Raw genomic sequence first — 57,671 nt, forward strand, 5'->3', positions numbered from 1 at the left:
GCGCTGGACTAAACAAAGGCCCCCTTTTAGGGGGGCTCACACAAAGCCACCTTCTTTAGAAGGTGGTAATTTACTTTCCAGCTTAACCTTAATTTTTCTTCTCAATAAAACGGCTAATAGCAATAAAAATGAGACGTTGAAATAAAGTGTCGGTTTCTATCTCGCCATAAAATCTCTTTTATCCTTATTCGCTTATTTAAATGAGCCGTTATACCCAAGTGGCTTCGCTGAAACAAATATATCGATGTCACTTAGTTATAATAAATTAGACAGGACACAACATGGATACAGGAAAGATTAATATGCTTCTCTCTGAGCTAGGAGAAGTGCTGAACCTTGAGCGCGTGACAGCGTATGACGATCAAATGTGGTCACTGCATTTTGCTGAAAACAACAGTGTCGATGTTCTGCTCGTAGAGGAAAAAGGCGAGTTATTGATTTCCAAAAACCTGCTTATAGAACAAGATGATATTACGCTAGATAAACTTCAAGTTTTACTTGAATACAACTTTTTGTATCGAGAAACAGGTGGTGTGCAGTTTTGTGTGAATCCAACACGCAAAGACGTTGTTCTTCAAGTTGCTATCGCGGCTGGAAGTGAACTCACCAACATTGCTAACTTAATCATTCAGTTGAGTGAATTAGTTGATACTTGGGTACAGTTATTTCAAAACAACACGGTTGTAGATTTTAGCCAAACAGACGTACACGCATTTATTCAAGTTTAAGGCATCACACATGGTCAATATTAATACATCGCACATGCACTCGTTGAGTCAGTTAACGTCACATTTGGCGACACAAAATCAAGCTGACGACAAAGAGGTTCGAGCACACAACGGCAAAGATATTTTTGTTAAAGAGGGCGCACCAAAAAATAAAAGTATCAGCGCGCGTATTAGCCACCAGAATAAAGCGAAAGATATTGTAGTGAACCTGCTTACTAAGCAGGGTATTCCTAAAGATGTTGCGAAGCTCATGCTGAAAAATGTGTTGAATGGTGAAAACAAGTTAACGCTTGGGAGCCTGAAAAATCTTGAGAGATTGTCGTCTGGCCCTAGCTCAAATTGGCCCACTGCACAAACGGCAGCCTCTTCTTCCAAAACCAATAAAGCCTCATCGAGTGTCGCGCTTATCAACGGACATAGAGCCAACCTTCAAAAGCTTGGTGATTTTGCCTGTACGGACTTAAATACGTTCGGTGTTAAGGGGTCACAGTTTTATGAAACAAAAGGAAAGCCACGACTAAAAGAGCTTCACGCGGATCAAGCGCGAATCATGCAAGATCACAGAGCGACGATGTCCGCAAACGGAGTTCAAGCTGCAGCACAAAGAGGAACCGCACCGCAATTAAGCACTCTACAGAACATTGCTAAGGCAGTACAAACCGCGAAAGCCGGCTGCTGTACTACATTTGCCTTTGCTGCCGCCGCTGAGATGATTCAAGGCATGTCAGGAACACCTGAAAGTGAACCCAAAGTAGAAGTGGTTGCGTTTAAAAAGGGTCATTCAGGTACACACCTTTATGTACTGGTTGGTCGACAAGAGGGGAGCGACATAAAAGATCCATCAACGTGGAGTAAGGATGTGAAAATTGTTGACCCGTGGGCGACATCTGCATTCGGTGCACCAATGTTTGGAGATGCACAACGACCACCTGTTTCGAATATGTTCCCGCCAACAGAAGTCATTTTTGATAGCCATAAACTGGGTTAGTCACTCTGCAAAAGAAGTGAGCAAATACACCATGCTAAGCATCTAACCTTTATTGAAAGAGCAGCCCTGAGCTGCTCTTTTTTATTACTCTGGAAACTCGTTTTTAGAGCGAGATTTCTGCGGAAAACCTCACAATGCAGGCGAAAAAGTGACAAAAATAAAGCCATTACCGACATCGTTCAATCTGCAATCGTTGTTCAATAGAGTTATTGAAACAAAAGGAAAAAGTTATGAACACGATTCAACAACTGCTCTTGGAGTTTTGCCAACTCAATGAGTTGCCCGAACTGAATTTTGAAGAAAATGAACGTTGTCAGCTACTGGTCGATGATCGCTACATGTTGTATTTCATCGCGACAGATACGGATGACTTGATGTTGTCTGTAACGTTCGGAGGGTTAGAAAAATCCGGTGAACAACGACTAAAAGGTTTAGAGCTTCTTGCTCATGCTAACTATCAAGGAATTGGTAGTGGCAGCCTCGCACTTGCTTTAGCTCCAAATGGTCGCCAGCTTGTCTTAGCAGGACGTAAACCCGTTGAGCATCTAAATACGACGAACCTTACCGCTTGGTTTCACGAAGTTATTGAACAGGCCGAGCTGTGGCAAGCGCGTTTCGCAATGTTGGATCAAGCGATTCCAACCACCTCTAATCATGAACAAGCTCATGTTCAATCACTTCGTGTGTAGGAGAGAAAAATGGTTAATACAACACAAAAAATCAGCCAAAGCCCAGTACCTGATCTAGAACAGTTTCGTGCAGTTGCTGCGCAAAAAGATGACCGAGTGATCAGCAAAAGAGGTGAAGTAAAAGAGCCTTCCACATTCCACAAAGGTCACAAGTTTGCTTCTATTCACGAAGGCGTATTGAGAAGCAAATACACTAAGTTTTTCCAAGAAAACATCAAAACTCACCTTGATTTAAAACAAGCGCTACTTAAGCAAGAAAAACCTGAGGTTGCGCTGTTGGCTTACTCCCTAGTGAGTCCTTCAGGCTATCGCGGTGAGCCACTTACTGAGCGTAAAATCTTAGAAGTTGTCAGCCTATTGGATGAAATAAAAGTGAGCAGCGATACGTACCAGCAGCTTAAAAATACGTTTGATGCGATCAGCAAAGATCCGCGTATGCAGGTGAGTTTAGAAGCCCAGTATCCAGGAAAAATGGATGGCTTCGCTGCTGAACTGTTACAGATGGGCAAAGAAAAGCTAAAAGGTTCTGGTGTGAACGCCGTTATTAACTTGGCATTACCTGGCGTTGGCTTATTGATTTCTACAGGTCGAGAGTTGCACAAAGCGGCCGTAAATGGTGATGCTGAGGCTTACCATCATCAGTTAGAACAAATTTCACAGCTGCCAGGGCGAGATCAACGTCTTTCTATGCCGATGCAGCAAACCTTGGCTCAAGGTCATGCGATACTGTCGGCTGAAGGTGGCATTGGAGCTACGTTAGGTATGGCGACGGGGAGCCTGGGCACGTTCGGTGTTAGCTCTGTAGCAACGGTGGGCGTCACACCGATAGCAAAAGAGGCAATCGGTTCTGCGGCAACGACTGCTATCATGAGCGGCGGTGGTTTTGTGGCGAACCAAGCTGGGGCATACGGGTTAAATACGGAAGTAAAAGAGCAACTTATGCAAGGTGAAATGTCTGGTGTTTTACCTAGACTTGAAGTTTCCAATGCAAAAGGAGACTTTACCTTCAGTATGCAAGATCCGGCTTCTGTCCGCGCATTAATGGCGTACCTTGGTCCTAAGGAGAATACTGCAATGACTTCTCCTCAAGCGCCTAAAGAGGCACAAGAGATGGAAGCCGCGCGATTAACACTGAAAAAGATGTTGGGTTCAGAGCCAAGTGAGCACTTGGTTCCTGACGTAGACTCTATCTTGAAGCTAAGCCCAGAGGATGCACCAAGTAAAACCGAGTCTATTGCTAACGGGGCGTTTAAAAAACTGTTAGGAGAAGATTGGGATTGGCTCATGCCAGCTGTTCGAGCGATTGATAAAGGGGAAGCAAGTAAAATAAACGAAAAGCTCACCTACAAGCTCCCCCTAGATGCAGCAAACGGACGAGTTTATCTTGATAAATGCCCAAACCTGAGTGACGTCCAGTTAGATGCGCTAGAAAAATTAGGCTCACCAAGTCAATTGCGATTGATGTACTTAGCAGAAGGCTGGGTGTAATTTCAAATGGTAAAGTAGGGAGTAGGTGCTGCTCCTTACTTTATCTACCGTCAGCGTTCCTTTTTGGGGCTGGCTAATATCGGTTGAATTTAACTTTTCGACTGAAGAAACAAACACACAAGTGTCAACGTTATACCAACCCAACCAATGAAAGAAATTTCTTCCCCAACAATCGCAACTGCTAGTGCTGCTGCGATAACAGGTTCAAATAGCGTGAGTATGCTAGCTCCACTGGCTGTAACAAATCGTAACCCAAACCCAAAAGCGACGTAACCTAACCCCATTGGAATCAAGGCCATGTAGAGCATGACCGTCGTATTAGTTGACGATGCAAATAGATTATCACCCGTGATGAAAAGTGTTGGTAGAAACAAAACTCCACCAATACCAAAAACACTTCCCATGGCCGTTTGCGATTCAATGCCGTGGTCAATCATAGCCTTTACTCCCCATGAGTAAATGGCGTACGTCAAACCTGCCAATAGGCCAAGTAATACACCCCAATGCTTCATATCATGATCAAATAAGCTATTTGCGGATGACTCAGAAGCCAGCAACAAGGTAATGCCAATGACCCCGATTGCGAAACTCATCATCCAGCGCTTGGTTATGGTCTGATTTCGGCTAAAGAGACACTCTAACAAAGCAGAAAAGAAAGGTGCAGTGGAGATAGAAATAACCGTACCAATAGCCACACCGGCGAATCGCATTGATGAATAAAAAGCCAGTGGGTAGGTGGCTAAGGCGATAATACTAACCAGTAACGTTTTCTTCTTATGTACGACTTTTCGAAAATCTCTCTTCAGTGACTTCGCAGATAGACATGCTTGCATAAACCCACCAATACCCATAGAAAATGCGCCAATGGCGAGAGCACTGACATCCGGTGCCAAGCTGGCAGCGGTGCCCGTCGTTCCCCACAGGGTTGAAGCAAAAAGTATGGATAAAGTTCCTAATTGATAGTCGGTGAAATGTTTTTTTAACACTGTAATTTCTACCTAGTGAATGGCTGTTTTAGGGTAGAAAGAATAAAAGAAAGCGATAGAGATTTTTGTGCTGAAAAGACGGAATACTTGTTCCAGAGGACTATTTTAGTGGCTACCGGGAAAACTCTCTAGGAGACATGCCAAAATGCATTGAAAACCGTCGACTAAACGCGGAAAGGTCACTATAGCCAACTCGTTCAGCTATCAACTGGACTGGAAGGTCTGTATGAGTCAGTAGTGCTTTGGCTTTTTCCATACGTTGTAGTGTAATGTACTTATGGACGCTCATTTTTAGCTGCTCTTTAAAAAGCTTTTTAAACTGCGTCGGACTCAAGCAAGCGGCATTCGCTAATGAGGCAATGGTGAGTGGCTGATCAAGCTGCTCGGCGATCACAACCTGTACATCTCGAATACGCGAATCCACGGAGCGAGACCGCTTTTGCTGCTCCAGCAACAGATAGAAGGTTGCAACCATTGAGTTTTCAATTTCATCATTAACCTGATACTCAAGTTGCTTTTCGACAAACTGGATAAAGCTCAGTAGAGGCGGGCTAATCGAAAACACAGCCACACTACTATCCATCAAATGAGTGGGCAAAGTGGTCATATCCGCAACAATAAAGCGTGATGACTCTTCGGCATTAAAACCGTGAGCACAACTTTTGGGGATGACTATGCAGTCGCCAACCGCCACCTTTCCGACATAACTATCCATATCAATCTGTATGTTGCCCTGGAGAGGAAGCACCAGTTGATGATAATCACTATGAGTATGTCGGCTCATACGTTTCGTGTAGGAGCGAATGCTTAAGCTAGATTTCATAAAAACAACATACAGTTAAAGGATACCGCATTATAGCGTTGAAAGTATCGAGGTTGAAAGCTGGGCAGTTGTAAGCCCAGATCTTGAATGGGATGTGGTTTGTTAGTCCGCCTCGGACTCTAACGAAGCCAACCAACGAAGCACTTCCGCAGTTGCCTCAATAAGATCGCTTGGGATGTACTGGTCGACGTTACCGTCGGCGTATAGTGCACGAGCAAGAGGGACTTTTTGCATCACAGGCACGCCTTCCTCTTTAGCGATTGCGACCATACGTTTGGCTACCGCATCGGTTTCCATCAAAGTGATGACGGGCAGGGGCGTTTCGCCTTTCTTGTAATAAAGGCCAACCGCGATATGTGTTGGGTTTGTAACTAATACATTAGAACGTTTAACGTTTTCGCGTTGATTGGAGGCTTGTAGCTCTTGGTGCAACTGACGACGTTTGCTTTTTATTTCTGGACTGCCTTCCATCTCTTTGTATTCGCGTTTCACTTCGTCCTTGCTCATTTTGAGCTTTTTCGTGTGATCAAATTTCTGGTACGCAAAATCTGCGGCAGCGATGACGATGAAGCCTACCGAAGAGATAATCATTAATTGTTTAATCATGACGCCAGTAATGGTCGGGACACATTCTAGCCCACAAGTTGGAATTTGCATTAAAGCGTTGATGTTACCGCGTAATGTCACCCAGATAATGCAGGAAAGAAGAGAGACTTTAAGGATCGACTTGATAAACTCAATCACACTCTTAAGGGAAAAAATGCGTTTGGCCCCTTCGACGGGATTGATCTTTTTGATGTCGGGTTTAACGGATTCACCACTAAATAGGAATCCGAACTGCCCCATATTGGAAAAGATGGCGACGAGTGCAGCAACCAGAATAATCGGAGCGAGTAGATAGGCAATTTCTTTTGCGATGGCGATAGCGACATCGACTAGCGCATCTTGGAAACCCTGATAAGCAAGCTTACTTGGTAGGAGAATAAGCGCTGAGATGTGCGACATGTAATAATCGGCGAACGCAAACAGTACAATTATGAGCGCCAAAATTAATGCAGACGATACGATTTCTTGGCTTTTGGCAACCTGACCTTTCTGTCGAGCATCGCGTAACTTTTTTGCGGTGGGTTGCTCTGTTTTTTCTGCACTCATAAAGAATCCTAAGCGTTATTGCCAAATGGTATTGAGTTGTTCTGCGAATCGGGTAATGCCGTAAAACTGTACTTCAAAGTGATCCATCATTATTCCGAGATACACGATCAGTAAAACACTCGCGATGGCACTTTTTATTGGCATGGCAAGGAAAAAAACATTCAATTGCGGTGCAAAACGACTGATAAGCGCCAGACCAAACTCAGCAAGAAACATTGCCAACACTAGTGGAGCGGACATCAACACACCAAGCCACATAAGCTGTTCAAATTGCGCGTAGAAGAAACTCACCCATGCGTCGTTAACGGTTGGGAAAAAGTCCACGATCGGCCAAGATGTATAGCTTTTGAATAACGCATAGATAAAAGTGACAAAGCCCCCGCCAGAGAAGAACAGGGTAATCAACGTTTGGGTCAGTAATACCGCTGTTGGTGTGGATTGTGAGCCTAGCGTTGGGTTAAACATACTTGCCATGGCAGCCCCACGTTGGTTGTCGACCAGAAAACCGGCCGCTTCTATCGCCCAAAAGGGGATAGCAGCAACAAACCCTATCAATAGCCCAATTAATACCTCCTTACCCAAAATCATTATCAGCCAAATGCCGTCGGTTTCTGCGGGCAAGCTTTGCTGATTAATCATCGGAAATATAAACAGTGCGAGTGAGCAAAGCACACCATTTCTCACCATGGTGCCGCCTAACATTTGCTTGCTCAAAATAGGCAAAAAGATGAAGCATGCCATTAACCTAGGTAACGTCAGGCTGTACAAAAATAAAGCCTGGTGTAAGTCGTGATAACTCATCGTATTTGAGGAATTTTATCCATAGCAAGCGAGGCGAAGGCGTGAAGCTCTGCCCCTAGCCATTGCGTTGTGACGAACAGCGTAATAATGACCGCGATAAGCTTGACCACAAAGCCTAACGTTTGTTCTTGGACCTGAGTTAACGCCTGAATAAGCGACACCAATGTACCAACCAATGCTGCGACTAAAATCGGCGGTAATGACAAGTACAACACTAGGGTTAATGCTTGAGTCGTGAAATGAATGATTTCAGCAGAATGCATACTTTCTCCGTGATTAACCGTAACTCAACACTAAGCCGTGGGTGAGCTTTGTCCAGCCGTCAAGCAAGACAAAAAGCAACAATTTGAAGGGGAGGGAAATCGTCATTGGCGATACCATCATCATCCCCATCGCGAGTAGGATATTCGACACAATTAGGTCAATAGCGATGAACGGTAAGTACAACAGAAAGCCAATTTCAAAAGCGCGAGTAAGCTCGCTGACGGTAAATGCGGGCAGTAAGAGCAATAAGCTGTCCGACTCTAAACGGTCTACGTACTTCTGCGGCCACAATGTGCGTGCAGCATCAGTGAAGAATATGGCTTCGGTTTCCCGAATATGCTTTTTCAAAAATTCTCGATAAGGCTGTAAACCGCTTTCAATGAGGCCTTCTACACTTGCAGAATCTTCAAGGGAGATATCATGCTGCTTTACGTAGTCGTAGGTTTCAAACCCGACGGGAGCCATGATGAAAATTGACAGAATGATAGCCAATCCGTAAAGCGCCATATTCGGCGGAATTTGCTGTACACCGAGAGCGTTACGCAGCAGTGAGAATACAACGGCGAGTTTCACAAACGACGTCGCCATCATAGCGATAAATGGGATCAGTGCCAGCAGTGCTAAGCTGACAATGAGATTGAGCTCGTCGGGTAACTGGATCATGCTGGCTCCTGCGTGCCACCGAACAGCTCCAGTACGCGCACACCTAAATGTTCGTTAACATTAACCAGTTCACACTCACCAATGATTTTGCCGTTGGCACGCAATGTTACCGGCTTAGATACAGGCTGGTTTAGCTCGAATACGTACCCTGGCTGAAGCTGGTTAAGCTGCTCTAGCGTGATGGTTTGATGGCCGATATCAAACGTGAGTTCCACAGGCAGTTGCTGGTGGTCGGTTAACATTTCTGAAGTGTTTACGTCATTCATATTGGTTTCTTTTTCAATAATGTGAAGAGTTTGGTCATCTAGCTGGCAGCGCCAGAGATTCTGGTTAGATACTTGAAAAATGGCTTGTTGCTTGGCGATGTAACCATCGTCAAAAAAGATGACATCTCCCAGCTCGAGCGAATTAAATTCGCTTAACGTCAAATGGGTCCTTCCAAGACTTAACCACACAGGTAAAGCGAGGTGTCGAGCTTGTAGAGCAGCGCTGTTTGGTAGCGCATCCAACAACACGTCTGATCCTTCGCTAACCCACAAACAAAGAGAGCCGTTAGGCTTATTGAGGGTTAACATTAAAGTATGCTCTTGGGCCTGGCTCGCCTCTAACGGCTGTAGTTGACTAAGAATGGGTAACTGACCAAATAGCGCTTTGATTGCCTCACTATGCGGTTCTATCTGTGAGCTCAAAAGTGCTAACTGGAGGGAGTTAGGCAGGGACTCAAACGCAGTAGCATTTAAGGTCGATTTCAGCCAATGTTGGAGCTGCGCACGAGAAAAGTCTACTTGTAGGGTTTGCCCTCCAATCAACGTGGTTAAACGGAACCCTTCAAATGAAGAGATTTGAGCAACAGTAATCGATATGCTCTGACCATCAGTCCCTTGGAAGTGGCACTGTTTTGCACAAAGTTGATTGCTGAGCGCGATACTTTCTGCATCCACTTTGGGGATTATTAACGGCGTCATAGGTCATTCTCCGCTTGCCATTCTTCATACACGCTGCGTTGTTGGCGTGAGTGTTGTTGTTCATGTTGTTGTTGTTCGAGCTGTTGAGTTTGTTCGCTGATCGCTAAGCGAAGTGGCTGCTCACCGCCGAATCGGTTTAGCCGTTCAGCAAGATCTTGTCTAGCTTGCTGGCTAATAATGGAAAGGGCATGCTCTTGTCGAATCGTCACGCTATACCCTTGAGCGTCCAACTTGATGTGGATTTCACCACCTTTTAATTGCCCTTCACTTAGAAACAGCCGAACCTCTTTGTTGTCCGATGCGGTTGGCAGAGCAACATAGATTTTGTCCACCAACTGCTGGAGTAATTGGTTTACGTCTCGCGTTGGGCTTGGTTGAGCCTGCGAAGCAACACTTTTTAGGATGACATCGCCTTGTGTTACCGCACTTGCAAAGGGCTGAGAAGGCACTTTTTCTTCATCCGTTTTAACGGCGAATAGTGCGCTTTTCGTCTCGATTTTTTCAAGAGGCTTGGTTTCAGGCAGGCCATCAGTTTGGTCTGATCGTTTGCCTGTATTCTGTAGCGGCGGAGTTGCACGCTTATTGTGCGTTTTTTCAGTTTGCTTTTTCGTTAGGCCAACAATGTTAATCCCATCTTGAGCGAGCTCTGTCGCTGTCGCACTTTGGGGGAGCAAGCCAGATTCAAGCGTAGAGAGACAATCCGGTGAGATACGTTTATCCATCGGCGTCGGTTTGTCATCTTTCAAATGAGCTTGAAAGTGAGGATCAACAAGCTCGGTAGAAGGGGAGCTTAGAACTGTGTCGCCATCGCTTTTTCCGTCATTTTTAAGCAGTTTATTGTTTTCGCTAATTATTTCTTCGCTATTTGCTGCGTCGTCTTGCGATTTCTCTACGTCTCTCTTAGTGACGACGTCACTTTGACCGTTTAAGGTGGAGATGTTTTTGTCAGCGTTGGCTTCTTGGTTCGATAGGTTATGTTTCTTATCTAGACCTTGAGATGTCTTATGCCTTAGCGGTATGTCTTTTTCGCCAGTATGATTTTTTTGGGGATTCCCAACGATAGACTCCTTTCCCTTGCTAGGCTTCTTCGTCATTGCATGCTCGAATTGTGATTGAAGCTCGGCCTCCTTCTCGAGAGGCGCTTGTTCTGGCGTTGATTTGTGCAGCGTATTCGATGCTTCAGTTGTTGGGGTAATGCGCATAGTGAACCTTTAGATAATGTCGACAGTGCGAAACTCTTCCTGTTCGAGTTCTTCTTGGTATTGCCTTTCTCGCGATTTTTCCGCGACTTCTTGTTGCTGCAACTGAACGAATTTTTCTTTGGTTTTATGGGCTTGTCGCGCCTCTTTTTGCTTTTCTTTAAGTGCCGAGCGTTCGATTTCAAGCGCTTTTTTTGACTCGGCCACACGTTGTTTAAGTTCGGCTTCTCTCTCTCTTAACAACGCGATTTCTTGTCTTAATGTTTCCAGCTCTTTAAGAACGAGCGTTTGTTGTTTTGCTTTAGCAAAACGTCGCTCTTCTTCTTCCTGGCGCCAAACGTGATAGTCCGCGACAGAACGTTCGGCCTTTTGAACCTGTGCTGCGGCGTTTGACACTCGGTATTCTTGACGCTTGACGGCTTTATCCGCACGGTCAGCGCGAATTTTTTTGATTTCTAATAAGCGTTCTATCATTGTTTCGCCATCCCTTTAAGTTGAGCGATAGCGCCATCAAGATCGCTTAGTTCATGAGTGCCTTGGCGTAAAAAGGCGCGTATATCATCACTTTGTGCAATGGCCATATCCGCTCGGCTATCTGCGCCATGTTGGTATTCGCCAATTTTGATTAGCAGTTCAACTTCTTCATACTTAGCTAACATTTCGCGAATATGAGCAGCAGACGCCTGATGATCGGATTCAACGATTTGATTCATCACTCGGCTTGCTGAGCGAAGTACATCAATGGCGGGATAATGGTTCATTGCCGCAAGTTTGCGCGAGAGAATGATGTGCCCGTCTAAAATTGAGCGAGTTTCATCCGCGACAGGCTCCGTCATGTCGTCACCTTCCACCAACACGGTGTACAGTGCCGTAATTGATCCTTTGTCTGATTGTCCAGCTCGTTCCATCAGCTTTGGCAAAGCGGCAAAAACAGAAGGCGGATAGCCACGTCGTGTTGGTGGCTCGCCTGCGGCTAGTCCAATCTCCCTCTGTGCGCGGGCGAAACGCGTTACAGAATCCATCAGCAGTAGCACGCGTTTACCTTGGTCACGAAAATATTCTGCGATAGAAGTGGCAACAAAGGCGGCTTTGGCGCGCTCCATTGCTGGGCGATCAGAGGTAGCGACCACTAAAACCGATTTGGCCATTCCTTCTTCGCCTAGGTCATGCTCAATAAACTCGCGCACTTCGCGTCCACGTTCACCAATCAAAGCGAGAACGGTCACGTCAACTTCTGCGGAGCGAATCAGTTTTGCCAGTAGGGTACTTTTACCCCCGCCAGCCGCTGCAAAAATACCCATGCGCTGACCTTCACCACAGGTCAGTAGCCCATCAATGGATCGAACGCCAAGAGAGATTGGCTTTTCAATCAGTTTACGTTGCATTGGTGGTGGTGCATCGCGATAAACAGGATACCAAGCGCTTGGTTCTTGACTTTGCGTACCATCGAAAGGACGTCCAAGCCCGTCAAGCGTTGTACCTAACAGGTGGTCGCCAACACCCACTTCGTGCATTTTACCCATTGGGCTTACTTCTGTATTTGAGGAAATCCCAAACATATTTCCTAACGGAGTGAGCAAAGCGTGATGCTGCTGGAAGCCAACCACTTCCGCTAACAAAGACAGAGTTTGATCGGGATTACGCAACTCACACAGTTCACCTACACGAACGCCAGGGACGACAGCTTTGATAATGGTGCCGGTGACTTGCGTAACGCGCCCGCGAATTTGGATCAAACGCGTGTGTTTAATCGCAGATTGTTGGATATCAGTGATGTATGAGAAATCGTTCAAGGTAAAAATATGCGCAATGATTGATGCTGAGAGAATAGAAAGTATAAGAATCAATTTATAGTGAATATCAGTCGGGAGTTTTTAGAAAACTGAAAGCGCACTAAAAAAACACGTCTGATTTTGACAGCTTCAACAAAGCGCACTTCCTATAATTCGCCTGTATTGTGCGGAAGGAGTGCAAGTGAATGAGTATTATCAACAATCATATCGCAACAAATCCAAAGTTTGATGCGTCTATCCAAAACGGGTTGGAATCGTCTCGCCCCGACGTTTCACAAAAAGGCAATTATCGCGGTGAAACCGTCCGTGTTCACAATGCCACACAATCACTTTTTGATGCGATGGAAGAACTCACTTCACTCGGTTCCGAAAAAGCAGAGAAAGATCTGACCAAGCGCAAAGTGAAAGACAGTGGTGTTCGAGTTAATAAAGCACATGAACTCGTTTCGGACTATTTAAGAAAAGTCCCTGATCTTGAAAAGAATCAAAAGATCAAAGATTTGGCTACAAAAATGGCGGGAGGAAATATCTCGACCATCGCGCAATTACAAGCCTACTTGAATGGGTTTTCCGAGGAGAAAAGCCATCAATACCTCGCGCTAAAAGCCGTTAAAAAGTTTTTGAGTGCGAGTCCAGAAAGTAAACACCTACTAGCACTGATTGACCAAGCACTTCTAAGAATCGAGCAAAACCCAGATACATGGTCTCAAATCGATACGGAAATCCGCGTCTCAAATTTTGCTGATGAATACAGCCAAGAGCAAGAGTTTAGCTCTTTGCATCAGCTGCGCGGCTTCTACCGCGATACCGTTCATAGTTATCAAGGGCTCGGCGCGGCTTATCAAGATGTAGTGGCGCGCTTTGGTGAGCAGGAGGTATCGACCGCTGTTGACTTTATGCTGCAAGGCATGAGTGCAGACCTTAGTGTTCAAGGTAGCAGTATCGATTCGGTTAAGTTGCAGTGGTTGATGTCCGATATGCAAAAACTCAAAACTCTAAATACGTTGCAAGATCGTGTGAGTCAGCTGTTCCAAATGTTTAAACCGGACAGGACGAATTATGGCTTATCAAGTTTCTAATTTGATGGCTGATGTGATTGCGTTGGTAGAGCAGCGATGGGTAAGCAGTGATGAGATATGGAAAGTCGCCAACGCAATGGAATTGACGGCGGTAGAACAAAAAATCGATTTTTTTCGAGAGTTCCATAAGTTAGTTCGCGCAATCCCAATTGACGTATTCGCCGATGAAGAACAACGACAGAATTTAATCCAAGCGGTACAAAAGGCGCTAGACGAAGCCATTGATATAGAAGAAGAGGAAGCGTGGGAAGATGAGTTGGATTGATGCATCCGTCGATGAATTTTGCCGAGGAATGGGGCTCGATGCCGTCGATTTCTCATCAGCTGGACGGGTGCAGCTGGATTTTGAGCAAAGTGGTACGCTGCATATTGAGCGACAGGGTGAGCAGTTATTCTTGATGTTGTCTCGAGCGTTATCTTGGCATCAAACCAGTGACATTATTCAAAGTGCACTGTGTTTGTGTCATGCCGATCAAGGCTGGCCTTTCGAAATTAAAACCGGCTTGTTAGATGAGCAAACTCTGGTTTTTTCAGCAAGGCTAAAAGGAGAGGAAGTAACACTTCCGACCTTAGAGCAAGCGTTTACGCTTTTGGCTCGTCTGCATAACGATGTGGCAGGCTCATGACTCGAGTAAGCACTTTAAACGTAGGCATAGAAGCCTTCACGCATGTTACTCATAGTGAGGTTAAGGCCGATTTCCCTGAACGGTTTCAATTACTTCCGGATGGACAGGCGGTCGCTACGCATTTAGAGAAGCTCTATGACCTCAGGCCTTCAGACCAATACCTAATCGCGTTAACCAAGCCAAAATTGTTGCACTCAGAATTGTTGCGTCCAGAAAAGTACCGCCAACAGTTCGATGAAACGTTAGCTCAGCTGCAAGTTCTTGCACATGACTCAGGCTCCGTTTCTTTTATCAAAGCATCCGAAACGCTACAAAGTACACAACTTGATCAGCGTTACCTCACTATGGCGCTCAATCTCCTTATTCAGGTCTAACCAACATGTTGAGATCCAAAGACATTGAACTCTTACTTGTTCACGCTGCGCTACAAGTTCAATACCAAAAGCCAGAGCATGCCATTTCTATTCTCGATGCGGTTCTAGAAATAGAACCGCAGCACAAAGAGGCGATGCAAACACTTGCTGTGGCATGTTTACAAAGTGGTCGATATACCCGGGCGATTGAGGTGTGCGAGCACTTATTAAAATCCGACCTTCATCCTGACTCGGCAGGACTCTGGTTTTGTTTAAGCCAAGCGCGTTGGAAACAAAATGACGTCGATGGGGCACGCCAAGCGCACCGACGCTATCTGCAATCTTTAAATAGTGAATCACATGAATAAGTTGATCGATATTCTAAACAAAGTAGGGCAACGCAAAGACATCATGCTTGCGGTGATGTTACTCGCGATCGTCTTTATGATGATATTGCCACTTCCTACCGCACTGGTGGATGTGCTGATTGGCACCAACATGAGCATTGCGGTGGTGCTGCTTATGTTAGCGATTTACATCACCACGCCACTTGAGTTCTCTGCATTTCCTGCGGTGCTATTGATCACGACATTGTTTCGTCTGTCTTTGTCTATCACGACAACCCGCTTGATCTTGCTACAAGGCGATGCTGGTCAAATCGTTTATACATTCGGTAACTTCGTTGTGGGCGGTAACTTAGTGGTCGGTATTGTTGTGTTCCTGATCATTACCATTGTTCAGTTTATGGTGATCACCAAAGGCTCAGAAAGGGTAGCAGAAGTTAGTGCGCGCTTCTCACTCGATGCGATGCCTGGTAAGCAGATGAGTATTGACGGTGACATGCGTGCCGGAGTAATTGACGTACACGAAGCTAGGCACCGACGATCACTGATTGAAAAAGAAAGCCAAATGTATGGCTCGATGGATGGCGCGATGAAGTTCGTTAAAGGCGACTCCATTGCGGGTCTGGTCATCATTGTGGTCAACATCTTAGGTGGCGTCACGATCGGGGTAACGCAAAAAGGCATGAGTGCTTCTGAAGCACTTGAATTGTTTGCGATTTTGACCGTTGGCGATGGTTTGGTATCGCAGATCCCGGCACTCTTTATCGCGATTACCGCCGGTATTATCGTGACGCGTGTTTCTCATGAAGATTCTTCTGATCTTGGGTCGGACATTGGTGGGCAGGTCATTGCTCAGCCACGTGCGCTTCTTATTGGTGGTGTGCTTTTGGTGCTGTTCGCACTCATCCCTGGGTTTCCAAAAATCACTTTTCTGGTCTTGGCCGCCGTGGTTGGTGGTGGTGGTTTCTTCCTTTTCTATCAACAGAAAAAACAAGCTGAATCAGATAGCACCGACTTATCAAGCTTTGTTTCGCAAGGGGCCGGTTCGCCAGCAGCGAAGCCAAACAAACCCACTCCATCTAGAAACAGTAAAGGCAAATTAGGTGAGCAAGAAGAGTTTGCCATGACGGTCCCACTCTTGATCGATCTTGACGCGAGCCTTCAGGAAAGCTTGGAAGCGGTCGCATTAAATGAAGAGCTAGCAAGGGTTAGACGCGCACTATATCTCGACCTAGGCGTGCCTTTCCCAGGCATCCACCTGCGCTTTAACGAGGGGATGCAAAATGGCGAGTACTTAATTCAGTTACAAGAAGTCCCGGTTGCACGAGGACGAATTGTTAAAGATCAACTCTTGGTGACAGAAGGGAATGAACAGATCGATTTATTAGGCGTGCCTTATGAGCAAGATGAAGATTTTCTACCCGGTATTTCTAGCATTTGGGTGGCACAGAGTTATGAGCAAAAACTCGTAGCCAGTCATGTCGGTTTTCTCACACCCGACAGGATTTTAACGTACCACTTGTCTCATGTTCTTAAGGAGTACGCACAAGACTTTATTGGTATTCAGGAGACGCGTTATCTGTTGGAGCAGATGGAAGGCAGTTATTCGGAGCTAGTCAAAGAGGCCCAGCGTATTGTTCCGTTGCAAAAAATGACGGAAATCTTGCAACGCTTGGTTTCTGAAGACATTTCTATCCGAAACCTTCGCGTGATCTTGGAAGCGATGGTTGAGTGGGGCCAAAAAGAGAAAGATGTTGTACAGCTGACGGAGTACATTCGTTCCAGCTTAAAACGTTACATTTGCTACAAATACGCGAGCGGACAAAACATGTTGCCCGCTTACTTATTGGATCAAAATCTCGAAGACACAATACGCAGCGGTATTCGTCAAACCTCAGCAGGGAGTTACTTGGCGTTAGATCCGTCAGTAACGCAACAATTTGTCAGTGATGTGAAACAGACCATTGGTGACTTAAGCCGCATGCCGAATAAACCTGTGCTAGTTGTGTCTATGGATGTACGCCGATATGTGCGAAAGCTTATTGAATCGGAATACTACGATCTGCCCGTTTTGTCATTTCAAGAACTAACCCAGCAAATCAATATTCAGCCACTTGGAAGGGTGGGGATGTAATGAAAACAAAACTAATACTCTCGCTGGCGCAAGCGGGGATCGAAGTGACGCCATACTTTTGGCAACAAAGTGAAATTCAACTTGGTTATCGAATTGAAGTTGAGGGCTTAGAGCTCGTTTTTCGGGTGGAGGACGGTGAAATCATCATCGTTCTTCTGAAACGCATTCGTCCAAAATTGGGGTTGAGTAACCCCTTTGCCGGCTTATTTCTCTTGGCTGAACATGCCATTCAACTTTATCCCTCCGATTGGGTCATTCGCGGCAACGTCGATGTGTTACGTGGTAGCAACATGAGCAGCCAGCGATTGGCACAGTTCTATCTAAAAGCATGCGGTGCAAGCCATGATGAGCTAGAAGACTGGTACTGTTTACGCCTAGCAGATTATAGACCTTTGAAAAAGTTGAAAAAGTAAAAACTCACGACTGTTACTGACAGCACCGATGAGATGACCCGCTTTAAGATAGGAATCAAGATGAAGCAACCGTTTACCGATGCGATTGAGAACGCTGAGCTTGCCATTAGAAAAGCTGAAGACAGAACCGATATTTTTAACGAGCTATTGGAAGGCTTAGGTGTTGGTCCTGTTGCGGGGGATGTTTTACTTGGCGGCATAAAAGCGCCAGTAGATACCATGAAACGTGCAGAGCAAGAGCTAATAGACGAAGTCCAGCGCCGCCGGCAGCAACAAACTCAGCTACAAGGTACGTCAGGTAAACGCAGAAAGCGTCCCACAGTGATGCGCGGCATGATGATTTAGAGGTTTGGAAATGACGAATATGAAAACGACTGGCTCTACGACAGGAGCAACAGACACAGCTGCGAGTAGTGCACCATTACCCACTTTCCAACAAAACTTGATAGAGGCATTTACCCCTGTACTGGGTGAAGCAGAGACTCAGCAACTTGCCTCGATAATCTCTTCATTGCCAACTATCTCGGGACAAACGGAATCACAAAGCATCGCGCTTTATGTTGATACGCTTGAAAACCTAAAAGCGAAAAATAACGCGTTTGCTGGTATATCATTGACCGACACCGCATCTGTTTGGATAAAGTCGCTACAAAGTGCTAACTCAGATGGCGAATTAACCGCAGCCGAGTTTAATGCTCAAACAAACCAAACGCTATCAAATCAGTTTCAGGCTTGGTTTAGTAAGCTACTGACGGAAAACGTAGATAGCTCGTTATCTACTGAGTTTGTTAGTCAATTTAATCTGGGCACCCAGAGTAACCAAGCGGAGCAGATCGCCAACCTCTCCGAGACAGAACTGGCTAATGCCACCAAAGAAATTTCTCTTTTTGTTGCAGAGCTTGCTAATCAAATGGGCTCCCGTGAAGTGAGAGATGCTTCTATTTCTTTTCTTCGCAATGCCTTTAGTAGCTTAGGTTCCGTTAATCTCGCGCAACTGAAGAGCTCGGACTTTCTGTTGACTAAAGAGAGTTTCGCCCTTCAAGTCTCAGCTCAATTAAAAAGTAGTTTTCAAGGCATTGGTATTACTTTAAGCACCGATGACGCAAGTGCGCTAGCTAGCAGAATTACCTGGACTCCTGGTATTTCTAAACAGCAGCTTAAAGAAGCGTTAGATGAAATGGCCGCTCAAGTGAAAGGCCAATATAGCGCAGCTTATGGTGAGGCGAGTGGAACGAACAATCTAAAAGCAACACTTAATACTGTCATTGGTGGAACTGAGCCTTTGACCCTTTCTAGTCTGTTCGCCAACTTCGCGGTGAGTTTAACAAATATAGAAATCGATGACTTTTACCAGGACAGCGCGATAGCCGATGTCCAAAAGACACAAATAACGGCAGCTCAAGTTAATTTGATCAAAGAAAACACCGAACGAGATATCCGATTACAGTTTGAAAAAATAGTAAAAGGTGAATCTACCGGGGCTTCATTTACTGAGCGATACGAGGCATTGCGCAAAAACTTAGGGGCATTGAAAGAGCGTCTACTCAATATCACCGATAAAGAGAAAGCGGATCGCGAGGTGAGAGCAGAGCACTCTCTAACGGCTCGTGATTTGTTGGCCGTTGTTGAGTCCAGCATTGGAGACCGTTTTGATGAGCAAGTGCTGCTTGCACTAAATGAGCGTCGTGTTAACCGTTTAGAGAAACGTAATGACCAGAAAGAGGCATTAGAGGATCTCACAATACAGCTTAAAGTTTTTGGTGTTGTGCAATCAAAAATTCACTCTACGCAAAGTGTTGATGGGGTTTATAAACCGGGATATCCAGAAAGTAACTTCAAAGCGAGTGACTTTAACTACAGCAATCAAACGGATTTTGAAGCTTCACCTGAGTACAAGTATTTGACGGATAATAAGATAACAAACCATCGAGACTTCCTTCAAACACAAGGTATTACTATCGGTGATGGTGCTTCGTACCAAGACGAAGAGAAGTCGAAAAAGCTGTCTAATTTTTCTAGTTCTGTCAGTGCTAAATCCAAGTTGCTTAACGATGAAGTGCAAATCAAAACCACTGAGCTGAACGACACCAGTTCTCAATACAACTCGACCGTTGAAGCGATGAACAAGTTTGTTCAGAAGTACCACAGTATTTTACAAGAAATCCTACGAGCCATTTAAGGATAACCAACCATGACTAAAACAAACGCGACCGATCCATCTCAAATGCAAGCAGAAGAACTGCTGTCTTTTTTGGAAGAGGGAGGCACGCTAAAAATGTTGCACGATGTGTCTCAGGACACCATCGAACACATTTATGCCGTAGGTTACAACTTTTTCCAATCGGGAAAGATTGAGCAAGCAGCGAAAGTATTTCAATTACTCAGCATGCTTGATCATTATCAGGCGCGATTTTTCATTGGCCTTGGCGCGGCTCGTCAGGAGTTGGGTGAGTATCTGCAGGCAATAGACGCCTACAGCTACGCAGCGCTAGTGGACGTAAATGATCCACGCCCACCTTTTCACTCTGCTGAATGTCACCTTAAACTGGAACAACTGACAGAAGCAGAGAGTGGGTTTTACAGCGCGAAGGAGATGTCTGCCGGAAAATCACAATATGCAGATTTGCATGAGCGTGCAGGCATCATGTTAGAAGCGGTGAGAAATAAAAAGGAGTAATTAGACTATGAGTTCTATTGCACTTGACCGCATCCAGACACAGGTTTATAGCCCTGAATCTGGCCAAGCCACGTTAGATAACGTGCAGAAAACGGCGTCTACAGCGACGCCTTCTGTGACGGTAGAAAACGTGAAGAGTAAAGATGCAGATGTACTGAACACCGGAAAAGTAAAAGTTCAGTTAGATGCACCTAACGCAGCTGTTAGTGACAAAGTGAATGATTTGACGCTAAAAGCCATGGCACAGCTGCAAAAGATCGTCGATACCATTGCAAAATCTCTCCATGCAGTTGCAGACCAAACAGGTTCGATTGCCGTCAAAATCATCGCAGGATCTGCTGATGATTTTGAAGTAGAGCTTGCTGCTATCACGGATAAACTGAAAAGTGCTCAAAACGAGCTGAAAATTCAGGAAGTGAAGGTCGCAAAAGCTAAGCACGAAAAAGAGATGGTGGAAAACCAAGACAAAATCAAAGAATCGGAAGCCGCTGCAAAAGAAGCCCAAAAATCAGGCTTAGCAGCGAAGATCTTTGGTTGGATCAGTGCGGTGGTTTCTATTGTTGTTGGTGCCGTAATGGTGGCAACGGGTGTTGGTGCAGCAGCCGGTGCACTTATGATCGCTGGTGGCGTCATGGGAGCAGTGAGCATGGCGTTGCAAGAGCCAGCCGTTCAAGATGCGCTAAAAGAAGCGGGCGTAAATGTCGATGTGCTAAACAAAGTCGTAATGGCATTAGAAATCGCCGTCGCGGTTATCGGAGCTGTTGTGACGTTTGGTGGTGCAGCTGCTGGCGGTATCGCGAAACTTGCAGCAAAAGGTGCTGGTAAGGTAGCTCAAAAGGTCACGGAAATCGCTACGAAAGCCGCTGCAAACATGGCGAAAGTGGCGGATATGGGCACAAAAGCTGCGACAACAACAGCGAAAGCGATTCGTTATGGCGCAGAAACCGTCGATCTTGCCGTCAACGTGGGTAAAGGCGCAACGGACAGTGTCCACGCTGCTAACAATGCTCACGTGACAGAGATTCAGGCTGATATCACAGACCTTCGAGCCAAAATGACGTTAAGCCAGGCTGTCATTGATAAGCTCAAAGAAGAGATTGGTAAGTTGATGGAAGACTTCCAAGAGCTGATGAGTCTCATCATGCAAATGATTCAAGCGAAAAGTGAAACTATGCAAACGGTGTTAAGCCGTCCTGCAACGGTATAAGGAGTTTATTATGCTAGATAAAGTAGGCGGAACGGGTCGTGGTGAACTATACGGTTTAGGCGACACCATTAAAACCAACAAAGCAGAAAAAGCGCCGGAAACAAAGCTTGAAGCGGGCGCCGTTAAAAGCCAAAGTGAGTCAGGTGTTTCTGGTGCAGCACGCTACCAGTTAGAGACACCTAAAGCTCCTACAGTGAGTAACCAAGCTCAAGTTGTTGCAAACCTAATGAGCGCTCTTGCACCGACGGTGAGCTCATTAATGAGCACAACGATGAAAGCGCTTAACGGTGAGGAGGTGATCAAGTCACCATCAGATGCGGTATCACAATCGTTGACGCTATTAACATTGTTGTATCAAGTATCAAAGCTGAGCCGTGAGCAGCAAGTGCTACAACGTGAAATTGCTGTTGAAGCAAACGTCGCGAGTTTAGAAAGCCAAGCGGCAGAACTCAACAACTCGGCAAGCGCGATGATCGCGATGGCAGTCGTTTCGGGTGTACTAGCGGGTGCTACCGCAATTATTGGTGCCCTTGGTTCTTTCAAAGCAGGGAAAGAAATCAAGAATGAAATGGCGAGCAATAATGTACTTAAAACGCAAAAAGCTGGCTTCGATCAAGCAGAAGAGTTATTAAATAACAATAGCTTGTCTAAAACGCAGCAAGATCAGGTTAAGCGTGCGCACTCACTAGCGAAAGACAATATCGCAGACACGACAGCGCAGCTGACAAGTGGTGGCCGTAAGTTCGATAAGTTGATGAGCTCAAACCAAGCGAAGAACGCGATTCTTCAAGCTTTGGGCCAGATGGCAAACTCAGCATCGAATGTAGAGCAAACCAAAGCGCAAGCGCGCAGCAAAGATGATGAAGTACAAGCGACTCGCGCACAAGCAGCCAAACAGAAAGCCGATGAAAACATTGGTTTCCAAGAAGGCTTATTGAAAGAGCTACGTGACTTGTTCCGATCTATCTCAGATAGCCAGAACCAAGCGTGGCGAGCGTCAGTCCCAACGGTGTAACCATCCGTTTCACTAACTACAAAGCGTTGTTTATACAACGCTTTTTTTATGGGATAAAAGTATAAACGCTATTTATCAGCAGGTTAAGTTGATAAAAAAGTATATATCTATAAATCAACCTCCAAGGATGAGAACTCAAACGTTATCAAATTGTTAACGGTTGCTATACTTAAACGGTCATCAACACAGGTAAAAGGGATGTTCAATGTTTAAGTTTAAGCAAATCGCACTTGCGGCTTCTTTGGCTGCACTCACAACAGGCTTTTCTGCGTCTGCGGAGGAAACGTTTGTCACGATTGGTACCGGTGGCGTAACAGGGGTTTATTATCCGACTGGTGGCGCTATTTGTCGCTTGGTTAACAAATCGCGAGAAGAGCACGGTATCCGTTGTTCGGTAGAAAGTACTGGGGGATCGATTTATAACATCAACACTATTCGTGCTGGTGAATTGGACCTCGGTATCGCGCAATCAGACTGGCAGTATCATGCTTACAAAGGAACCAGTAAGTTTGAAGAAAGCGGGCCTTTTAAAGAGCTGCGCGCCGTATTCTCCGTTCATCCAGAACCGTTTACTGTCGTTGCACGTAAAGACGCGAACATCAAAACTTTTGATGACTTGAAAGGTAAGCGCGTCAACATTGGTAATCCTGGTTCTGGTCAGCGAGGTACTATGGAAGTGCTAATGAACCAGTATGGTTGGAGTAACGACGACTTTAAGCTTGTCTCTGAGTTAAAAGCAGCAGAGCAATCAAAAGCACTTTGTGATAACAAAATTGATGCGATGATTTATACCGTTGGTCACCCAAGTGGAGCGATTAAAGAAGCCACTACGTCGTGTGATAGTAATATCGTAACGGTAGCTGGACCTAATGTAGAAAAACTGGTTGCAGACAACAGCTTCTATCGTGTCGCAAATGTCCCAGGTGGTATGTATCGTGGCACAGATAGTGATGTTCAAACCTTTGGTGTGGGCGCGACGTTTGTTTCTTCTACTGCGGTACCAGAAGATGTGGTTTATAACGTGGTTAAAGCGGTATTTGAAAACTTCGATGATTTCCGCCGTCTCCACCCAGCGTTTGCAAACTTGAAGAAAGAGGAAATGGTAAAAGACGGTTTATCTGCGCCTCTTCACCCAGGTGCGCTCAAATACTACAAAGAAGTAGGGCTGATTAAGTAAGCGTTACTTTCTCTTATTATTGATGTAAAACGCCATCTTTCTCGATCAATGCCACTCGTTTAACCGCGAGTGGCATATTTCTATTTCTCGTCATCCTGTACAGCGACGAAGGAGCGTGATACAGGATCTTCTATCCGAGCACTTTGTGATCAAAATGGTTTCATTAGCCGCTCAGTGTAGTGCTATTAGATTCCTAACCTCGCTGGAGTGACACAAAAAATCGTTAAGCCATCTGCATTAATCTTTCGCGCTGGCGTTTTTGTAGGAGTGTTATCCACTTGTACAAGTTTTGCTTAAACATAAACATCAATGAAAAAGTAGATAGTGATGAGAATAGAAGAAAGAGCAACAAACCCTTTAACATGATTAGGATTCAGTTGACGAGAGACACGAGCTGCAAGATACCCACCTACCAACGTACCGACCAAAACAACACTACCTGTGTGCCAGTCAATGGAGCCATTGGCAACAAAAATCACGATAGCAATGAGTGAAACACACGTAGATACGAGCAATTTCAAACCGTTCATTAAATTAATGTCTTGGTGGCCAGCTACTACCAGATAGCTCAGAACAATAACCCCTAAACCTGCGTTGAAAAAACCACCGTAAGCAGAGACACCAACAAGTAGTAAACCCAACGCGATTGCTCCGAGTATGCCAGCATGTTTGTGCTCTTTCGCGACAGTTTTGATTAGCATTGTTAAACGAGAACCGGTGAGAAAAAGCACGGTGGCAAATAAGAGTAACCAAGGGATAGCTTCCATAAATAGCGATTCTGGCGTGTTGAGCAACAGATATGCTCCGACAGCGCCGCCGACTAAACTGAATGAGACTGTGAACAGCAGTTCATGCTTGTTCTTCATGATCTCTTCTCTGAACCCGACGGCTCCGCTAATGTAACCCGCACATGAAGCATACGTGTTTGTTGCGTTAGCCATAATAGGAGGAACACCAACTGCCAATAGAGCCGGAAAAGTAATAAAGCTTCCGCCTCCCGCTATGGAGTTAATGATCCCACCAATTACGCCAGCAACGAATAAAAGTGCTAGTTCTAAAAGCATAAACAATCCTTGTTATGTTCTTTTTCATTGTTAGAGCTTCAGATGCTCTAACCCACATGCTCTAATGTTCTGATATGAGGTTTACTTTACCCGCTCTAAAACAAAATTGTTCAGTTCTGTAACGTTTTTGATGACATGAACGGTTTTACTTTGAGAGTACCCTTCGAGGCGAGACATAAAGTCATCATTCCAGAATGCAGGGCATTGCTGAAGAACTTTGTAGCTTTGTAACGTTCCTTTCAGTACCGAACTACCATCAGGCCAACCTTCAGGTTTTATGAATAGTCCTTTAAGGAGACGTTTCGTCACAAACCAATAGCTTACGGAGTATGGTAGATCAATATAAATGAGAGTATCGGCTGCATCTAAACGAGCGTTGAAAGAGCTGATCGGTCCAAGGCCATCTATAATCCAACGATCTGAGCTTAGTATATTGCTATGGGCTTCATCAAAAACGTTACGCTCAACGGGATCACCGTTTGGTTTATAGACTATTGAATCTAATTGATGAAGAGGAAGACCGGTAGCAGACGCGATTGCTTTACTTACCGTCGATTTTCCACTGCCGGGTTTACCAAAAACTGCTATTTTTTGCATTGTGACCGCCTCCAAGAGAGCTTTTCCCATACGGTAGAGACAGAAAACCCACCGCTATGGGTGGGTTCGATAAATACTGAGCGCATCAAAAAATCCCACCATTCCTATGGAATGATGATAATTCGTTGGTTAAGTTGCGCTAAGTGTGTGTTCATACAATCACCTTCATATAACGACAGTGATTTGTCAATACCATCTGCACAATAAGCGAACGATTTGGAGGGCGGAAGATAAAGCCATCACGATGGATGGCTTTATCTAGGTTGAAAGAGACAGCGATTACTGCTCAACGGTGACTGGCTGTGCTTTAAACTTTTGAATCAGCTTTACGATTAGTGGACTTGCCAACACCAATACAGCTAAAACAGTAAAGGTAAGGGTAATAGGACGCTCCCATAGGAAACTCAGTTCTCCATCTGAAATCATTAATGCGCGGCGTAAGTTCTCTTCCATTAATCCTCCAAGGATGAAGCCCAGCAATAAAGGTGCGAGCGGGAAGTTAGCGAGCCGAAGTGCAATGGCAGCCATAGCCACAATCAGCATCACGAACACATCCATAGTGTTAAAAGAGACCAAATAAACCCCGGTGATTGAGAAGAATAAAATCATCGGTAGAAGCACCGTTCTTGGAACCGCCAAAAGCTTTGAAATGTACGGAATCAATGGTAAGTTCAGGATCACAAGTACGATGTTGCCGAAGTACATGGAAATGATCACTGACCAGAACACATCTGGGTGTTCAACAAATAGGCGAGGGCCAGGTTGAATACCATAAGCGATCAGCGCACCGAGCATTATTGCTGTTGTACCAGAGCCCGGAATACCAAGCGTTAATAGCGGTACAAATGAACCACTAGATGCTGCATTGTTCGCAGACTCTGGCGCAACCAAACCACGGATACTGCCTTTACCGAACTCATCCTTTTTCTCTTTAGGTGCGAGGTTGCGCTCCATACCGTAGCTTAAAAAAGCAGCAATGGTTGCCCCTGCGCCAGGAAGAACGCCAGTGAAGAAACCTAATATTGAAGAGCGAATTGAAACAGGCGCAACATCTTTGATTTCTTCCTTGGTCACTTTCATTGAGCCAATGTTGCTCAGCTTTTCTTGTTCTTCATCGCTGGTGTCTTTTGATGGTTTAAGGATGCCCATCAGTGTCTCACCCAGTGCGAATGTCGCCATTGCAAGCAACAAGAAGCTAAAGCCATCCATTAAATCCGTTAAACCGAAGGTAAAGCGTTCAACGCCTACGCCTTTATCGATTCCAACTGTAGATAGCATCAAACCAAGAATGGTCATCATCCACGCTTTGATTACCTGACCTTTCCCCGCAAAAGCCGCGACTGCTGATAACCCAAGTAGCATCAACGCAAAATAGTCCGACGATTGGAAGCTAAGGGAGACGCTAGCCAATGCTGGTGCGGCAACAAGCAACATAATGGCAGATAGCGTACCGCCAGTGAAAGACGAATAAGCTGCCAAAGCTAATGCTTTACCTGCCTGGCCTTTTTGAGCCATTGGGTAGCCGTCGAATGCTGTGACCACGGTTGAAGAACAACCCGGCGCGTTAATTAAAATCGACGATGTAGAGCCACCAAATACCGCACCGTAATAAACACCCGCCATTAAAATAAGGCCAGAGGAGGGCTCTAGGCCATAAGTAATTGGGATCATCAAAGCAATGGCTGAGATCGGCCCAAGTCCAGGTAACATGCCGATAAATGTACCGACGAAGCAACCAACGATCACCATCATAATGTTCATTGGCATTACTGCGGTGGATAAACCTTGTAGAATTCCATCTAACATAATTCAGTCCTTTCTTTGACTACCAGATGGTGAAAATCAAACCCGGTTCGAGATAGATGTCCAAACCTTGAGTGAGTAATAAGTAGAACGCGATCACGAATGGAAACGACGCGCCAAACAGAACGGGTTTACGTCTTTCCCCGAGCAGATAAAAGCCAGCCAATAAAAAGAAGCCAGTAGCTATCACAAAACCTAGATAAGTCAGGCCCACGCCGTAGAGCGCCATTAAAATTAAAAAGGCAATCAGTAACTTCCAATTGAAGGTCAGCACTGCGCCACTTTGTTTATCTGGTTGTCCTGTCACCAGCAATAGCAAAGAAAGGCCGACACCAACGTAAGTCAGGATGGTTGGCAGAGTACGTGCGGTGAATGGTTCATACTCATCACCTGGAAATAATGGAATCTGCGAGGTTTGATAACCGTAGCAAAGACAGAAGAGTAGAAAGATCATTGCGCCGACGCGGTCACGACAGAGCAAATACTCTTTGGTGAAAAAGTTGGTTGAACGAGGCATATTCAACTCCTAACAAAAGTAAAAAAGACCGCATATGGACGTCAATGAATAAACTAAACCATTAACAATTAAGCATTTCGCTGCTAGTCGAGCCGCTTTGGGTATATAAACAAAGGAGTGTGCATGCCGATTGTCGACAATGTCCATATGCGGTGAAACTTAGAGTGCAAATACAATGGGGAAATACCAACTTACGTTATTCATTGAGGTTGGTATCTGAGGGACCCCAATTCGATTGTTACTTCAGGAAGCCTAACTCGCGCATTAAGTCACCCATCTGTTGCTCTTGATCTTCAAGAAACGCGAAGAATGCTTTATCCGCTTTATAGTTGTCGATCCAACCATTGCGGTCTCGAACGACTTGCCATTCGTCGGTGTTATACATTTTAGTAAATGCGGCATTCCATTCATCTAGCTTTTCTTGGCTTGTGCCTGGTGCTGCAAAGAATCCACGCCAGTTAGCAAAGACAGTTTCATTACCATATTCGGTGAGAGTTGGAATATTAGGCGCAGCTTCTAAACGTTTTGGTGCTGTAATCGCTAACACTTTCACTTGCCCAGACTTAGACATTTCGAGTACTTCACCTAGCCCTGTAGAGAGCAGTTGTGTTTCGCCTGAAAGTAGGGCTGCCATGGCTTTTCCACCTGCATCATAGGCAATGTAACGAACTTTACGCGCATCAAAACCTTCACCTTTGAAAGCTGCTGCTATAACCAAATGATCCATAGAACCACGAGCAGAGCCACCAGCAACCTTCACCTTACGTGGGTTTTCTTTAAAAGCTTTAACGACATCTTCCCAAGAGCTATAAGGAGAATCGGCTGATGTAACAATGGCGCCATAATCGGCAACCGTTGCGGCAACAGGAGTCAAGTCGCGGAAAGATTGTGGGAAGATCCCACTGAGCGAGCGAACGACGATCGGTGTTGAGTTCACCATGAGTGTATCTTCTTGACGATCAGCCGTTTCAATCAAATGTGCGATTGCTTTGCCACCGCCACCACCAGATAGGTTTTGAAATGATACGGTTTCGACGATGTCTGATTTTATTAATACATCACCAGTACCTCGGGCGGTCATGTCCCAACCGCCACCGGCACCTCCAGGGATAAGAAAGTGCATTTTTTCAATATCTGCAGCAAGAGCGTTGAATGAAAATGAAGCTGCGATGATTGAAGCGGCGAGCGTTGGTTTGAGTACCTTTAACATGTTCACGTTCCTTATGTTAGCGACTCTATTTAGTTGAGCCTTATTGTTTTTGCTCAGTTGTCATGCCTTGTAAGCGTTAAAGCTGAACTTGGTGTAAAGGTTAATTAAGTGTTAAATATCTGTCTGTAAAAGAGATATAAAGAGAATATTGAGCATTTCGGTTATTTTGTTCATAAAGTTCACGGCGAGAAGTTGGTGTTAGGTCACGCGGCTTTACGCTTTGGTAGGCCATAATTAAATGACGGAAAATGAACGAGGAAAAGAGAATGAAAGGGACGTGTTTGTGCGGCGCAATTGAAGTCATCGCTGAGGTTAAAAATGAGGTTAGCCTGTGCCATTGCTCTATGTGTCGAAAATGGTCGAGTGGCGCACTTCATGCGGTGCATTGTGGGCCTAACGTGACGTTTAAAGGTGGCGAACCTAAACGTTATCAGTCGTCAGACTGGGGAGTGAGGGGGTTTTGCGGTGAGTGTGGCACAAACCTTTTCTACCATTTGTTGCCGACAGGTGAGTACATTCTTTCCGCTGGTTTGTTCGATAACCCAGATTTCAAACTCACTTTAGAGATTTTTACCGATGAAAAGCCAGCTTATTATGACCTCAATTCCGCTTCACAAAAGATGACTTCGCAACAAGTCTTTGATCAATTTGTACCTAAAGAATAGTTTTTTATCCGATTATTGTTCGACAGCTGAGCTTTTAGTTTTTAGATCATAAGCTTAAAGGTTTATAAGTTGTCGACAATGTGAACTCACCATTCTTTATTTCTGCTAAAAAAGGCACTTAACGGGCATTTTAGGCCCATTTAAATTACGACCTTAGTCTAAATTGTCGACAATTTACTTGATTGTCGACACTTTGATCGACTACTTTATATTCAGGTTAAGAAATTGTAGACATTTCGATGTCGGTAACAAGAGTATCTGAATATGAACTCTGAGTTGAAAGCTCGTTATAAAGTGCTGGGTTCTGAGAAAGAACACACCAAATCCGAAACGCTGACCGAAACACTGATTGAAGTCATTGTTAATGGCGATGTGAAGCCTGGCCATAAGATATCAGAGCCTGAGCTAGCAAAGAAATATCAAGTCAGTCGTGGGCCTTTGCGTGAAGCATTGATGCGCTTAGAGGGGCTAGGGCTCATCGAGCGAATTCCTCATGTTGGGGCTAGAGTGACCACTTTTTCTCCGGAAAAGCTGATAGAACTTTATGCCGTTCGAGAAGCATTGGAAGGCATGGCGGCAAGGTTAGCTGCGCGACACATTACGCAAGAAGAGCTCTTAAGCTTGGAAATGCTATTGTCGACACATTCCAAGCATATAGACCAAATGGAAGGCGCGTCTTACTTCCATCAACATGGTGACTTTGATTTTCACTATCGCATCATCCAAGCGAGCAGAAACAGTAAGTTAATATCTCTGCTGTGTGATGAACTCTATCACTTATTACGGATGTATCGTTACCAGTCGCCACGTGCGCAATCTCGCCCGAATGAGGCGCTCACCGAACACAAATTCATTTTGGAAGCCATTCGCAATCGCGATGAAGAGCTTGCAGAAATGTTGATGAGAAGACACATATCAGGAAGTCGAAAGCTCATCCAATCTCAAATTATACATACAGAAAGTTTAGACAAAGACTAGAAGGAATTCGTCATGAGCTTAACACCGGGAGCGAAATTCAGACTCGCCATTGAACAAAATAATCCACTACAAATTGTCGGCACTATAAACCCGTATTGCGCCATGATGGCAAAAAACTTGGGTCACCAAGCGATTTACTTGTCTGGTGGCGGTATCGCAAATGCTTCATACGGATTGCCGGATCTCGGTATCACAACATTAAACGACGTTTTGGTTGATGTTGACCGTATTACTAACGCATGTGATTTGCCTCTTTTGGTTGATATCGACACGGGCTTTGGCGGTGCATTTAACATTGCTCGCACGATCAAAGCGATGGAAAAAGCGGGCGCGGCAGCGGTGCACATGGAAGACCAAGTCGCACAGAAACGTTGTGGTCATCGTCCGAACAAAGCAATAGTCAGCCAGCAAGAGATGGTTGATCGTGTAAAAGCCGCGGTTGATGCACGCAATGATGAAAGTTTCGTGATTATGGCTCGTACTGACGCGTTAGCTGTTGAAGGCATGGACAGCGCAATCGAGCGCGCGATTGCGTGTGTGGAAGCTGGCGCAGACATGATCTTCCCCGAAGCGATGAACAAGCTGGACCAGTACCTTCAGTTCTCAAATGCGCTTGAGCAAGCGACCGGAAAGCACGTTCCTATTCTGGCGAATATTACAGAATTTGGCGCGACACCGCTGTATGGCTGCGATGAGCTAGCGAAAGCAAAAGTGGACATGGTGCTTTATCCATTAAGTGCGTTCCGTGCCATGAACAAAGCTGCTGAAACGGTCTACAAACATTTGCTAGAAGTGGGTAATCAGGAAGCACTGGTTGATTCGATGCAAACACGTAAAGAGTTGTATCAGCACCTGAATTACCACGACTATGAAGACAAACTTGACCAGTTATTCTCTGAAGGGAAATAGCGGGGGAAAAGCAAAAATAAACGGAAGCCCAAGAAAAAGATAATCGGAATTTATCTCATCTAATAACGTGAAATTCGTTTGGCTAAAAACACCCCAGAGAGGGAAAAGTCAGACAGAAAAGGAGTTCAAACAATGTCTCAAACTGCAGAAAAGAAAGCAGAATTAGGTGGCGCAGGCCTTCGTGGTCAAAGCGCAGGAAGCACAGCTTTATGTACTGTCGGAAAAACGGGAACTGGTTTAACTTATCGTGGATACGATATTACTGATCTTGCGAACAACGCACAGTTTGAAGAAGTGGCTCACCTTCTGTTACGCGGTCACTTGCCGAATCAACAAGAACTTGATGCGTACAAGACACACCTACTCAGCCTTAGAGGTTTGCCAGCCGAGTTAAAACAAGCTTTAGAGTTGATTCCTGCAAGCGCACACCCAATGGACGTAATGCGCACGGGTTGTTCTGTATTGGGTAACCTAGAGCAGGAAATGAGCTTCGAGGAGCAACTGAAAGCAACCGAACGTATGCTAGCCTTGTTCCCTGCCATCATCTGTTACTGGTACCGCTTTAGTCATGATGGCGTGCGTATCAACACCGAGGATCAGACTGAAGATTGCATCGGTGGTTACTTCTTGCGATTACTTACAGACAAAGCGCCATCTGCACTGCACAAACAAGTGATGCATTGCTCGCTCATTCTTTATGCTGAACATGAGTTTAATGCTTCTACATTCGCAGCACGCGTTTGTGCATCAACGTTGTCAGACATCCATTCTTGTATCACGGCAGCAATCGGTACGCTTCGTGGACCACTTCACGGCGGCGCAAACGAAGCGGCGATGGAAATGATTGAAGATTGGCAAACGCCCGATGAGGCGGAAGCGAACATCATGAAAATGCTAGCCAATAAAGACAAGATAATGGGATTTGGTCATGCGATTTATCGTGAAAGTGACCCTCGCAACGCCTTAATAAAACGCTGGTCCAAAGAGCTATCGAAACAAGTTGGTGATACACATCTATATGCGGTTTCTGAGCGTGTTGAATCAGTGATGAAGCGAGAGAAAGGTCTGTTCTGTAATGCGGACTTCTTCCATGCATCGGCTTACCACTTCATGGACATTCCAACCAAACTATTCACCCCAATCTTTGTGATGAGTCGTTTAACGGGCTGGGCTGCACACGTTTATGAACAGCGTGCCAATAACCGTATTATTCGCCCAAGTGCCGATTATACGGGCCCAGATCATCAAGAATGGGTGCCTATCGAGAATCGCTAGCGCGAAGGTCAACGAGGGCATTATATGCTTTGGTTGACCACCTCCTTCCTTTGTCATTCTCTCTAACAGAGGAAGGAGAACCTCTCATCACTGTGTTTCTAGAGCAATAGAAAACCTTGATGAAGGCAAGATGTAAAGACTGAATGGAAGCAAACCATGAACACAAATATTAATACCCAATATCGTAAGCCGCTTCCGGGAACTCAACTGGATTATTTTGATGCACGCGAAGCCGTCAATGCCATTTCTCCTGGAGCCTATGAAACACTCCCTTATACCTCTCGCGTGCTAGCTGAGCAACTGGTCCGTCGCTGTGACCCGAACACATTGAAAGATAGCCTGAAACAGTTAATAGAACGCAAACGCGATCTTGATTTTCCTTGGTATCCAGCACGCGTTGTTTGTCATGACATTCTTGGTCAGACCGCTCTAGTCGATTTAGCGGGTCTGCGCGATGCCATTTCAGATCAGGGCGGCGATCCTGCAAAAGTGAACCCAGTGGTTGAGACACAATTGATCGTTGACCACTCTTTAGCGGTTGAACATGCGGGCTTTGACCCTGATGCCTTCGACAAAAACCGCGCGATTGAAGAGCGCCGTAATGAAGACCGATTCCACTTTATCGAGTGGTGTAAAACAGCGTTTGAAAACGTCAGCGTGATTCCAGCTGGGAATGGCATCATGCACCAAATCAACTTGGAAAAAATGTCTCCTGTGGTACAAGCAAAGCAGGGCATTGCCTACCCAGACACCTGTGTGGGTACGGACAGTCATACGCCTCACGTAGACGCTCTTGGTGTTATTGCGATAGGTGTCGGTGGTCTGGAAGCAGAAACCGTCATGCTTGGCCGACCATCAATGATGCGTCTACCAGATATTGTCGGTGTCAAACTGACGGGTAAACGTCAACCGGGCATTACCGCAACGGATATTGTCCTCGCGATTACTGAGTTTCTGCGTAATGAGCGTGTGGTATCTTCATATCTTGAATTCTTCGGAGAAGGCGCACGTGATCTAACGATCGGAGACCGCGCAACGATTTCAAACATGACACCAGAATACGGCGCAACAGCTGGCATGTTTTATATTGATGAGCAGACCATCAATTACTTGAAACTAACTGGTCGAGATGAAGAACAAGTTGCTTTAGTAGAAAATTACGCAAAACAAACCGGTCTTTGGGCAGACGATCTTGATAGCGCAGTTTACGAGCGCGTACTTGAGTTCGATTTATCATCAGTTAGCCGTAACTTGGCTGGTCCGTCAAACCCTCATCGTCGTTTACCAACTTCTGAGTTGGCACAGCGCGGCATTTCTGGAGCGTGGGAAGAGAAAGAAGGCGAGTTGCCAGATGGTGCAGTGATCATCGCTGCTATTACCTCATGTACGAATACCAGTAACCCAAGAAACGTGGTTGCTGCTGGCCTTGTCGCGAAGAAAGCCAACGAACTTGGTCTTGTACGTAAACCTTGGGTGAAATCGTCTTTTGCTCCGGGTTCTAAAGTTGCACGCTTGTATCTGGAAGAAGCGGGCTTGTTACCAGAGCTAGAGAAGCTTGGCTTTGGCATTGTTGGTTACGCATGTACAACTTGTAACGGTATGAGTGGTGCGCTGGATCCAAAAATCCAACAAGAGATCATGGACCGTGATTTATATGCGACAGCGGTGCTTTCTGGTAACCGTAACTTTGATGGTCGAATCCATCCGTACGCCAAACAAGCTTTTTTGGCTTCACCACCATTGGTTGTCGCTTATGCGCTAGCGGGTACGATTCGTTTTGATATCGAGCGCGATGCATTGGGCACGGACCAAAACGGCAAACCAATTTATCTCAATGATTTGTGGCCAAGCGATGAAGAGATCGATGCAGTTGTCGGTACTCATGTTAAACCTGAGCAGTTTAAGCAAGTTTACATTCAGATGTTTAAGCTGAATGATCAAGAGCAAAATCCCAACCCGCTGTACGACTGGCGTCCGATGAGTACCTATATCCGCCGACCACCGTACTGGGAAGGTGCGCTAGCGGGAGAAAGAACATTGTCTGGCATGCGTCCATTGGCGATTCTGGGCGACAACATCACCACTGATCACTTATCACCATCCAACGCGATTCTCGCAAGCAGCGCAGCAGGTGAATACTTAGCGAAAATGGGTGTGCCAGAAGAAGATTTCAACTCTTACGCGACTCACCGTGGTGACCACTTAACGGCGCAACGCGCGACCTTCGCTAACCCAAAGTTGTTCAATGAAATGGTGAAGGAAAACGGCGAAGTCGTGCAGGGATCTCTGGCGCGTGTAGAGCCAGAAGGGCAGGTGGTTCGTATGTGGGAAGCGATTGAAACCTACATGAATCGTAAACAACCATTGATCGTGGTGGCTGGCGCGGATTACGGTCAGGGGTCATCCCGTGACTGGGCAGCAAAAGGCGTTCGACTGGCAGGCGTAGAAGCCATTGTTGCTGAAGGCTTTGAGCGTATTCACCGTACTAACTTGGTTGGCATGGGCGTACTACCACTGCAATTTAAGTCAGGCGTTAACCGCAATACGCTAGAGCTGGATGGTACGGAACTTTACGACGTGGTTGGAGAAATCAAGCCGGGCGCTGATTTAGTGCTGGTTATCACACGCAGCAACGGCGATAAAGTCGATGTTCCGGTTACTTGTCGCTTAGATACCGCTGACGAAGTTCACGTGTACAACGCAGGCGGTGTTCTGCAGCGTTTCGCGCAAGATTTCTTGGCACAATAAGGAGTGCGTATGTCAAATAATACTCCGAATCAAACAAGCCAAATAAAAGTGCCCGCGACGTACATGCGTGGCGGCACGAGTAAAGGTGTCTTTTTCAACCTAGAGGATTTGCCTCAAGAAGCGCAAGTGGCTGGAGCCGCACGTGACAAACTGTTGCTACGCGTTATTGGCAGCCCTGATCCTTACGCGAAGCAAATTGATGGCATGGGGGGCGCGACGTCAAGCACCAGTAAAACAGTGATTGTTTCGCGCAGCAGCAGAGCCGATCACGATGTTGACTATTTGTTTGGACAAGTGTCGATCGACAAACCATTCGTCGATTGGAGTGGTAACTGCGGCAACTTGTCTGCGGCAGTTGGTCCCTTCGCCATTCATGCTGGGCTGATTCCACAAGATTGCATTCCAGAAAATGGCATTGTGACGGTGCGTGTTTGGCAGGTGAACATCAGTAAAACCATCTTGATTCACGTTCCAATTGTTAATGGTTTCGTCCAAGAAACCGGCGAGTTTGAGCTCGATGGCGTGACGTTTCCAGCCGCTGAGATTCAAGTCGATTTCGTTGACCCTTCTGATGGCGAAGGCAGCATGTTCCCAACAGGCAACTTAGTCGATGATTTAGTGGTACCGGACGTAGGTACGTTTAACGCCACCTTTATAAATGCGGGCATTCCAACCATTTTTATTGATGCTGAATCGATAGGATATCAGGGCACCGAGCTGCAAGACGATATCAACAACGATGAGACAGCATTAGCGATGTTCGAATCCATCCGTGCATATGGCGCGTTAAAAATGGGCCTGATTTCTGATTTAGAAGAAGCTCAAACACGCCAACATACGCCGAAAATAGCGTTTGTTTCTAAACCGAAAAGTTACCTGTCTTCAAGTGGTAAAGCCGTTAATGAGTCGGATATTGATGTGCTCGTTCGCGCGCTGTCGATGGGCAAGCTACATCATGCAATGATGGGAACAGCAGCCGTTGCTATTGCTTCTGCTGCGTGTGTGCCCGGAACGTTAGTGAATTTAGCCGCTGGTGGCGGTGAAAAAGAGTCCGTGACTTTTGGTCACCCGTCAGGAACGTTAAAAGTTGGGGCACAAGCGAAGCAAACTGAGCAGGGCTGGGTGGTGCAAAAAGCCATTATGAGCCGAAGTGCGAGAATACTGATGGAGGGATTTGTGCGTGTACCCTTCTATGTCTTCGATTAAAAGAGACGATCTTTGGATTAAAAGAGCGATCTTTGAGTAGAACGAGAGCAATGTCAGGACATACTGGAGGAAGCAATATGTCTTCATACGAAAAAGAATACTTATGGGCGAAGAATGAACCGGAGAGTTTTTGGCGCGCTCAAGCGGAGAATCTCGATTGGTTTGAATCTCCTAAAACTATCTTGAAATCTGATGAAAACGGCATAGAACGTTGGTTTCCAGATGGTGTAATGAATACGTGCTGGTTAGCATTAGATTACCATTGCGAGCAAGGACGCGGTGATAATACTGCACTCATTTATGACTCGCCAGTGACAGGTCGTAAAGCCACGTACACCTATAGCGACCTACGTGACCAAGTAGCAAAAATTGCTGGCATGCTGTCTGCTCAAGGTGTTGAAAAAGGCGACCGAGTCGTTATTTATATGCCGATGATCCCAGAAGCCGCAATGGCGATGCTTGCCTGCGCGCGTTTGGGGGCGATTCATTCCGTAGTATTCGGTGGTTTTGCACCTAATGAGCTTGCTGTACGAATTGAAGATGCAGAGCCGAAAGTGATCATGACGGCGTCGTGCGGGATTGAGATCAACAAAGTCATTCCATACAAACCAATGGTAGACAAAGCCATTATGGACAGCCGTTGGAAGCCTGAGAAAGTGTTTGTTTTCCAACGTCCAGAGTGCGACGCTGAGCTAAACCAAGAAAGAGACTTAGATTGGCAGCGAGAGTACAAACAAGCGCTGCCACATGGTTGTGTTCCGGTGTTAGCAACCGATCCGCTCTACATACTTTATACATCGGGCACGACAGGTAAGCCGAAAGGCGTTGTGCGTGATAACGGTGGCCATGCTGTCGCGATGAAGTACTCCATGAGCGCAATCTATAACATTCCTCAAGATGGCGTCTTTTGGGCGGCATCTGATGTGGGCTGGGTAGTAGGGCACTCTTACATTGTTTACGCTCCACTGATTCACGGTTGCACTACTATCCTATTCGAAGGCAAGCCTGTTCGAACACCGGATCCTGGCGCATTTTGGCGAGTGTGTGATGAATATAAAGTAGATGCGTTGTTCTCTGCACCAACGGCGTTTCGTGCGATTAAGAAAGAGGACCCGGAAGGCGAGCACTTAAAACAGCACGACTTGTCGAATCTGAAAACCATCTTTATGGCGGGAGAACGCCTTGACCCTCCGACACTGGAGTGGGTTCAGAGCAAAGCGGACAAGCCCGTTATTGACCACTGGTGGCAAACCGAGACGGGCTGGGCCATCGCTGGCAACCCGACAGGTGTCGAAATGATGCCAGTTAAAGCTGGTTCTTCGACGAAGCCCATTCCGGGTTATCAGGTCGAAATTCTGAATGAACTTGGAGAGGCTGTCGGGCCTAACCAACAAGGCTTTGTCGCATTAAAACGTCCGCTACCACCAAGTTGTCTGCCAACGGTTTGGCGTAATCATGACCGTTTTGAAACTGGTTATCTTAGCCAGTTCCCAGGCTACTACGTGTCAGGTGATGGTGGCTATCTGGATGAAGACGGTTACCTGTTTATTATGGGACGTATTGATGACGTGATTAATGTCGCGGGACACCGATTGTCGACAGGTGAAATGGAAGAAATAGTAGGAGGCCACCCAGCGATTGCAGAATGTGCGGTGGTTGGTATCCACGATGATCTAAAAGGTCAGCTTCCACTTGGTTTTGTGGTACTAAAAGACGGCGTCAAAGTGGATGAGCTAGACCTTGAAGGTGAGCTTGTGGGCAAAGTGCGTAGTGAGATAGGTGCAGTTGCTTGCTTCAAGCATGCGTTGGTTGTAGACCGTTTACCGAAAACACGGTCAGGTAAAATTTTGCGTCGAACTATACGTCAAATAGCTGATGGTGAAAAATACACCGTTCCGTCAACGATTGATGACCCAAGTAGCTTGAACGAAATTGAGCGAGTGCTACGACGCTGATAAAAACTCAATTCTAACTAACCCCTGATCCTCGAACTCTGTAGGTTGGTTCTGCCTCTGTACGTTTATTAAGTACAGGGGCCTTTTTGTTGTTCAAACAGTACAAACGTATCGTGAAAGCATTTGTGACTTGCCAATACGACGTTTTCCTCACAAACTACAGCCATTCCATTTTTAGTGACCCTTTGTATGACCACGTTTGCGATTAAACCTGCGTGTTTTAGCGACCTAGAGTTGCTCAACGATCTTATGTTCGAGCTTCATGATGAGCATCATCTTCAATCTCCTGAGCTTTTCAAAACGGCAGAGGAGATAGAACAAGAAAAAAGCATTGCTCGATATATTGACGACCCTGAGTGCCTTGTTTACGTAGCAAAACAAGGAGATGAAATTATTGGCTTTATTTCTGGTCACTTCTGTGAACTTATTTCTACCGTCAGCCAGCCAGTTATGATGGGAAGCGTGGATGAGCTCTATGTGCTGCCTGAATATCGAAAACAAGGTACGGCGCAGGCTTTGATTAATAAAATTGAGTCAACGTTCTCTGATTACGGTGCAAAACAGATGTTTGTTGAAGTATGGCATTTTAACCAGGGCGCAATATCTTTGTATGAAAAACAAGGATTTGCACATCATATCCACTATTTAAGAAAACCGCTGAACGAATAATCGTATTTAACTTTAATATTGTGATTTAGGTTCATTCGAATTGAAATCATTCAGTTCGTCAATAGACTTTTCTCTATAAGTTGCTCGCAATGTTAATAAATTGATATGCACCCACATTGGTATCGGCGTTTTTGTCTGCTTGTTTATTAGTAGCACGAGGATCGTGCTTACAAAAACAAGAGGACAATATTTTGAAACTAACAAAATCGTTACTTGCTTTAGCCGTTTTGCCAATGTTCGCAAGTGCTGATGATTTGTCACAGACGCAAAATCACACTATCCAACCCCAGATCGTAGGCGGAGTAACTGCCGACCCACGTGACTGGAAATTCTACACCCAAATTGTTAGTCGTTATGGTAACCGATCGTATTGTGGGGCCAGTTATATCGGGAATGGTTACGTCCTGACTGCTGCACATTGTGTTGAGGGTGATTCTCCGAGTCAGATTGCGGTTAAAATCGGTGGCGTTGTTTATAACGGTAGTGATGGTGTTCGTGCAAACGTCAGTGAGATCCATATGCACCCGGCATATCGCCGCGCGACGCTTTCTCATGACCTCGCGGTATTGAAGCTCGACTCTGTGCCTCAAGGTGTTTCTTCAGTTGAGATTGCGAATGGTAGTCTAACGCAATACGCGAGCATCGGAGATTGGCTTAGTGTTGCTGGCTTAGGGCGAACTTCTGAAGGAGGAAGCTCTCCGTCTCGATTGCAAGAGGTTGACGTCCCACTTGTGTCGGATATGACTTGCCGTCAAGCCGGTGGCAACTACACAACGGTTGGAGAAGTGTCATTCTGTGCGGGTATTCCTCAAGGTGGGATAGATTCTTGTCAGGGAGATAGTGGTGGTCCAATCGTTATTAATCGCAGTGGTGTAATCACTCAACTTGGTGTGGTCAGTTGGGGAATAGGTTGTGCTCGTCCTGGTATGTATGGGGTTTATAGCGATATCGCTGCTATGCGCAATTTTGTCGATGGTGTTATCGGAACAGCAACACCACCAAAAGAAAATGTTTCTGTTGGATACACCACCGAACAGACACTGGCATCATTTAATGTTGGGGAGTTACAGCAACATAGCTTTGTTATCCAGAATTCAGGGAGCACCACCTTCACTGTGGAAAATGTTCGCGCGTTTGCTTCGGGTGTTACTGATGCAGCTGTTATTGCCAATGATCAGTGCTCTCAGGCGACGTTAGCAATGAATGCAAGTTGTCGTGTTGATGTTGAATTTGGTGCTACTCAGAGCGGAGAAGCAAGAGTGGCTTTGAACTTCAACGTTGATAAGACCAGCACACAATACCAAGCGTTAGTATCCGCTCAAGCGAAAACGGTGACAACGCCTCCCACAGATAGCTGTACAACTGTATGGCAAGCCAGCTTAGTGTATCTCAAAGGAGATACGGTTACTTGGAATGGTAAAGTTTGGCAAGCGCAGTGGTGGACTCAAGGTGATAATCCAGCAGACTCAGGGCCTTGGGGTGTTTGGCAAAAAGTAGGCGATGCGAATTGCAAGTCTAACTAACTATCGGGCCAGTGAACTTGATTCGTTGACCATGAGATAAGATTCATTCTTGGTTTCAACGATCAGTACATAGTTATCATAACTAGGGTTTATTGTTTGCGAATAATAAGCCCTTTTTTATTGTGTCAACTATGAGAACCCACAAAATGTGTATGACTTTGTCCTGACGTTATCTTTATATAACTGGCAGAATTGCGATCAACATTTTATGTTTTGTCTGATTTTTGTCAGGTTTGCATTAAATTATTCTCCAGTGAGCGTTGAGATCAGGTTTTACGCGATCAACTCAGTTTGGCATAACTCGTTACTTAATTTTTGTCGAAAAAGATAAGATTAACTGCCATGATTCATTGGTTATCATTATGTTTATTTAAGGTCATATTTTGTGTTGAGACAGCTGTTATTACTCATCCTTTGTTTTATTTTGTTACCTGTTTCACCGATCTCTACGGCTAAAGCCACTGCGAGCGAAGTTAAAGGAGCGCTCTGTATTGTTCGCGCTGATGACAAGTTAGTGTTAGTTCATGAAGTATTAACGGATAAGATTTCTCTACCTGGCGGAACCATTATTGATGGTGAGTCTCCACAAGTTGCTGCTCAACGAGAAACGTGGGAAGAAACCGGTATAGTGGTTACGGTTGGAGAGGAGCTTGGCAGAACGGACACTGCGGTTTTTTACGACTGTATATCAGACTCTGACATTATCGCTTTTTCTATGAATAATTCTTTAGGTGGAAATGAACTGCCTATTTGGTTTGCCCCTCATTATGGAGTAGAAGTTGCGTCAGCGATGTTGCTTAGCCCATCTGAATTACCATCATCTTTATATCGTTATCCTGAGCAATGGCCACAAGCCACTCAGTTTTTTGATCAAGCTACCAAGCAATCAGTATCTTATGTGACTCAGTTGATCGAATCCGCGCCTTCATTTCGTCAGGTTGAATTGGCGTGGCTGATAGATTTACAGAGTTGGGTAGGGGCGTTGTCAGAAACGAGTTACGAGGTAGCTAGTCAGATCTCGAAACTCGTTATAGATCTGACAGAACCGACGGTACTACTCTTTCTATTTCCTTTTGCCATGATGCGCTTTGGTAGCCGGTTTGTGTACCGACTCTTTTTCGCAATTAGTGCAACGTCGCTTATGGTGCTTGTCGCTCAACAAGGCTTTTCGCTACCGCGCCCACATGTCTATATACCAATGATGGAGTTAACGCACAGCTTTGGCTTTAGTTTTCCTAGCTTGCCTATCGCTGTGTGGTTTTGTGTGCTGACGTTCTTGTTTCATAGAACCCAGTATTTTGGTTTGAATGGAACAACGGCAGTCTTCGTGTTCATCACTCTTACTGTGGTGTTAGGTAAGTTTTTCCTCGGCAGTGCCTTTATTTTAGATATGTTATTTGGCGCGCTGTTAGGCAGCTTGGTGGCTTGGCATGTTCTTCGACTGGAAACAAATCAAGATGTGAACGTTGATCAAGTTCTAAGCTCAAAAGGCGTCTGGTTCATTATGACTGCGGCAACAGCGGTCATCTCCGTCATCTGGCCATTACCTGTGTTTGGTCGCTGGCTAGCAATTTTAATCACTGCATCAGCGTTGGTCATGACATTTAAAGAGTCGAAAGCACATTTAGATACTCGGCAGATGATCTTTGTAACGCTGGCATTGTTGCTTGTTGATCAACTCTATTTGTACTCGGCTATTATCGTATCGTTTAGCGGTTTGTGGTCATTAGTCTTGTCGACGTTACATTATCCATTATTAATGTTGTTATTTATGCTGCTTGCAAGGAAGCTGACTTGTGAAAACCAACCGAGCAAAACGTTGCTAGATTGATGGCTGTATTTGTTATCTATTAGTATTTGAGTAAAAACAAAGCCTTGCATTACAGCAAGGCTTTTACACGTTTAGTCCACGAAAAACGCCGCTTGCCTATCTTGGACGGCTAGGGGTGTTAAACGTAAGAAGCTTAACGCAACAGACATGGCGGAAAGGGCTATGCATTGAGCACGAACTTTTCTATAGCTTTAGCGACACCGTGCTCATCATTACTTGCCGTAATGTAGTCAGCGATTTGCTTGGTTTCTTCCATTGCATTTGCCATCGCGATACCAAGGCCAGCGTATTTCAGCATGTGGTGGTCATTTTCTGCGTCACCCATACAGATAACTTCTTCCGGTTTAATTCCCAGATACTCGGCAATTGCGGCAACACCAATACCTTTGTTGCTCGCAGGGTTAAGAAACTCAAGGAAAAACGGAGCGCTTTGAACAACCGTAAACGCTTCGCGCATTTCAGCTGGCAGTGCTGCTATAACTTCTGTTAGTTTGCTTGGCTCTGCAACCATCATAGCTTTGATGATTGGATGATCGTCTTCTAGTGATTCGAAGTTCATCTCGGTGACATTTAAGCCATTTATCTTTGCTTCAATATCGGTGTAAGAGTTGTGCTCGTTGGTGATTAAACCATGAACTTGACTAAAAGCATGGACGTACGCACCTAGCTCTTCGGCTTTTCGCGCCACCAATTTTGCAGCTTTACCATCTATGATTTGCTGGTGGATGATGTCGTTTGTGCCTACGTTCTTGACCATCGAACCGTTATAGTAAAGAACAAAATCTCGATCGGAATGGATATTCAGTTCGTCGAGCTTGTCTTGCATTCCTTCTAATGGGCGACCAGAAGCGAGAACGACAGTAACGCCTGCTTCTCGAGCTCTTGCGATCGCTTGTTTGTTTTCTTCAGAAATGGCTTTATCACTATTGAGTAGCGTGCCATCCATATCTAGTGCGATCAGTTTATACATCATTTCTTACCTTAAAGTTTTTTGGGAGCTGTCAGTGAATAAGACTTGGTTTAACGTTAACCAGAAACCTATATTCATTACGCTATGAAACTACAAAATGGTCTATTTTAACAATTAATTTTTGGTTTAAATTGACCTAGACACGCGTGTCCATTATGGTCTTCGCCTCGAAATGTTATGAGTTGAGTGAGTTCTGCGTTGTATAAGCTAAATGAGATGTTTGAAACCATCCAAGGGGAAGGGGTTTTCACTGGAGTCCCTGCTGTTTTTGTTCGGCTTCAAGAGTGTCCGGTTGGTTGCTCATGGTGCGATACCAAACAAACGTGGTATGCAGATGAGAATGATCAACGTCAAATAGGCGATATTCTGGTGAAAACGGAAGATTCTCCGACGTGGTGTGTTGCATCTGCCGAGAACATCGTAGAGCAATATCAACAGCAAGGCTTTAATGCTAAGCATATCGTGATTACTGGTGGAGAGCCTTGTATTTATGATCTGCGCCCTTTAACAAAGGCGTTTGAAGATATGGGGTGCCAATGCCAAATTGAAACCAGTGGCACATCAGAAGTGATTACTTCAGAAAATACGTGGGTGACAGTGTCACCAAAAGTAGCAATGAAAGGTAAATTACCAGTGCTTAATAGCGCATTAGAGCGGGCAAATGAGATTAAGCATCCAGTCGGCACCCAGAAAGACATCGACCACCTTGATGATCTTTTAGCAAATGCGAACGTAGCGGCTGAGACTATCATTGCACTACAACCAATTAGCCAGAAGCCTCGTGCTACGCAATTGTGTATTGATACGTGCATTGCCCGCAATTGGCGTTTGTCTGTTCAAACTCATAAATATTTGAGTATTGCTTAGACGAGAGACTCGTCATCATTCGAGGTAGCTTTTCTATCTAATTCCGGTTTCGCGAGTAATGCCGTTGGTAGCTTTGCTATCGAAACATTGTCGATATATCTAAACAATTTACAGCGTTGTAAAAGCTAAGCAGTGTTGGCTGTTGTGGTGTGGTGCTATCTTTGGTTCGACAATCGTTTCGCATTTAATTGATGCCACCAATCTGGCGGCATCAAAATGAAGCTCTGTTGGCTGGAGTTTCACGCTGAGATAAAACGTTTAGAAGCTAACGCAAAAGGTTTTATCCCAGCGCTATTACCGCTAACAAAGACTATTTGCTCGCTAAGTATTCTTCTAAGCCGCTTTGTCGCAGTAGGCACGCTGGGCATTCACCACAGCCTTTACCAACGATTCCGTTGTAACATGTTAAAGTATTGTTTTGAACAAATTCCAACATATTATGCTTATCAGCTAGAGCCCAGGTCTCGGCTTTAGTAAGCCACATTAAAGGAGTCTTAATATTGAAGGCTTTATCCATACCTAAATTGCAAGAGAGATTTAGAGAGCGAATAAAGTTGTCTCGGCAGTCAGGGTAACCACTAAAGTCTGTTTCGCAAACTCCCGTAATGATGTCTTGAATGCCAAGCTGGTAAGCATGGATACATGCGTAAGTAAGAAAGAGAATGTTTCTCCCTGGAACGAATGTATTGGGTACGTTAGCGTCGCTTAAGTCATTAGATACCGGAATGTTGTCTCTTGTCAGCGAGCTTATCGCTAACTCATTAATTGATTTTACATCCAGGACTTTGTGGCTTTTGATGTTAAGTTGCTTACCTAATTCGATAGCGATATCTATTTCATCTGAATGACGCTGGCCATAATCAAACGTTATAGCATGAACTTCATCATATGTATTTAATGCATCGATTAAGCAGGTCGTAGAGTCCTGCCCACCGGAAAAAACCACAAGTGCTTTTGTTGTAGCCATGTTGAACCCTTAGTTATGCTCTTTGATTCTTTAGTATTGATACGTATTCTTAGGCGTTTAATCCCAATTACGTACTCGACTTGTTCGTGACGATTGCGTCCGCAATCAACTGGGCTGTGCTCTCAAGCACTCTTTGCTTGTCATCATTTGACAGCTTGTGGAGATTCGCAGCAAGTTCAGCGGTGATTTCATCTTCACAAAAAAAATAGTTTAGAGGTACGTTTAGCTCATCTGCGATAAGTTTGAGCGTTTTTACGTCGGGAGTATGGCGCTCCCTTTCGTATTGATTCATCCTTGCACTTGCAGAACTATCATCCATGCCGATACGGATGCCCAGTGCTTTTTGGGATAGATTCGCTTGTTTACGCGCATGCTTAAGGCGGGCTGGGAGTGGATTATTAAACAACACTTAAAGTTCATACGAAGGACTTGGATGACTAAGATTATCTTAGTTTTTCTGATTTGTGTATACTAAGTAATGCTTAGTTATTGCCGAGGTCGCCAAGGCCGTGTCTGTATAACTAAAAAAGATTTCGTATCTTTAGGTTGATTAAGTGACGTTGAATCTACTTCTTCAAAAACTGCCGTATGAAGGAGCGAGTAAGGGCACGAGAAACCGCAGCGATTTGTAGAGCAGAATTTGCTCTTCACATAAACGTAGTCGTCTAAGTTGAAGAGCAATATTGTTCTTGATGATCAACTATATACTTAAGTAAATAACTGTGTCGCACAATAGATCAGAGCTGCTGCTAAGCTCATATTGATGACTTTGCCATATCTCTGGAATTGCGATTGAAGTAGCTTTCCTGCAACGGCCCAGACTACGTTGCTAAGAAGTGCGATCAAAGCAAGAATGAGGCTAGTCGCTAAGATCCAGTAGATATTCTGAGTGTGGGGCAGTACGAACGTAGAAATAGAGGTAATTCCATAAAGAATGATTTTCACATTAACGAACTGCAAACCGAAACCTGTTAAGAAACTGATACCTTTAGAATTATCCGATGAAGTTTTGATCTCACTCGTAGCAAGCCCCCAAGCCAACCAAACAATATAAGCTGCTCCAATCCATGTTAGCCAAGGTGTAATCACGGGCAAGAGGCTGATCATGTTATACGTGAAAGCGCCACAAAGTAGCATCAAAACAACATAGCCACAAAACATCCCCGAAATCACTTTTGTTGAGCGTTTTAGTCCATATTGCGTCGCGATGCTGAGCGATAAAATGTTGTTTGGCCCTGGTGTAATTGAAGTAATGATTACGTAAGTAAAAAATGCGGTGTAGATGGCGGTCATCTCTATCTCTCCTGTTTTTACTGCACTATACTTCGCTACAATTGATTAAAAAATTGAATAAATTAAAACTTAGACTTTTAATTTATTGAACTGTTGGTTGTGGAGTCTAGTCATGAATCTAAAACGCTTTCTTACTTTTAAAGCTATTGTTGAAGAAGGATCGTTTCTAAAAGCGTCACAGAAGCTTTATTGCACGCAATCAACCGTCACCTTTCAAATCAAGCAGTTGGAACAAGATCTGTCTCTGCAGCTGTTCGAAAAAATAGGGCGTAAGATGGTTTTGACTCAAGCAGGAGAAAAGATACTGCCTTACGTCTATGAACTGTCGCGAGTGATGGAAAATATTGAGGGAACAGCACAGCAAGAAAACTCGGAGCCGACCGGTGAATTGAAAGTGCTGGTTGCTGAGACTCAACTTGCTTATAAGATGGCTAATGTTTTAAAAGAGTTCAGGATCAGAGCGCCCAATGTCAGACTCTCTCTGCAATCACAAAATTGCTATCAGATTCGAGATGAGTTGATAGCGGATAAAGCTGATTTAGGTGTGTTTTATCGAGTAGGTAATGACGATACGCTCAAGGTCCACGAGTTTGAGCACGAGCCACTGGTATTGGTTGCTTCACCGCTTTTAAAAGGGCTAGATTTAAAGAAGAGAGAGCAACATATTGATTTAGGGTTTATAAGCAATGGCCCTAAGTGCCTTTTTCGACGGATGTTTGAGAGCATTATTCAGGAGCGTGATATTAGCATCGACAACATGATCGAACTTAGCAGTATTAATACGATCAAAAATTGCGTTGAGAGTAATATTGGTATCTCTTACTTACCTCGTTTTACGGTTGAAAAAGAGTTGCAAGAGGGCAGTTTACAAGAGCTTGAGTTCACCGAATTTTCACAGATGATCAAGCCACTCTGCGCTTATCATGCTGGGAAGTGTGTGACGCCGGCGATGGAAGTCTTTATTGATTGTATGCGTAACGAGTATGAACGGCTTTCTACTCAGAGTCGGTGATCTTTAATATGTTCTATCTGATATAGTTTCGTTTTTACTCCTTTTTATTTTTTAAGTGGCTACTTCTAATTTATTGATTTTTATTGCTTTGTTTTGAATCCGACTGTTGTGGGATGATAAATGGGATCTGATGTGAAGAGCTATTTATTGACGGAAAGAGATAAGATATAAAAACGACGGCGTGTGATAACTAGATTAGATAAGGTTACATAATTAACAGTGTAATAAATTCCATTCTTTATGGATTATTTTCAACGAGACTTAATTGTTACGGTTCGTTATTATTAACTCGTTAACGCATCCATTGCTAGGAAGTTAACTTACGCATATTGTTTTTTTTCATCATTTGCAGCAAATATAATTTGCTGCTTTTTTTTAACCAAAAAAGTTCAAAGCTTGAACTACAAGCTATGAACTTTTATTTATACTTAGTGGTTTTCTACTTTAATAAGTAAAACACCGTTTAAAAGTATCGCGTAACCTAGTAACTCTAAGCTTTCTTCGACCAAGTTTTTCACGTCTCTATTGTATGAGTTCCCCATAAACTCGACCCAAAAATCACCATACCCTGCAAAGCGTGAGAATAAGAAAACAATAAAAAAGCCAATCGTTAATGTCGTGAAGCTAGAATGAGAAATGAAAAGTTTTACCTCATTTTTTATGTTAACTATGTTATTAAAACAAAAATAACAGACCGAGACTATTATAATCCAAGCAGGATACTTCCATGAACCGTGAGGGAAATACTGCTCTATGTGGTAGTCCATTTCTCTAACGAATATAACCATAAAAAATGAAGACATTATTACTAATATGTGTTTGAGTTCAAGATATTCCTTAGATTTATACAAACACATTAACGATGAAAAAAGCACAAATGCTATTTGAGTCATTTCTATAAGAGAGTTCTCCGATGTGCTTTTGTCCATTTGTACGCTAAAATAAATCGTTGCTAACGTGTAAATAACCAAAAAAATAAGATAAGATATTTTATATACTAACAAACTAGTGACCGAGGTGTGTTTTTCTTTAATATACATCGTAACTTGTATAGGTGATGGATTTGTTAGTATTATAAATCAAGAATGTTTTATATTTAGTGAATTAAGCGCCATTTAGAATGGAACTTAATTCACCTAACATTAAACTTCGATGAATCTTAAATATTCCTGTTTTAACTTATTGATTTTATTTGATGTTTTATTTTCTGTTAATTTTGGTTAAATAGAATTACCTAGCTTTTATTGAAATGCTTTTCCCATATTGGTGGTATGCCAATTTCTTCTTGAACGATATCAATGAATGCCCTAACCAATGGTGATTGCTGACGGTGTGAGTACATGGCATAAATATCACCAAAATCTTGAGTTTCATATTCTGGTAAAAGTTGAACTAAATTAGAAGACTCTAGGTTGTTAGGGAGCATAAATTGACCTATAAGTGCTGCGCCCAGACCTGACTTTACGCTTTCAATTATTAGCTCAGCTTCATTGACCATGTATGACCCTGATATTGGGTATGTATCTAAACCATCTGATTTTGCTTTGTCGTAGAATTTAAGTTTATCGACAATAAAATTACCATTTGAATAAATAATAAAAGGTAGCTTAACTAACTCATCAGGCGTTTCTGGGTTACCATGTTTTTCAATTAAATTTCGAGAAGCAATGATTGCAGTCGTATTTTTTGCTAATTTTCTTGCTACCATTGATGAATCCCTCATAGGTCCGATTCGAAAAGCAATATCAAAATTACTTCTAATCACGTCTACATGAAGATCATCTAGCATTAGTTCAACACTTGCTTTTGGGTACTTATGTAAAAACTTCTCTATCGAAGGTTGTAGATAGAGTTTTCCAAATAATGTTGAGCTTGAAATTCGTACTTTCCCTGAAGGCTCAGTCTGAAAGTTCTCCGCTATTTGTTGAGTATCATCAAGGAGTTGAGATATTTGGTCTGCTTTTTCTACTATTTGCTTGCCGACTTGTGTTAATGAAAGAGAGCGAGTCGTTCTGTTTAATAGCCTAACGCCTAAGTGCTCTTCTAACTGCTTGATGTGTTTAGACAAAACAGAGCGGTCGATATTCATCCCATCTGCTGCTTTTGCAAAAGATCCAGCTTTAGAGACTTCTAAAAGCAGGTGTAGTTTATTTGCTAAATCCACAATGTTTATCCACGTTAGATATTAGCGTATTAGTTTCATGTATAACTTCTGCTCTGTCTAGAAATTATTAATATACTTAATAACCAAAAGAAAAGGGAGCAATAGCTCCCTTTAGTATGAATTTAAATGAGTATTTATATTATGGTTATAGTGTTTGACGTTTTTTGTTTCGGCTCACTAACATGTAAAAAACAGGTGTGAGTAGTAATCCAAATACCGTTACGCCTACCATACCCGAGAATACAGCAATACCCATTGCTTGTCGCATTTCCGCTCCGGCCCCTGTACCAATCATTAATGGAATAACACCAGCGGTAAATGCAATTGATGTCATTAGAATCGGTCGAAGACGTAAACGACATGCTTCCAAAATCGCTGATAAGGTATCTTGGCCATTGTCTTTAAGTTCTTTAGCGAACTCCACCATCAAGATGGCATTTTTACACGCTAGAGCCACAAGGACAATCAAAGCAATTTGTGTGAATATATTGTTGTCACCACCAATGAACCAAACACCTGCTAGTGCAGAAAAAATGGTCATAGGAACGATCAAAATGATAGCGAATGGCAGTTTTAAACTCTCGTACTGCGAAGCTAGCACCATGAAAACTAACAAAACAACAAGTGGGAATATATACACCGTCGTGTTACCAGCCAAAATCTGCTGGTAGGTTACATCAGTCCATTCATAAACCATTCCCTCTGCTAGGTTTTGATCCAGTACTTCCTCAATAGCCGTTTGGGCTTGGTCAGAACTGTAACCAAAAGCAGGACTGCCGTTTAGTTCTGCACTAGGGTAGCCGTTATAGTGCATCACGCGGTCAGGCCCAATCGTGGGTATGATCTCCAGTACAGCGCCGAGAGGAACCATTTGTCCGGCAGCATTTCTTACTTTGTAGTTAAGTATTTGGTCAGGTTCGAGACGATAGTTCATGTCTGCCTGGGCATTCACTTTGTATGTTCTACCAAACATATTGAAGTCATTGACGTATAATGATCCTAAATAAACTTGAAGCGCATCAAAAACCTGCTCTAGAGGAACACCTTGCAGCATCGCTTGTTCACGATCTATTTGGATGTCCATCTGCGGCACTTGTATACGAAATGTGGAATATAATCCCATCAGCTCGGGTCTTGTTGATGCCTCACTTATTACCAAGTTCAATTGCTTGAAGAGCTCATCAAACCCCTTGTTCGCTCGGTCTTCGATTTGAAGTTTAAAGCCGCCAGTAGAGCCAAGTCCTTGGATTGGTGGTGGTGGAAAAATCGCAACGAAGGCTTCATCAATGATTGAAAAGCTCTTATTCAAAGATGCAACAATCGCATTTGCTCCGAGAGTTGGATCATTTCGTTTATCGAAGTCCTCAAGCGTAACAAAAACGATGCCACTATTCGGACTGTTAGTAAAACCATTGACCGATAAGCCTGGGAAAGAAATGGTTTGTGCTACGCCAGGTGTTGCCAGCGCGAGGTTTTCCATTTCTTTAATAACGGACTCTGTTCGATCTAAACTTGCTGCATCTGGAAGTTGGGCGATCGCAACTAAATACTGCTTATCTTGTTGAGGAATGAATCCTCCAGGAACTGCTTTGAATAGAGAAGCCGTTCCCCCGAGTAACGCAATGTATACCACCACAACAACAAGGCTAAAGCGAATCAGCTTCTTGACCAGAGCTTGATATTGGTTCGAGCTGTACTCAAAAATTCTATTGAATGGCGCAAAAACATACTTACCAAAAACCGCATCCAATAGCTTGGTTAGCCGATCGGGTTTTGCGTTCTTATCTTGTAATAGCAGTGCTGATAAAGCAGGCGATAACGTCAACGAGTTAATTGCTGAAATAATCGTCGAGATCGTAATTGTTAGTGCGAACTGCTTATAAAACTGACCGGATAACCCTGTAATAAAGGTCGTCGGGATGAACACCGCACATAACACTAAAGCAATTGCAATAATTGGCCCGGTAACTTCGGTCATTGCTTGTTTCGTTGCTTCTAGTGGTGCAAGGCCATTATGGATGTTCCGTTCCACGTTTTCGACGACGACAATGGCGTCATCGACGACGATGCCTATGGCGAGAACAAGTCCAAACAACGAAAGTGTGTTAATCGATACTCCGAGCATTTGCATTACAGCGAACGTACCGATTAATGAAACAGGCACCGCAATGATAGGGATGATAGACGCGCGCCATGTTTGCAAAAACAAAATGACTACGACAACAACAAGTACAATTGCCTCTAGCAGAGTATGAACCACCGCGTCTATCGAACCACGAACAAAGACGGTCGGGTCGTAGGCTATTTCATATGAAACTCCAGCTGGAAAGGCTGTTTGTAAACGGTCCATGGTTGAACGAACCTGATTAGATAGCTCAATAGCATTAGCACCAGGGCGCTGGAATACGGGCATCGCCACCGCTGGTTTACCATTTAACAAGGCGCGCAGTGCATAAGAGTTTTGACCTAGCTCTACGCGTGCAACGTCTTTAAGACGTGTCAAAGCCCCTGTTTCGTCAACTTTTACTACAATGTCGTTGAATTCATCAATATTCTCCAAGCGGCCTTTTACGTTCAACAAAACTTGGAATTGGTTTTCATTAGCGGCTGGTTGCGCACCTAATGAGCCTGCTGCCACCTGTTGGTTTTGAGATCGGACGGCGGAGACAACGTCCATTACGGTTAGATTTCTAGAAGCGAGCTCATCTGGATTTAACCACAAGCGCATTGAGTACTCGTCACCACCGAAAAGGCGCACATCACCAACGCCTCCGAGCCGAGCTATCTCATCTTTCAAGTTTAAATTAGCGTAGTTAGCTAAATAACTGACTTCACGGCTAGAATCTGGAGAATATATATGCACAACCATGGTGAGATCAGGAGAGGCTTTTTCGGCAACAACTCCTAACCGTTGGACGGCTTCTGGTAACCGGGGCAAAGCTGTAGTGACGCGATTTTGAATTTGAACCTGAGCTTTGTCCAAGTCCGTACCTAAAGCAAAGGTTACGGTCAATGTCATTCTGCCGTCACTGGTTGCCTGTGAAAACATATATAACATGTTTTCTGTACCATTAATTTCTTGCTCCAGAGGCGTAGCAACTGTTTCTGCGATTACTTTTGGGTTCGCACCAGGATAGTTTGCTGTAACTACTACTGTAGGAGGGACAACCTCTGGATATTCACTCACAGGCAACTGCAAAAGTGAAATTGCGCCTACTATTAATATCAATAGCGATAACATAGAGGCAAATATGGGTCTTTGAATAAAAAAGTGTGCAAATTTCATTCGGTTGTCTTCTTAGTCTTGAGCTAAACGTTTGTTTGGCAACGATGTTGAGTTTGAAGCCATAATCAATGAAGTATTGCTAATATCTAGCGTGACATTTTTTGGTGTGACTTTGCTATTTGGGCCAACTTTTGCTGGGCCATTTACCGCAATAATTGAGTCGGCGTTCAAGCCATTCTCGATAGCACGAAATGTTCCGTAACGTTCGCCTAAGGTTACGATGCTGTATTGCAACGTATTCTCTTCATTGAGTGTTAATACAAAGCGGTTTTCTAGATCTGTGCCAATAGAACGCTCTGGAACGAGAACTCGTTCAACTGGTTTGGTTGTTGATATCTGAACTCGGCCAAACGATCCCACTTTTAAGTTTGATTTTGTTGCATCGAATACCGCTCGAACCTGCAAAGTACCGGTGTTTTCGTTGATGGAGTTGTCGACAAAGTCAACGCGTCCAAAAAACACCTGCCCATTTTGTCCAGATAGTTCAAGACGAGTAGGTAAGTTAGAGTCGGCATTGATTGTCGAGAAGTAACGGTTCCAAGTTCGCTCATCGACATCAAAGTATGCATATACCTGATCGTTAGAGACAATGTTTGATATAACGCTTTGATTTGCGTTTACATTGTTTCCTTTAGTAATGAATGCTCTTGAAATAGTGCCGCTAATAGGGGCATATATCTTCGTAAACTCAAGATCTAACTTTGCGGATTCTAACTGAGCACGCAAGGCCATTAGTTCTGCAGAGCGTTGCTTTACTGCGGTATCTCGGGCCTCTGCTTGTTCCGCTGAGATGGCTTTTCGCTTAACCAGTTGGGCGGCTCTCTTTTGTTCGTTTGCTGCTTGCTCTAGCGCAGCTCGAGCACTCTTAACTTGCGCTTCAAGTCGTGAGACCTGAGCTTTGAAGGTTCGATCATCAAGAGTGACGAGTAAGTCACCTTTGTTGACACTCTGTCCGTCTTTGAATTCTACCGTTTCAATAACTCCGGAAACGCGTGGCATTAAAGAAACTTTCTCTGGGGCTTGAAGCCTTGTTGTAAAGGTGAACCACGATTGAACGGGCTCATAGATGACTTTGGAGACGTCTATCGTAGGTAAGGGAGTATTAGGTTGTTTGGTTATCTCTTCGTCTGCACAAGCAGCTAAAACGGATAAAAGGCCAATGCCGAAAACTTTCTTTAACATTTGTCGCGCCCTAAATGATTCTGTTCATACTAAAAGGAACGGCATTGTATTCATTGTACCTATGGGTAAATAGGCCCTCAGCGAACATAGAGTAGTGATAAAAATGCACGATTAAATATTGGTCAAAATGCTCACTTTTTGGTTTGAAAAAGGTCAGTTTAGGGTTTTAAAGACGTGGAGTATTGTTAAATGTAATAAGCCATAATAGATAGGAATAACTAAACAGAAGCTAAAGATAGCGACGAAAATTAAAGCGTTTTTAATTCGTGCATTATTTGCAATTCACTGATGCAATTTGAACCATAAAAAATTGAAATTAATTTTGTAAAATCCATTTCCCATCACATAAAGAATAAAAACTAAATAAGGAATTGTGCAGTGGATCTCGCAAGCCAACTTGAATTACTACTGGATGTCTCTGAATACGGAACTTTTGCTAAAGCTGCTGACAGAAATCATATAGATCGTTCAGCTTTGTCAAAACAGATCAAAAAGCTAGAGGATGAATTGGGCTTACGGCTGTTAAACCGTTCCACGCGTTCGCTATCCCTGACCAATGCAGGTGTTGAGATGGTGGCGCAAGCTAAGAAAGTAAGAGAGGTTCTAACTGAAACTCGTAGTATTGCTGCTACATTTCAGGATGAACCGAAAGGTAATCTGAAAATATCAAGCTCCACTTTCTTTGGCAGAGCATACTTAAATCAGGCAGTTAAAGAGTTTATAAAACAGTACCCAAACATTACTGTAGAGCTGCTGCTCGATGATAATCGAGTCGATGTTATCCATGAAGGTTTTGATGTTGTGTTTCGTATCGGACCAATCCGAGAGTCCAACATGATAGTGCGTAAGTTGGCAAGCAATAATATGGCACTGGTTGCATCGAAGAGTTTTATTGACAAGTATGGAACCCCGAGCTCTCCAGAAGAGCTTATAAAAATGCCAGCAGTAATATACTCTAATGCTAACTTTAAGGCAGATAAGCTACGTATAGCGCCAAGCCAGTCATCAAGCGACGTTAGAACGTATAATATCAATGGGCAGTACTTCGTGAATGAAACTGAGTTAATGCTCGATGCCGTAAAATCTGATCTAGGGTATGCTTTAATAGGGCAGTTCTTTCTTCAGGAGAGTTTGAGTAAACAAGATCTTGTACAGTTGCTTCCTGATTATAATCTTCCCGCGATAGGGGAAATATATGCAATGTATACTCACCGAAATCAACAACCATTAGCCAAACTGTTCATTGATACTGTTCAAAAAATAATAGGGACGCCTCCTGTTTGGATGGATTATCTCAACTAATATGAGTACTAGGACATAATGTTTTAGATTGAGGGCTTGTTTATATTTATCCATAGAATATGGTTGAATTTGCACTTTAAAAATAATTGCCACTGTTCATAATTTCACTCGATTCAAACAACACAAGTAGTGGTAATTAAATGAAAATGACAAGAACGTCGATCGCAATCGCTGCACTTTTTTCTGCAAGTGCTGCAAATTCAGCCGTAGTTTATGAAGATCAAGAATCAGTATTAAATATTCATGGCCGAGCGCAAGGGATGTATTATTTCTCTGATGATAAAAATGCAGACGGAGATAATAGCTACATTCGTGTAGGACTTGCAGGTGAGTCTAAAATAAATGAAGACCTTTATGCCTTCGGCTTATATGAGTTGGAATTTAAGTCTAATCGCAGAGATGCTGATGGGATTGAAGATGATGAATTTGATATCCGAAAAGGCTATGTAGGAGTTGGTGCAGATTACGGAACAGTAAGTTATGGACGTCAATACGGTGCGGTCACTTTAGTATCTGACTACACGGATATTTTCCCGGAGTTTGGTAATGAAGCTGCTGGCGTAAGTGCGGATCTATATGGTACCGGTCGCTCCGATTCAGTATTTAAGCTAACGACAAGCTATGAAGGTTTGAATATTCATGTTAGCTATCAGGCTGAAAACGATGAAGTGTCAACAGATGCAGCCTCTTATGGTGCGGCGGCGGACTACAAGTTGCCATATGGCTTCAAAGTTGCGCTTGGTTACAACGAAGGTGAAGGGCAATCGGGTGCAGAAGATGCAGAGCTGCTAACGGGTGCTATTGCATTTGAATACGACAAGTTTTATGCCTCTGTTTTATACAGTGATGGTGAAAACTGGGCTAAAGATGGTTCTGAAAGTAATATTGATTACACCGGTATTGAAGCAGTTGCCACTTATGAAATAACAGATAAGCTTTGGGCACTTGTTGGCTATAACAATCTAGAGCGTGATGATGAAGACGTCGTCGATTACTACTCACTAGGTGCAGAGTACGATTTGACTTCTAATTTTAAAGCACTAGCAGAATACAGAATTACAGATGTAGACAATGAAGACGATATTCTTGCAATAGCTGCGAGATATTCATTCTAAAAAATTAATAAATATAAAAAGCCTGAAACTATTTTCAGGCTTTTTTATTTATCGGTGTAATTTTATAAGTGCTGATTTTCATCCATATATAATGGATTATATTGATCGTTACTTATTAAAGTGTTTTGGATATAATTGTTTTGTTAGCTAGTCCACTGCTAGTTTTCATTTTCATATTTTTTGAATGATGATTTTTTTCTTTGGCAACAAGAAGTATCTTGTTGCCTTTTTTTATTTTTACGTCTTATGGTTAATTAAAACAAAAAGAGTTTTTTATATATTGCTATAAACGAGAAAAATATAACGACAATTGTCAATCTTAGGTTGAGTTAATCTTCATAAAAAAGTGAACTCAATTTCAAGGGTCTTTTTCATTTAAGTGATGTGGAATCCATATGGCGAACCAAGTGAATGATAAAGCGCCAAACGACGAAATGTATCTCAATGAAGATTGGAAAAATGATTTTTATGTAAACGATAGAGGTAGGGATTGATACTGTTTATGTAAGGAGAGAGCGATTTATGAAAAGCAGTCGTTTCAATGTGATTAGACACCTTTACTTTCTTAAAATAGGAAGGGCTCTAAGAAAGTAAAGGTGCAGATGATTTTTTAGTTTTTACCGCCGTCACTTGTTCTGAAGTGATAATCGAAGTTTATGATTGCACGATATTTAACTTCATCACGGTTAAGTGCGTATTCTTCAACTCTCACCTTACTATCATCGATTGCAATATCACGAGGGAAACCGCTTCCAATGATGTTTAGACGATTTCTAAGTTCATGTTTTGATAGCGTTTGGTATTCATCGACAAGATCAAACGCAGAGCTATAAGCGGCATCTTTTGTCGTAAAGTCATTGAGAACAACTTTGTTTGTAGAGTGTTCGACATGAATACCAGCAGTAGCAGATAAACTGAATAATAATAGTGATGAGAGCGTCATTAGTTTTTTCATATAGTCACCTTTTTATTTGTATTACAAAGTCAAGATGTCCAACG

General features: G+C 44.0%; 54 protein-coding genes. 31 read left to right on the top strand and 23 right to left on the bottom strand.

The genetic code is table 11. The annotated features are described in order from the left end of the window. Positions 1–281 precede the first annotated feature (281 nt). The 4 genes from R8O70_RS20190 (at position 282) to R8O70_RS20205 (ending at position 3,893) form a co-directional block, all read left to right on the top strand. Positions 282–728, top strand: a complete 447-nt coding sequence (locus tag R8O70_RS20190) for a type III secretion system chaperone (protein ID WP_065274577.1) — start codon at positions 282–284, stop codon at positions 726–728. A 10-nt stretch (positions 729–738) separates the two neighbouring features. Beyond that, on the top strand, positions 739–1,716 hold the full coding sequence (gene vopR, locus R8O70_RS20195; RefSeq protein ID WP_213874508.1) for a type III secretion system effector VopR: 978 nt from the start codon (positions 739–741) through the stop codon (positions 1,714–1,716). Positions 1,717–1,946: 230 nt separating this feature from the next. After that, positions 1,947–2,405, top strand: a complete 459-nt coding sequence (locus R8O70_RS20200; protein WP_005387141.1) for a CesT family type III secretion system chaperone — start codon at positions 1,947–1,949, stop codon at positions 2,403–2,405. A gap of 9 nt (positions 2,406–2,414) precedes the next feature. Beyond that, the gene (locus R8O70_RS20205) at positions 2,415–3,893 is read left to right on the top strand and encodes a hypothetical protein (RefSeq protein WP_005387135.1); all 1,479 of its coding nucleotides are present in this window, start codon (positions 2,415–2,417) and stop codon (positions 3,891–3,893) included. An 89-nt stretch (positions 3,894–3,982) separates the two neighbouring features. Here R8O70_RS20205 and R8O70_RS20210 read toward each other — a convergent pair whose 3' ends face one another. The 10 genes from R8O70_RS20210 to vscN all read right to left on the bottom strand — a co-directional run bounded on the left by R8O70_RS20210 (position 3,983) and on the right by vscN (position 12,539). Further along, positions 3,983–4,885 (bottom strand): DMT family transporter, encoded by a 903-nt coding sequence (locus R8O70_RS20210; protein ID WP_374043721.1) that lies wholly within the window; start codon positions 4,883–4,885, stop codon positions 3,983–3,985. A 106-nt stretch (positions 4,886–4,991) separates the two neighbouring features. Continuing rightward, a complete protein-coding gene (locus R8O70_RS20215) occupies positions 4,992–5,702 on the bottom strand; it encodes a helix-turn-helix domain-containing protein (RefSeq protein WP_130546118.1) in 711 nt (236 codons plus the stop codon). A gap of 102 nt (positions 5,703–5,804) precedes the next feature. Further along, positions 5,805–6,854 carry a SctU family type III secretion system export apparatus subunit VscU gene (gene vscU / locus R8O70_RS20220; RefSeq protein ID WP_005387129.1) on the bottom strand — a complete coding sequence of 350 codons (1,050 nt, stop codon included), beginning with the start codon at positions 6,852–6,854 and terminating at the stop codon, positions 5,805–5,807. 15 nt (positions 6,855–6,869) lie between these two features. Continuing rightward, on the bottom strand, positions 6,870–7,655 hold the full coding sequence (gene sctT / locus R8O70_RS20225; RefSeq protein WP_033906165.1) for a type III secretion system export apparatus subunit SctT: 786 nt from the start codon (positions 7,653–7,655) through the stop codon (positions 6,870–6,872). Further along, entirely contained in the window at positions 7,652–7,918 is a 267-nt protein-coding gene (vscS, locus tag R8O70_RS20230; protein WP_005377227.1) for a SctS family type III secretion system export apparatus subunit VscS, read from the bottom strand. The genes sctT and vscS overlap by 4 nt, the downstream gene beginning before the upstream one ends. A gap of 13 nt (positions 7,919–7,931) precedes the next feature. Continuing rightward, the gene (gene vscR, locus R8O70_RS20235) at positions 7,932–8,582 is read right to left on the bottom strand and encodes a SctR family type III secretion system export apparatus subunit VscR (RefSeq protein WP_005377232.1); all 651 of its coding nucleotides are present in this window, start codon (positions 8,580–8,582) and stop codon (positions 7,932–7,934) included. Beyond that, on the bottom strand, positions 8,579–9,547 hold the full coding sequence (gene vscQ, locus R8O70_RS20240) for a SctQ family type III secretion system cytoplasmic ring protein VscQ (RefSeq protein WP_258624454.1): 969 nt from the start codon (positions 9,545–9,547) through the stop codon (positions 8,579–8,581). Before vscQ ends, vscR begins: the two co-directional genes overlap by 4 nt. After that, complete coding sequence (locus R8O70_RS20245; protein WP_151514826.1) at positions 9,544–10,749, bottom strand: type III secretion system needle length determinant; 1,206 nt, start codon at positions 10,747–10,749, stop codon at positions 9,544–9,546. Before R8O70_RS20245 ends, vscQ begins: the two co-directional genes overlap by 4 nt. A 9-nt stretch (positions 10,750–10,758) precedes the next feature. Then, positions 10,759–11,220: a type III secretion protein gene (locus R8O70_RS20250; RefSeq protein WP_005377236.1), complete on the bottom strand. Its 462-nt coding sequence runs from the start codon at positions 11,218–11,220 to the stop codon at positions 10,759–10,761. Continuing rightward, positions 11,217–12,539 (bottom strand): SctN family type III secretion system ATPase VscN, encoded by a 1,323-nt coding sequence (gene vscN / locus R8O70_RS20255; RefSeq protein WP_054576988.1) that lies wholly within the window; start codon positions 12,537–12,539, stop codon positions 11,217–11,219. Before vscN ends, R8O70_RS20250 begins: the two co-directional genes overlap by 4 nt. Positions 12,540–12,724: 185 nt before the next feature. On the opposite strand from vscN, the gene sctW reads away from it, so the two are divergent. From sctW to R8O70_RS20320, 13 genes are all read left to right on the top strand, one after another. Next, positions 12,725–13,618, top strand: a complete 894-nt coding sequence (gene sctW / locus R8O70_RS20260) for a type III secretion system gatekeeper subunit SctW (RefSeq protein WP_318184333.1) — start codon at positions 12,725–12,727, stop codon at positions 13,616–13,618. Then, entirely contained in the window at positions 13,599–13,883 is a 285-nt protein-coding gene (locus tag R8O70_RS20265) for a TyeA family type III secretion system gatekeeper subunit (RefSeq protein ID WP_005377239.1), read from the top strand. The genes sctW and R8O70_RS20265 overlap by 20 nt, the downstream gene beginning before the upstream one ends. Further along, positions 13,870–14,244 carry a type III secretion chaperone SycN gene (gene sycN, locus R8O70_RS20270; protein ID WP_005377240.1) on the top strand — a complete coding sequence of 125 codons (375 nt, stop codon included), beginning with the start codon at positions 13,870–13,872 and terminating at the stop codon, positions 14,242–14,244. The genes R8O70_RS20265 and sycN overlap by 14 nt, the downstream gene beginning before the upstream one ends. Beyond that, positions 14,241–14,618, top strand: coding sequence for a type III secretion system protein VscX (gene vscX, locus R8O70_RS20275; protein ID WP_167415228.1), 378 nt, complete (start codon positions 14,241–14,243; stop codon positions 14,616–14,618). Before sycN ends, vscX begins: the two co-directional genes overlap by 4 nt. A 5-nt stretch (positions 14,619–14,623) precedes the next feature. Beyond that, positions 14,624–14,965 (top strand): type III secretion system chaperone VscY, encoded by a 342-nt coding sequence (vscY, locus tag R8O70_RS20280; protein ID WP_005377248.1) that lies wholly within the window; start codon positions 14,624–14,626, stop codon positions 14,963–14,965. After that, positions 14,949–17,075, top strand: coding sequence for a SctV family type III secretion system export apparatus subunit VcrD (vcrD, locus tag R8O70_RS20285; protein ID WP_086013853.1), 2,127 nt, complete (start codon positions 14,949–14,951; stop codon positions 17,073–17,075). Before vscY ends, vcrD begins: the two co-directional genes overlap by 17 nt. Beyond that, a complete protein-coding gene (locus R8O70_RS20290) occupies positions 17,075–17,488 on the top strand; it encodes an LcrR family type III secretion system chaperone (protein ID WP_258624452.1) in 414 nt (137 codons plus the stop codon). Before vcrD ends, R8O70_RS20290 begins: the two co-directional genes overlap by 1 nt. Positions 17,489–17,548: 60 nt before the next feature. After that, complete coding sequence (locus tag R8O70_RS20295; RefSeq protein ID WP_005377254.1) at positions 17,549–17,833, top strand: LcrG family type III secretion system chaperone; 285 nt, start codon at positions 17,549–17,551, stop codon at positions 17,831–17,833. 10 nt (positions 17,834–17,843) lie between these two features. Next, complete coding sequence (locus tag R8O70_RS20300; protein ID WP_272870541.1) at positions 17,844–19,667, top strand: virulence-associated V antigen; 1,824 nt, start codon at positions 17,844–17,846, stop codon at positions 19,665–19,667. A 12-nt stretch (positions 19,668–19,679) separates the two neighbouring features. Further along, positions 19,680–20,165, top strand: a complete 486-nt coding sequence (vcrH, locus tag R8O70_RS20305; RefSeq protein WP_005377258.1) for a SycD/LcrH family type III secretion system chaperone VcrH — start codon at positions 19,680–19,682, stop codon at positions 20,163–20,165. Between the two features lie 7 nt (positions 20,166–20,172). After that, a complete protein-coding gene (gene vopB, locus R8O70_RS20310; protein ID WP_005377260.1) occupies positions 20,173–21,372 on the top strand; it encodes a type III secretion system translocon subunit VopB in 1,200 nt (399 codons plus the stop codon). 10 nt (positions 21,373–21,382) lie between these two features. Next, positions 21,383–22,387 carry a type III secretion system translocon subunit VopD gene (gene vopD / locus R8O70_RS20315; protein ID WP_005377262.1) on the top strand — a complete coding sequence of 335 codons (1,005 nt, stop codon included), beginning with the start codon at positions 21,383–21,385 and terminating at the stop codon, positions 22,385–22,387. Between the two features lie 205 nt (positions 22,388–22,592). Next, on the top strand, positions 22,593–23,564 hold the full coding sequence (locus R8O70_RS20320; protein WP_005377264.1) for a TAXI family TRAP transporter solute-binding subunit: 972 nt from the start codon (positions 22,593–22,595) through the stop codon (positions 23,562–23,564). 293 nt (positions 23,565–23,857) lie between these two features. Here R8O70_RS20320 and R8O70_RS20325 read toward each other — a convergent pair whose 3' ends face one another. The 5 genes from R8O70_RS20325 to R8O70_RS20345 form a co-directional block, all read right to left on the bottom strand. Next, positions 23,858–24,628, bottom strand: a complete 771-nt coding sequence (locus tag R8O70_RS20325; RefSeq protein ID WP_005388172.1) for a sulfite exporter TauE/SafE family protein — start codon at positions 24,626–24,628, stop codon at positions 23,858–23,860. Positions 24,629–24,709: 81 nt separating this feature from the next. Beyond that, entirely contained in the window at positions 24,710–25,225 is a 516-nt protein-coding gene (locus R8O70_RS20330; RefSeq protein WP_115386021.1) for an adenylate kinase, read from the bottom strand. Positions 25,226–25,504: 279 nt separating this feature from the next. Next, positions 25,505–27,031, bottom strand: a complete 1,527-nt coding sequence (locus R8O70_RS20335) for a tripartite tricarboxylate transporter permease (RefSeq protein ID WP_258624451.1) — start codon at positions 27,029–27,031, stop codon at positions 25,505–25,507. A 19-nt stretch (positions 27,032–27,050) separates the two neighbouring features. Next, the gene (locus R8O70_RS20340) at positions 27,051–27,545 is read right to left on the bottom strand and encodes a tripartite tricarboxylate transporter TctB family protein (protein ID WP_005388179.1); all 495 of its coding nucleotides are present in this window, start codon (positions 27,543–27,545) and stop codon (positions 27,051–27,053) included. 238 nt (positions 27,546–27,783) lie between these two features. Beyond that, positions 27,784–28,755 carry a tripartite tricarboxylate transporter substrate binding protein gene (locus R8O70_RS20345; RefSeq protein ID WP_005388181.1) on the bottom strand — a complete coding sequence of 324 codons (972 nt, stop codon included), beginning with the start codon at positions 28,753–28,755 and terminating at the stop codon, positions 27,784–27,786. Between the two features lie 266 nt (positions 28,756–29,021). Here R8O70_RS20345 and R8O70_RS20350 point away from each other — a divergent pair, with 266 nt between their 5' ends. The 10 genes from R8O70_RS20350 (at position 29,022) to R8O70_RS20395 (ending at position 42,514) form a co-directional block, all read left to right on the top strand. Then, the gene (locus tag R8O70_RS20350) at positions 29,022–29,420 is read left to right on the top strand and encodes a GFA family protein (RefSeq protein ID WP_017633774.1); all 399 of its coding nucleotides are present in this window, start codon (positions 29,022–29,024) and stop codon (positions 29,418–29,420) included. Positions 29,421–29,684: 264 nt separating this feature from the next. Then, positions 29,685–30,398: a GntR family transcriptional regulator gene (locus R8O70_RS20355; RefSeq protein ID WP_005377279.1), complete on the top strand. Its 714-nt coding sequence runs from the start codon at positions 29,685–29,687 to the stop codon at positions 30,396–30,398. Positions 30,399–30,410: 12 nt separating this feature from the next. Then, positions 30,411–31,307, top strand: a complete 897-nt coding sequence (prpB, locus tag R8O70_RS20360) for a methylisocitrate lyase (RefSeq protein WP_005388185.1) — start codon at positions 30,411–30,413, stop codon at positions 31,305–31,307. 132 nt (positions 31,308–31,439) lie between these two features. Beyond that, on the top strand, positions 31,440–32,582 hold the full coding sequence (gene prpC, locus R8O70_RS20365) for a 2-methylcitrate synthase (protein ID WP_005377283.1): 1,143 nt from the start codon (positions 31,440–31,442) through the stop codon (positions 32,580–32,582). 156 nt (positions 32,583–32,738) lie between these two features. Beyond that, positions 32,739–35,330: a Fe/S-dependent 2-methylisocitrate dehydratase AcnD gene (acnD, locus tag R8O70_RS20370; protein WP_238852422.1), complete on the top strand. Its 2,592-nt coding sequence runs from the start codon at positions 32,739–32,741 to the stop codon at positions 35,328–35,330. 9 nt (positions 35,331–35,339) lie between these two features. After that, positions 35,340–36,536, top strand: coding sequence for a 2-methylaconitate cis-trans isomerase PrpF (gene prpF / locus R8O70_RS20375; RefSeq protein WP_238852421.1), 1,197 nt, complete (start codon positions 35,340–35,342; stop codon positions 36,534–36,536). A gap of 77 nt (positions 36,537–36,613) precedes the next feature. Beyond that, on the top strand, positions 36,614–38,491 hold the full coding sequence (locus R8O70_RS20380) for a propionyl-CoA synthetase (RefSeq protein WP_005377288.1): 1,878 nt from the start codon (positions 36,614–36,616) through the stop codon (positions 38,489–38,491). A gap of 189 nt (positions 38,492–38,680) precedes the next feature. After that, complete coding sequence (locus tag R8O70_RS20385) at positions 38,681–39,160, top strand: GNAT family N-acetyltransferase (RefSeq protein WP_005377290.1); 480 nt, start codon at positions 38,681–38,683, stop codon at positions 39,158–39,160. 191 nt (positions 39,161–39,351) lie between these two features. Beyond that, the gene (locus R8O70_RS20390) at positions 39,352–40,683 is read left to right on the top strand and encodes a trypsin-like serine protease (protein WP_017633778.1); all 1,332 of its coding nucleotides are present in this window, start codon (positions 39,352–39,354) and stop codon (positions 40,681–40,683) included. Between the two features lie 385 nt (positions 40,684–41,068). Further along, positions 41,069–42,514, top strand: coding sequence for a bifunctional NUDIX hydrolase/phosphatase PAP2 family protein (locus R8O70_RS20395; protein WP_005377292.1), 1,446 nt, complete (start codon positions 41,069–41,071; stop codon positions 42,512–42,514). Between the two features lie 160 nt (positions 42,515–42,674). Here the strand turns inward: R8O70_RS20395 and R8O70_RS20400 are convergent, their stop codons facing one another. Further along, on the bottom strand, positions 42,675–43,484 hold the full coding sequence (locus R8O70_RS20400; protein ID WP_005377294.1) for a Cof-type HAD-IIB family hydrolase: 810 nt from the start codon (positions 43,482–43,484) through the stop codon (positions 42,675–42,677). Between the two features lie 216 nt (positions 43,485–43,700). On the opposite strand from R8O70_RS20400, the gene queE reads away from it, so the two are divergent. Continuing rightward, complete coding sequence (gene queE, locus R8O70_RS20405; protein WP_005377296.1) at positions 43,701–44,351, top strand: 7-carboxy-7-deazaguanine synthase QueE; 651 nt, start codon at positions 43,701–43,703, stop codon at positions 44,349–44,351. 310 nt (positions 44,352–44,661) lie between these two features. Here queE and queC read toward each other — a convergent pair whose 3' ends face one another. From queC to eamB, 3 genes are all read right to left on the bottom strand, one after another. Further along, positions 44,662–45,318: a 7-cyano-7-deazaguanine synthase QueC gene (gene queC / locus R8O70_RS20410; RefSeq protein WP_005377298.1), complete on the bottom strand. Its 657-nt coding sequence runs from the start codon at positions 45,316–45,318 to the stop codon at positions 44,662–44,664. A 67-nt stretch (positions 45,319–45,385) separates the two neighbouring features. After that, the gene (locus R8O70_RS20415; RefSeq protein ID WP_005377299.1) at positions 45,386–45,727 is read right to left on the bottom strand and encodes a helix-turn-helix domain-containing protein; all 342 of its coding nucleotides are present in this window, start codon (positions 45,725–45,727) and stop codon (positions 45,386–45,388) included. Positions 45,728–46,026: 299 nt separating this feature from the next. Continuing rightward, a complete protein-coding gene (gene eamB, locus R8O70_RS20420) occupies positions 46,027–46,611 on the bottom strand; it encodes a cysteine/O-acetylserine transporter (RefSeq protein ID WP_005388201.1) in 585 nt (194 codons plus the stop codon). Positions 46,612–46,723: 112 nt separating this feature from the next. Between eamB and R8O70_RS20425 the strand changes: the two genes are divergently transcribed. Beyond that, entirely contained in the window at positions 46,724–47,623 is a 900-nt protein-coding gene (locus tag R8O70_RS20425) for a LysR family transcriptional regulator (protein WP_053307039.1), read from the top strand. A gap of 1,234 nt (positions 47,624–48,857) precedes the next feature. On the opposite strand, the gene R8O70_RS20430 is transcribed toward R8O70_RS20425, so the two are convergent. The 3 genes from R8O70_RS20430 to R8O70_RS20440 all read right to left on the bottom strand — a co-directional run bounded on the left by R8O70_RS20430 (position 48,858) and on the right by R8O70_RS20440 (position 54,255). Continuing rightward, entirely contained in the window at positions 48,858–49,787 is a 930-nt protein-coding gene (locus R8O70_RS20430) for a LysR family transcriptional regulator (RefSeq protein WP_025768139.1), read from the bottom strand. 145 nt (positions 49,788–49,932) lie between these two features. After that, positions 49,933–53,073, bottom strand: coding sequence for an efflux RND transporter permease subunit (locus R8O70_RS20435; protein WP_258624450.1), 3,141 nt, complete (start codon positions 53,071–53,073; stop codon positions 49,933–49,935). Positions 53,074–53,085: 12 nt separating this feature from the next. Next, positions 53,086–54,255, bottom strand: a complete 1,170-nt coding sequence (locus R8O70_RS20440; RefSeq protein ID WP_025768141.1) for an efflux RND transporter periplasmic adaptor subunit — start codon at positions 54,253–54,255, stop codon at positions 53,086–53,088. Positions 54,256–54,633: 378 nt separating this feature from the next. Between R8O70_RS20440 and R8O70_RS20445 the strand changes: the two genes are divergently transcribed. After that, positions 54,634–55,557 carry a LysR family transcriptional regulator gene (locus R8O70_RS20445; protein WP_005377321.1) on the top strand — a complete coding sequence of 308 codons (924 nt, stop codon included), beginning with the start codon at positions 54,634–54,636 and terminating at the stop codon, positions 55,555–55,557. A gap of 140 nt (positions 55,558–55,697) precedes the next feature. Next, positions 55,698–56,672 (top strand): porin, encoded by a 975-nt coding sequence (locus tag R8O70_RS20450; protein WP_025768142.1) that lies wholly within the window; start codon positions 55,698–55,700, stop codon positions 56,670–56,672. Positions 56,673–57,282: 610 nt separating this feature from the next. Here the strand turns inward: R8O70_RS20450 and R8O70_RS20455 are convergent. Next, positions 57,283–57,627, bottom strand: a complete 345-nt coding sequence (locus tag R8O70_RS20455) for a DUF3316 domain-containing protein (RefSeq protein WP_005377323.1) — start codon at positions 57,625–57,627, stop codon at positions 57,283–57,285. Positions 57,628–57,671: the final 44 nt, after the last annotated feature.

Origin of the sequence: Vibrio sp. 779(2023), assembly GCF_033344285.1 — a bacterium.
In the GTDB taxonomy this organism is placed as follows: domain Bacteria; phylum Pseudomonadota; class Gammaproteobacteria; order Enterobacterales; family Vibrionaceae; genus Vibrio; species Vibrio alginolyticus.

What these genes read in the sequence shown, in the direction of transcription:
- R8O70_RS20190 (WP_065274577.1), top strand. Translation starts at nt 282, where the DNA reads ATGGATACAGGAAAGATTAATATGCTTCTCTCTGAGCTAGGAGAAGTG.
- vopR (WP_213874508.1), top strand. Translation starts at nt 739, where the DNA reads ATGGTCAATATTAATACATCGCACATGCACTCGTTGAGTCAGTTAACG.
- R8O70_RS20200 (WP_005387141.1), top strand. Translation starts at nt 1,947, where the DNA reads ATGAACACGATTCAACAACTGCTCTTGGAGTTTTGCCAACTCAATGAG.
- R8O70_RS20205 (WP_005387135.1), top strand. Translation starts at nt 2,415, where the DNA reads ATGGTTAATACAACACAAAAAATCAGCCAAAGCCCAGTACCTGATCTA.
- R8O70_RS20215 (WP_130546118.1), bottom strand. Translation starts at nt 5,702, where the DNA reads ATGAAATCTAGCTTAAGCATTCGCTCCTACACGAAACGTATGAGCCGA.
- vscU (WP_005387129.1), bottom strand. Translation starts at nt 6,854, where the DNA reads ATGAGTGCAGAAAAAACAGAGCAACCCACCGCAAAAAAGTTACGCGAT.
- sctT (WP_033906165.1), bottom strand. Translation starts at nt 7,655, where the DNA reads ATGAGTTATCACGACTTACACCAGGCTTTATTTTTGTACAGCCTGACG.
- vscS (WP_005377227.1), bottom strand. Translation starts at nt 7,918, where the DNA reads ATGCATTCTGCTGAAATCATTCATTTCACGACTCAAGCATTAACCCTA.
- vscR (WP_005377232.1), bottom strand. Translation starts at nt 8,582, where the DNA reads ATGATCCAGTTACCCGACGAGCTCAATCTCATTGTCAGCTTAGCACTG.
- vscQ (WP_258624454.1), bottom strand. Translation starts at nt 9,547, where the DNA reads ATGACGCCGTTAATAATCCCCAAAGTGGATGCAGAAAGTATCGCGCTC.
- R8O70_RS20245 (WP_151514826.1), bottom strand. Translation starts at nt 10,749, where the DNA reads ATGCGCATTACCCCAACAACTGAAGCATCGAATACGCTGCACAAATCA.
- R8O70_RS20250 (WP_005377236.1), bottom strand. Translation starts at nt 11,220, where the DNA reads ATGATAGAACGCTTATTAGAAATCAAAAAAATTCGCGCTGACCGTGCG.
- sctW (WP_318184333.1), top strand. Translation starts at nt 12,725, where the DNA reads ATGAGTATTATCAACAATCATATCGCAACAAATCCAAAGTTTGATGCG.
- R8O70_RS20265 (WP_005377239.1), top strand. Translation starts at nt 13,599, where the DNA reads ATGGCTTATCAAGTTTCTAATTTGATGGCTGATGTGATTGCGTTGGTA.
- sycN (WP_005377240.1), top strand. Translation starts at nt 13,870, where the DNA reads ATGAGTTGGATTGATGCATCCGTCGATGAATTTTGCCGAGGAATGGGG.
- vscX (WP_167415228.1), top strand. Translation starts at nt 14,241, where the DNA reads ATGACTCGAGTAAGCACTTTAAACGTAGGCATAGAAGCCTTCACGCAT.
- vscY (WP_005377248.1), top strand. Translation starts at nt 14,624, where the DNA reads ATGTTGAGATCCAAAGACATTGAACTCTTACTTGTTCACGCTGCGCTA.
- R8O70_RS20290 (WP_258624452.1), top strand. Translation starts at nt 17,075, where the DNA reads ATGAAAACAAAACTAATACTCTCGCTGGCGCAAGCGGGGATCGAAGTG.
- R8O70_RS20295 (WP_005377254.1), top strand. Translation starts at nt 17,549, where the DNA reads ATGAAGCAACCGTTTACCGATGCGATTGAGAACGCTGAGCTTGCCATT.
- R8O70_RS20300 (WP_272870541.1), top strand. Translation starts at nt 17,844, where the DNA reads ATGACGAATATGAAAACGACTGGCTCTACGACAGGAGCAACAGACACA.
- vcrH (WP_005377258.1), top strand. Translation starts at nt 19,680, where the DNA reads ATGACTAAAACAAACGCGACCGATCCATCTCAAATGCAAGCAGAAGAA.
- vopB (WP_005377260.1), top strand. Translation starts at nt 20,173, where the DNA reads ATGAGTTCTATTGCACTTGACCGCATCCAGACACAGGTTTATAGCCCT.
- vopD (WP_005377262.1), top strand. Translation starts at nt 21,383, where the DNA reads ATGCTAGATAAAGTAGGCGGAACGGGTCGTGGTGAACTATACGGTTTA.
- R8O70_RS20320 (WP_005377264.1), top strand. Translation starts at nt 22,593, where the DNA reads ATGTTTAAGTTTAAGCAAATCGCACTTGCGGCTTCTTTGGCTGCACTC.
- R8O70_RS20325 (WP_005388172.1), bottom strand. Translation starts at nt 24,628, where the DNA reads ATGCTTTTAGAACTAGCACTTTTATTCGTTGCTGGCGTAATTGGTGGG.
- R8O70_RS20330 (WP_115386021.1), bottom strand. Translation starts at nt 25,225, where the DNA reads ATGCAAAAAATAGCAGTTTTTGGTAAACCCGGCAGTGGAAAATCGACG.
- R8O70_RS20335 (WP_258624451.1), bottom strand. Translation starts at nt 27,031, where the DNA reads ATGTTAGATGGAATTCTACAAGGTTTATCCACCGCAGTAATGCCAATG.
- R8O70_RS20340 (WP_005388179.1), bottom strand. Translation starts at nt 27,545, where the DNA reads ATGCCTCGTTCAACCAACTTTTTCACCAAAGAGTATTTGCTCTGTCGT.
- R8O70_RS20345 (WP_005388181.1), bottom strand. Translation starts at nt 28,755, where the DNA reads ATGTTAAAGGTACTCAAACCAACGCTCGCCGCTTCAATCATCGCAGCT.
- R8O70_RS20350 (WP_017633774.1), top strand. Translation starts at nt 29,022, where the DNA reads ATGAAAGGGACGTGTTTGTGCGGCGCAATTGAAGTCATCGCTGAGGTT.
- R8O70_RS20355 (WP_005377279.1), top strand. Translation starts at nt 29,685, where the DNA reads ATGAACTCTGAGTTGAAAGCTCGTTATAAAGTGCTGGGTTCTGAGAAA.
- prpB (WP_005388185.1), top strand. Translation starts at nt 30,411, where the DNA reads ATGAGCTTAACACCGGGAGCGAAATTCAGACTCGCCATTGAACAAAAT.
- prpC (WP_005377283.1), top strand. Translation starts at nt 31,440, where the DNA reads ATGTCTCAAACTGCAGAAAAGAAAGCAGAATTAGGTGGCGCAGGCCTT.
- acnD (WP_238852422.1), top strand. Translation starts at nt 32,739, where the DNA reads ATGAACACAAATATTAATACCCAATATCGTAAGCCGCTTCCGGGAACT.
- prpF (WP_238852421.1), top strand. Translation starts at nt 35,340, where the DNA reads ATGTCAAATAATACTCCGAATCAAACAAGCCAAATAAAAGTGCCCGCG.
- R8O70_RS20380 (WP_005377288.1), top strand. Translation starts at nt 36,614, where the DNA reads ATGTCTTCATACGAAAAAGAATACTTATGGGCGAAGAATGAACCGGAG.
- R8O70_RS20385 (WP_005377290.1), top strand. Translation starts at nt 38,681, where the DNA reads ATGACCACGTTTGCGATTAAACCTGCGTGTTTTAGCGACCTAGAGTTG.
- R8O70_RS20400 (WP_005377294.1), bottom strand. Translation starts at nt 43,484, where the DNA reads ATGTATAAACTGATCGCACTAGATATGGATGGCACGCTACTCAATAGT.
- queE (WP_005377296.1), top strand. Translation starts at nt 43,701, where the DNA reads ATGTTTGAAACCATCCAAGGGGAAGGGGTTTTCACTGGAGTCCCTGCT.
- queC (WP_005377298.1), bottom strand. Translation starts at nt 45,318, where the DNA reads ATGGCTACAACAAAAGCACTTGTGGTTTTTTCCGGTGGGCAGGACTCT.
- eamB (WP_005388201.1), bottom strand. Translation starts at nt 46,611, where the DNA reads ATGACCGCCATCTACACCGCATTTTTTACTTACGTAATCATTACTTCA.
- R8O70_RS20425 (WP_053307039.1), top strand. Translation starts at nt 46,724, where the DNA reads ATGAATCTAAAACGCTTTCTTACTTTTAAAGCTATTGTTGAAGAAGGA.
- R8O70_RS20435 (WP_258624450.1), bottom strand. Translation starts at nt 53,073, where the DNA reads ATGAAATTTGCACACTTTTTTATTCAAAGACCCATATTTGCCTCTATG.
- R8O70_RS20440 (WP_025768141.1), bottom strand. Translation starts at nt 54,255, where the DNA reads ATGTTAAAGAAAGTTTTCGGCATTGGCCTTTTATCCGTTTTAGCTGCT.
- R8O70_RS20450 (WP_025768142.1), top strand. Translation starts at nt 55,698, where the DNA reads ATGAAAATGACAAGAACGTCGATCGCAATCGCTGCACTTTTTTCTGCA.
- R8O70_RS20455 (WP_005377323.1), bottom strand. Translation starts at nt 57,627, where the DNA reads ATGAAAAAACTAATGACGCTCTCATCACTATTATTATTCAGTTTATCT.